Annotated in this window: 49 protein-coding genes (1 of these 49 running past the window's edge); 21 read left to right on the top strand and 28 right to left on the bottom strand. The window is 72.1% G+C overall.

The window, feature by feature from the left end; translation table 11 throughout:
* The 10 genes from DY218_RS19560 to DY218_RS19515 form a co-directional block, all read right to left on the bottom strand.
* Window positions 1-539: the 5' portion of an ABC transporter ATP-binding protein gene (locus DY218_RS19560; protein ID WP_128557374.1), read on the bottom strand. The gene continues 262 nt to the left of window position 1, outside the view; the window shows 539 of its 801 coding nt (coding positions 1-539); the start codon lies at window positions 537-539; its stop codon lies off the left edge, out of view.
* A 69-nt stretch (window positions 540-608) separates the two neighbouring features.
* Entirely contained in the window at window positions 609-1736 is a 1128-nt protein-coding gene (locus DY218_RS19555) for an ABC transporter substrate-binding protein (RefSeq protein WP_128557373.1), read from the bottom strand.
* 219 nt (window positions 1737-1955) lie between these two features.
* Window positions 1956-3323, bottom strand: a complete 1368-nt coding sequence (locus DY218_RS19550; protein ID WP_128557372.1) for a sulfate adenylyltransferase subunit 1 — start codon at window positions 3321-3323, stop codon at window positions 1956-1958.
* Window positions 3324-4262, bottom strand: a complete 939-nt coding sequence (gene cysD / locus DY218_RS19545) for a sulfate adenylyltransferase subunit CysD (RefSeq protein WP_128557371.1) — start codon at window positions 4260-4262, stop codon at window positions 3324-3326.
* On the bottom strand, window positions 4259-4834 hold the full coding sequence (gene cysC, locus DY218_RS19540; RefSeq protein WP_199566784.1) for an adenylyl-sulfate kinase: 576 nt from the start codon (window positions 4832-4834) through the stop codon (window positions 4259-4261). Before cysC ends, cysD begins: the two co-directional genes overlap by 4 nt.
* Window positions 4816-5529 carry a phosphoadenylyl-sulfate reductase gene (locus DY218_RS19535; protein ID WP_128557370.1) on the bottom strand — a complete coding sequence of 238 codons (714 nt, stop codon included), beginning with the start codon at window positions 5527-5529 and terminating at the stop codon, window positions 4816-4818. The genes cysC and DY218_RS19535 overlap by 19 nt, the downstream gene beginning before the upstream one ends.
* On the bottom strand, window positions 5526-5705 hold the full coding sequence (locus tag DY218_RS19530) for a hypothetical protein (RefSeq protein ID WP_128557369.1): 180 nt from the start codon (window positions 5703-5705) through the stop codon (window positions 5526-5528). The genes DY218_RS19535 and DY218_RS19530 overlap by 4 nt, the downstream gene beginning before the upstream one ends.
* Window positions 5702-7396 carry a nitrite/sulfite reductase gene (locus tag DY218_RS19525; RefSeq protein ID WP_128557368.1) on the bottom strand — a complete coding sequence of 565 codons (1695 nt, stop codon included), beginning with the start codon at window positions 7394-7396 and terminating at the stop codon, window positions 5702-5704. Before DY218_RS19525 ends, DY218_RS19530 begins: the two co-directional genes overlap by 4 nt.
* A 564-nt stretch (window positions 7397-7960) precedes the next feature.
* Window positions 7961-8524: a GNAT family N-acetyltransferase gene (locus tag DY218_RS19520; protein ID WP_128557367.1), complete on the bottom strand. Its 564-nt coding sequence runs from the start codon at window positions 8522-8524 to the stop codon at window positions 7961-7963.
* A 63-nt stretch (window positions 8525-8587) separates the two neighbouring features.
* Window positions 8588-9877, bottom strand: coding sequence for a GAF domain-containing protein (locus tag DY218_RS19515; protein ID WP_128557366.1), 1290 nt, complete (start codon window positions 9875-9877; stop codon window positions 8588-8590).
* 294 nt (window positions 9878-10171) lie between these two features.
* Here DY218_RS19515 and DY218_RS19510 point away from each other — a divergent pair, with 294 nt between their 5' ends.
* The 3 genes from DY218_RS19510 (at window position 10172) to DY218_RS19500 (ending at window position 13882) form a co-directional block, all read left to right on the top strand.
* The gene (locus DY218_RS19510; RefSeq protein ID WP_407703659.1) at window positions 10172-11503 is read left to right on the top strand and encodes a YihY/virulence factor BrkB family protein; all 1332 of its coding nucleotides are present in this window, start codon (window positions 10172-10174) and stop codon (window positions 11501-11503) included.
* 732 nt (window positions 11504-12235) lie between these two features.
* Window positions 12236-13174 (top strand): AraC family transcriptional regulator, encoded by a 939-nt coding sequence (locus DY218_RS19505; RefSeq protein WP_128557365.1) that lies wholly within the window; start codon window positions 12236-12238, stop codon window positions 13172-13174.
* A gap of 9 nt (window positions 13175-13183) precedes the next feature.
* A complete protein-coding gene (locus DY218_RS19500; protein ID WP_128557364.1) occupies window positions 13184-13882 on the top strand; it encodes a helix-turn-helix domain-containing protein in 699 nt (232 codons plus the stop codon).
* 24 nt (window positions 13883-13906) lie between these two features.
* Here DY218_RS19500 and DY218_RS19495 read toward each other — a convergent pair whose 3' ends face one another.
* The 6 genes from DY218_RS19495 to DY218_RS19470 all read right to left on the bottom strand — a co-directional run bounded on the left by DY218_RS19495 (window position 13907) and on the right by DY218_RS19470 (window position 20396).
* Window positions 13907-14311 carry a VOC family protein gene (locus tag DY218_RS19495; protein WP_128557363.1) on the bottom strand — a complete coding sequence of 135 codons (405 nt, stop codon included), beginning with the start codon at window positions 14309-14311 and terminating at the stop codon, window positions 13907-13909.
* A gap of 104 nt (window positions 14312-14415) precedes the next feature.
* Window positions 14416-15255: a phytanoyl-CoA dioxygenase family protein gene (locus DY218_RS19490; protein ID WP_128557362.1), complete on the bottom strand. Its 840-nt coding sequence runs from the start codon at window positions 15253-15255 to the stop codon at window positions 14416-14418.
* A 32-nt stretch (window positions 15256-15287) separates the two neighbouring features.
* Complete coding sequence (locus DY218_RS19485; protein ID WP_128557361.1) at window positions 15288-16013, bottom strand: hypothetical protein; 726 nt, start codon at window positions 16011-16013, stop codon at window positions 15288-15290.
* A gap of 2 nt (window positions 16014-16015) precedes the next feature.
* Window positions 16016-18040, bottom strand: coding sequence for a hypothetical protein (locus tag DY218_RS19480; RefSeq protein WP_128557360.1), 2025 nt, complete (start codon window positions 18038-18040; stop codon window positions 16016-16018).
* A 185-nt stretch (window positions 18041-18225) separates the two neighbouring features.
* A complete protein-coding gene (locus tag DY218_RS19475; protein WP_128557359.1) occupies window positions 18226-19542 on the bottom strand; it encodes a BNR-4 repeat-containing protein in 1317 nt (438 codons plus the stop codon).
* 35 nt (window positions 19543-19577) lie between these two features.
* Window positions 19578-20396 carry a helix-turn-helix domain-containing protein gene (locus DY218_RS19470; RefSeq protein ID WP_128557358.1) on the bottom strand — a complete coding sequence of 273 codons (819 nt, stop codon included), beginning with the start codon at window positions 20394-20396 and terminating at the stop codon, window positions 19578-19580.
* Window positions 20397-20523: 127 nt separating this feature from the next.
* Here DY218_RS19470 and DY218_RS19465 point away from each other — a divergent pair, with 127 nt between their 5' ends.
* The 6 genes from DY218_RS19465 (at window position 20524) to DY218_RS19440 (ending at window position 25817) form a co-directional block, all read left to right on the top strand.
* Window positions 20524-21369: a phytanoyl-CoA dioxygenase family protein gene (locus DY218_RS19465; protein WP_128557357.1), complete on the top strand. Its 846-nt coding sequence runs from the start codon at window positions 20524-20526 to the stop codon at window positions 21367-21369.
* A gap of 28 nt (window positions 21370-21397) precedes the next feature.
* The gene (locus DY218_RS19460; RefSeq protein ID WP_128557356.1) at window positions 21398-22729 is read left to right on the top strand and encodes an extracellular solute-binding protein; all 1332 of its coding nucleotides are present in this window, start codon (window positions 21398-21400) and stop codon (window positions 22727-22729) included.
* Window positions 22726-23628 carry a carbohydrate ABC transporter permease gene (locus DY218_RS19455; protein WP_233521717.1) on the top strand — a complete coding sequence of 301 codons (903 nt, stop codon included), beginning with the start codon at window positions 22726-22728 and terminating at the stop codon, window positions 23626-23628. The genes DY218_RS19460 and DY218_RS19455 overlap by 4 nt, the downstream gene beginning before the upstream one ends.
* 2 nt (window positions 23629-23630) lie before the next feature.
* Window positions 23631-24479 carry a carbohydrate ABC transporter permease gene (locus DY218_RS19450; protein WP_128557355.1) on the top strand — a complete coding sequence of 283 codons (849 nt, stop codon included), beginning with the start codon at window positions 23631-23633 and terminating at the stop codon, window positions 24477-24479.
* 21 nt (window positions 24480-24500) lie between these two features.
* On the top strand, window positions 24501-25244 hold the full coding sequence (locus tag DY218_RS19445) for a 4'-phosphopantetheinyl transferase family protein (RefSeq protein ID WP_128557354.1): 744 nt from the start codon (window positions 24501-24503) through the stop codon (window positions 25242-25244).
* A 147-nt stretch (window positions 25245-25391) separates the two neighbouring features.
* Window positions 25392-25817 carry an NUDIX hydrolase gene (locus DY218_RS19440; protein ID WP_128557353.1) on the top strand — a complete coding sequence of 142 codons (426 nt, stop codon included), beginning with the start codon at window positions 25392-25394 and terminating at the stop codon, window positions 25815-25817.
* Between the two features lie 27 nt (window positions 25818-25844).
* Here DY218_RS19440 and DY218_RS19435 read toward each other — a convergent pair whose 3' ends face one another.
* Together DY218_RS19435 and DY218_RS35260 are read right to left on the bottom strand one after the other, a co-directional pair.
* Complete coding sequence (locus DY218_RS19435; protein WP_128557352.1) at window positions 25845-26594, bottom strand: hypothetical protein; 750 nt, start codon at window positions 26592-26594, stop codon at window positions 25845-25847.
* A 43-nt stretch (window positions 26595-26637) separates the two neighbouring features.
* Window positions 26638-28065 carry a prenyltransferase/squalene oxidase repeat-containing protein gene (locus DY218_RS35260; protein ID WP_233521716.1) on the bottom strand — a complete coding sequence of 476 codons (1428 nt, stop codon included), beginning with the start codon at window positions 28063-28065 and terminating at the stop codon, window positions 26638-26640.
* 255 nt (window positions 28066-28320) lie between these two features.
* Between DY218_RS35260 and DY218_RS19425 the strand changes: the two genes are divergently transcribed.
* Entirely contained in the window at window positions 28321-28839 is a 519-nt protein-coding gene (locus DY218_RS19425) for a zinc ribbon domain-containing protein (RefSeq protein ID WP_128557351.1), read from the top strand.
* A 27-nt stretch (window positions 28840-28866) separates the two neighbouring features.
* Here the strand turns inward: DY218_RS19425 and DY218_RS19420 are convergent, their stop codons facing one another.
* Both DY218_RS19420 and DY218_RS19415 read right to left on the bottom strand, forming a co-directional pair.
* Window positions 28867-30381, bottom strand: a complete 1515-nt coding sequence (locus DY218_RS19420) for a bifunctional phosphatase PAP2/diacylglycerol kinase family protein (protein ID WP_128557350.1) — start codon at window positions 30379-30381, stop codon at window positions 28867-28869.
* A 28-nt stretch (window positions 30382-30409) separates the two neighbouring features.
* A complete protein-coding gene (locus DY218_RS19415; RefSeq protein ID WP_128557349.1) occupies window positions 30410-30829 on the bottom strand; it encodes an STAS domain-containing protein in 420 nt (139 codons plus the stop codon).
* 197 nt (window positions 30830-31026) lie between these two features.
* Between DY218_RS19415 and DY218_RS19410 the strand changes: the two genes are divergently transcribed.
* Complete coding sequence (locus DY218_RS19410) at window positions 31027-32082, top strand: PP2C family protein-serine/threonine phosphatase (protein ID WP_128557348.1); 1056 nt, start codon at window positions 31027-31029, stop codon at window positions 32080-32082.
* 36 nt (window positions 32083-32118) lie between these two features.
* Here the strand turns inward: DY218_RS19410 and DY218_RS19405 are convergent, their stop codons facing one another.
* Window positions 32119-33165, bottom strand: coding sequence for a methyltransferase (locus DY218_RS19405; RefSeq protein WP_128557347.1), 1047 nt, complete (start codon window positions 33163-33165; stop codon window positions 32119-32121).
* A gap of 357 nt (window positions 33166-33522) precedes the next feature.
* Between DY218_RS19405 and rsgA the strand changes: the two genes are divergently transcribed.
* From rsgA to DY218_RS19390, 3 genes are all read left to right on the top strand, one after another.
* A complete protein-coding gene (gene rsgA / locus DY218_RS19400; protein ID WP_128557346.1) occupies window positions 33523-34620 on the top strand; it encodes a ribosome small subunit-dependent GTPase A in 1098 nt (365 codons plus the stop codon).
* A gap of 271 nt (window positions 34621-34891) precedes the next feature.
* Complete coding sequence (locus DY218_RS19395; protein ID WP_128557345.1) at window positions 34892-36313, top strand: DNA-3-methyladenine glycosylase 2 family protein; 1422 nt, start codon at window positions 34892-34894, stop codon at window positions 36311-36313.
* On the top strand, window positions 36310-36855 hold the full coding sequence (locus DY218_RS19390; protein WP_325052007.1) for a methylated-DNA--[protein]-cysteine S-methyltransferase: 546 nt from the start codon (window positions 36310-36312) through the stop codon (window positions 36853-36855). Before DY218_RS19395 ends, DY218_RS19390 begins: the two co-directional genes overlap by 4 nt.
* A 27-nt stretch (window positions 36856-36882) precedes the next feature.
* Here the strand turns inward: DY218_RS19390 and DY218_RS19385 are convergent, their stop codons facing one another.
* The 3 genes from DY218_RS19385 to DY218_RS19375 all read right to left on the bottom strand — a co-directional run bounded on the left by DY218_RS19385 (window position 36883) and on the right by DY218_RS19375 (window position 38935).
* Window positions 36883-37278 (bottom strand): PPOX class F420-dependent oxidoreductase, encoded by a 396-nt coding sequence (locus DY218_RS19385; protein ID WP_128557344.1) that lies wholly within the window; start codon window positions 37276-37278, stop codon window positions 36883-36885.
* 95 nt (window positions 37279-37373) lie between these two features.
* Entirely contained in the window at window positions 37374-37859 is a 486-nt protein-coding gene (locus DY218_RS19380) for a DUF456 domain-containing protein (protein ID WP_128557343.1), read from the bottom strand.
* A gap of 86 nt (window positions 37860-37945) precedes the next feature.
* Window positions 37946-38935 carry a helix-turn-helix domain-containing protein gene (locus DY218_RS19375; RefSeq protein WP_128557342.1) on the bottom strand — a complete coding sequence of 330 codons (990 nt, stop codon included), beginning with the start codon at window positions 38933-38935 and terminating at the stop codon, window positions 37946-37948.
* A gap of 147 nt (window positions 38936-39082) precedes the next feature.
* On the opposite strand from DY218_RS19375, the gene DY218_RS19370 reads away from it, so the two are divergent.
* From DY218_RS19370 to DY218_RS19355, 4 genes are all read left to right on the top strand, one after another.
* The gene (locus DY218_RS19370) at window positions 39083-42865 is read left to right on the top strand and encodes a S8 family serine peptidase (RefSeq protein ID WP_128557341.1); all 3783 of its coding nucleotides are present in this window, start codon (window positions 39083-39085) and stop codon (window positions 42863-42865) included.
* A gap of 1752 nt (window positions 42866-44617) precedes the next feature.
* Window positions 44618-45871 (top strand): protein phosphatase 2C domain-containing protein, encoded by a 1254-nt coding sequence (locus DY218_RS19365; RefSeq protein WP_233521715.1) that lies wholly within the window; start codon window positions 44618-44620, stop codon window positions 45869-45871.
* Window positions 45872-45937: 66 nt separating this feature from the next.
* Complete coding sequence (locus DY218_RS19360; protein WP_128557340.1) at window positions 45938-47680, top strand: pyruvate dehydrogenase; 1743 nt, start codon at window positions 45938-45940, stop codon at window positions 47678-47680.
* 302 nt (window positions 47681-47982) lie between these two features.
* Entirely contained in the window at window positions 47983-48462 is a 480-nt protein-coding gene (locus DY218_RS19355) for an ATP-binding protein (RefSeq protein WP_128557382.1), read from the top strand.
* A 166-nt stretch (window positions 48463-48628) separates the two neighbouring features.
* Here DY218_RS19355 and DY218_RS19350 read toward each other — a convergent pair whose 3' ends face one another.
* Together DY218_RS19350 and DY218_RS19345 are read right to left on the bottom strand one after the other, a co-directional pair.
* Window positions 48629-49687: a DUF2637 domain-containing protein gene (locus tag DY218_RS19350; RefSeq protein ID WP_128557339.1), complete on the bottom strand. Its 1059-nt coding sequence runs from the start codon at window positions 49685-49687 to the stop codon at window positions 48629-48631.
* Window positions 49688-49897: 210 nt separating this feature from the next.
* Window positions 49898-50773, bottom strand: coding sequence for a (2Fe-2S)-binding protein (locus DY218_RS19345; protein ID WP_128557338.1), 876 nt, complete (start codon window positions 50771-50773; stop codon window positions 49898-49900).
* 145 nt (window positions 50774-50918) lie between these two features.
* Between DY218_RS19345 and DY218_RS19340 the strand changes: the two genes are divergently transcribed.
* A complete protein-coding gene (locus DY218_RS19340) occupies window positions 50919-51863 on the top strand; it encodes a GntR family transcriptional regulator (RefSeq protein ID WP_233521714.1) in 945 nt (314 codons plus the stop codon).
* A 212-nt stretch (window positions 51864-52075) separates the two neighbouring features.
* Entirely contained in the window at window positions 52076-52924 is an 849-nt protein-coding gene (locus DY218_RS19335) for a putative protein N(5)-glutamine methyltransferase (RefSeq protein ID WP_128557380.1), read from the top strand.
* A gap of 42 nt (window positions 52925-52966) precedes the next feature.
* Here the strand turns inward: DY218_RS19335 and DY218_RS19330 are convergent, their stop codons facing one another.
* Both DY218_RS19330 and DY218_RS19325 read right to left on the bottom strand, forming a co-directional pair.
* Window positions 52967-53749, bottom strand: a complete 783-nt coding sequence (locus DY218_RS19330) for a hypothetical protein (protein WP_407703658.1) — start codon at window positions 53747-53749, stop codon at window positions 52967-52969.
* A gap of 161 nt (window positions 53750-53910) precedes the next feature.
* A complete protein-coding gene (locus tag DY218_RS19325) occupies window positions 53911-55578 on the bottom strand; it encodes a PucR family transcriptional regulator (RefSeq protein ID WP_128557336.1) in 1668 nt (555 codons plus the stop codon).
* A 519-nt stretch (window positions 55579-56097) separates the two neighbouring features.
* Between DY218_RS19325 and DY218_RS19320 the strand changes: the two genes are divergently transcribed.
* Window positions 56098-57576 (top strand): NCS2 family permease, encoded by a 1479-nt coding sequence (locus DY218_RS19320; RefSeq protein ID WP_128557335.1) that lies wholly within the window; start codon window positions 56098-56100, stop codon window positions 57574-57576.
* Window positions 57577-57671 lie beyond the last annotated feature (95 nt).

The raw sequence follows: 57671 nt of genomic DNA, 5'->3' as shown, positions 1-57671 counted from the left end.
GTGATGGCGTCGAGCGCGGCGAACGGCTCGTCCATCAGGAGCAGTTGGCTGTCCTGCGCCAGTGCACGGGCGAGCGCCACACGCTGGCGCATACCGCCCGAAAGCTCGTGCACGCGCTTGCGGTGCGCACCCTTGAGCCGCACCGTATCGAGCAGTCGCTCGGCCTCGGCCGGGCGCTCCTGCTTGGGCATCCCGCGCATCTTCAGGGCGAGTTCGATGTTCTTTCCGGCGGTCAGCCAGGGGAACAGCGCATGTTCCTGGAACATCAGGGCGGGCCGCCCGCCGGGGACCTCGATGGCGCCCGCGGACGGCTTGTCGAGCCCCGCGACCAGATTGAGAAGTGTGGACTTGCCGCAGCCGGAAGCCCCCAGGAGGGTCACGAACTCGCCGGGCGCGACATCGAGCGTGATGTCGTCGAGGACGAGCTGCTGGGCGGTGCCCCGGCCGAACGACTTCGAGACATGGTCGATCTGGGCGGCGACGGGCGCGTCGCCTGCGGTGTCCTCCACCTCGGCCTGCTTGACGAGTGCGGTGGCCATGGGCCTCACCTCCTGAGGGCGTTCCGGTCTGCGGGTCGGATTCTTCGCGCCGAGTTACTTCGCGCCGAGTTATTTCGCGCCGAGACCGGCGTCGTCGACGGCGGGCTCGCCCTCGGCCTTCAGGACCTTGTTCAGCGGGCGCAGGTCGTAGATCCCGTCGAGCAGCGGGTCCTCGAGGAGACCGGCCTTGACGGCGTGGTCGGCCTCGTCGCGCAGGGTCGAGGCGAGCGGGTCGTTGAGCGTCTCGACGTTCTTGAACGCCGGGTCGAGCACCTCCGCGGGCAGCGCCTGGCCGGAGTCCTTCTTGAGCCGGGCGTTGACCGCGGCCTTGGCGTCCTCGGGCTTCTCGGCGATCCACGCGTTGGTCTTCACCGTGCCGCGCAGCAGGGCCTCGACGGCCTTCGGGTTCTCCTTGAGGAACTTCTGGGACACGATCAGGTTCGTGATGACGAACTTGCCGTCCTTCCAGAGCTTCTTCTCGTCGAGCAGCACCTTGCCGCCGCCCGCGACCAGCTTGGAGGCGGTGGGCTCGGGCACCCAGGCGCCGTCGAGCGAGCCGGACTCGAGGGACGCCGGGATCTCCTTGTTGTCCTGCCGGATGACGGTGACGTCGCCCTTGCCGGTGTTCGCATCGACCTCGAGGCCGTTCTCCGACAGGTAGTTGAGCAGCGCCACGTCCTGGGTGTTGCCGAGCTGCGGGGTGGCGATCCGCTTGCCCTTGAGGTCGTCCAGGGACTTGACCTTCTTCGGGTTCACGACCAGGGACACGCCGCCGGAGCCGGAGCCGGCGATGATGCGCAGGTTCTGGCCCTTGGACTTGGTGTAGCCGTTGATCGCGGGCGACGGGCCGATCCAGGTGACGTCCACGGACTTGGCGTTCAGCGCCTCGATCGCGGACGGGCCTGCGTTGAAGGTCTGCGTCTTGATCTTCGTGCCGCCCAGTTCCTTCTGGAAGATGCCCTCCTGAAGACCCGCAAGGGCGGTGGCGTGCGTGACGTTCGGGAAGTAGCCGACCTTGATCTCGTCCAGACCGCCGACCTTCTTGCCCTCGGCAGCCACCTTCTCCTTGTCGTCCGAGGAGTCGGAGCCGTACCCGCAGGCGGTGGCGGTCAGGGCGAGCACGGGCAGGGCGGCGGCCACGGCGACGGTGCGGCGCAGGGTGGTGCGGGTGGAACGGTGGGCAGACACGGGAGGCATTCCCCTCGTAGGCCCGGCTCCTACGTCCCGTGCGGATACGGGTACGCGGCCGGGGAAGCGGCAGGTCTTCGGCGGTGCGGGTGGTGGGGGGTGAGGGCGCGCGAGCGGTGCGCGTACGTCATCACACACATCGCGCGACACCCCCGGTCCCCGCGCCCAGGTGGCCGCTGCCGACCCGGCCGCCCTCCTTCGCGAAGGTGGCGAACATGTCGATCGTCATCAGAAGTCCCAGCCGTCGTCGTCCGGTTCGGCCGCGGCGGGGGTGACGGCGGACGAGCTGCCCGCCGGGGCGAAGGCCTCGCCCGCCATGCCCGCGGTCAGCGTCGTACCGTCCGCCGGGTCGATCAGCAGGAAGGATCCGGTGCGCCGCGAGTCCGCGTAGTCGTCCAGGGCCAGCGGCTCGGCGGTGCGCAGGCGCACCTTGCCGATGTCGTTGGCGACCAGGCTGCCCGGCTCCGGGTGCTGGGACAGGTCGTCGAGGGTGAGCCGCGAAGGGATCTCCTTGACGATCGCCTTGACGGTACGGGTGGTGTGCTTGAGCAGCACCCGCTGGCCGACCGTGAGCGGCCGGTCCGCCACATGGCACACGGTCGCCTCGATGTCCTGGCCGACGGCCGGCACATCACCGGCCGGCACGATCAGATCGCCGCGCGAGATGTCGATGTCGTCCTCGAGCAGCAGCGTCACCGACTGCGGGGTCCAGGCCACATCGACCGGGGTGCCCAGCAGATCGATCCCGACCACCTTGGAGGTCCTGCCCGACGGCAGTACGGCCACCTCCTCGCCGACCCGGAAGGTGCCCGCGGCGATCTGGCCCGCGTAGCCCCGGTAGTCGGGGTGTTCGGCCGTCTGCGGCCGGATCACGTACTGCACGGGGAAGCGCGCGTGGCAGCCGGCCAGGTCGTGGCTGACCGGCACGGTCTCCAGGTGCTCGAGCACCGTCGGGCCGCCGTACCAGTCCATGTTCGCGGAGGGCTCCACCACGTTGTCCCCGGCGAGCGCCGAGATAGGGATCGTGGTCACCTCGGGGACGCCGAGGTTCAGTGCGTACGCGGTGAACTCCTCGGCGATCTTCGCGAAGACCGGCTCCGCGTAGTCGACCAGGTCCATCTTGTTGACGGCGAGGACCACGTGCGGGACACGCAGCAGCGCCGCGAGGGCCGCGTGCCGGCGGGTCTGCTCGACGACGCCGTTGCGCGCGTCGACCAGGATCACCGTCAGCTCGGCGGTGGAGGCGCCGGTGACCATGTTCCGGGTGTACTGCACATGCCCGGGGGTGTCGGCGAGGATGAACCGGCGCCGCGGCGTGGCGAAGTAGCGGTACGCCACGTCGATGGTGATGCCCTGCTCGCGCTCGGCGCGCAGGCCGTCGGTGAGCAGCGCCAGGTCGGGCGCCTCCTGGCCGCGGCCGAGCGAGGCCCGCTCGACGGCCTCCAACTGGTCGGTGAGTACCGACTTGGAGTCGTGCAGGAGCCGCCCCACCAGGGTGGACTTGCCGTCGTCGACCGACCCGGCGGTGGCGAACCGCAGCAGCGTGGTCGCCGACAGATCGGCCAACCGGTCGGTGCCTGTAGTGGGCGTGGTCATTTAGAAGTACCCCTCGCGCTTGCGGTCTTCCATCGCGGCCTCGGAGAGCTTGTCGTCGGCCCGGGTGGCGCCGCGCTCGGTGAGCCGCGATGCGGCGATCTCGGTGATCACCGCGTCGAGCGTGTCGGCGTCGGAGTCGACGGCACCGGTGCAGGACATGTCGCCGACGGTGCGGTAGCGGACCTGCCGCTTGACCACCGGCTCGTCCTCGGTCGGCCCGCCCCACTCGCCGGCGGTCAGCCACATGCCGGAGCGCCGGAACACGTCCCGCTCATGGGCGAAGTAGATCTCCGGGAGCTCGATCTCCTCCCGGGCGATGTACTGCCAGACGTCCAGCTCGGTCCAGTTGGACAGCGGGAAGACCCGGACGTGCTCGCCCGGCGCGTGCCGGCCGTTGTACAGCTGCCAGAGCTCGGGGCGCTGCCGGCGCGGGTCCCACTGGGAGAACTCGTCGCGCAGCGAGAAGACCCGCTCCTTGGCCCGCGCCTTCTCCTCGTCGCGCCGGCCGCCGCCGAAGACCGCGTCGAACTTCTCCCGTTGGATCTTCTCCGTGAGCGGCACCGTCTGCAGCGGATTGCGGGTGCCGTCCGGGCGCTCGCGCAGCACTCCGCGGTCGATGTAGTCCTGCACGGAGGCCACATGCAGCCGCAGACCGTGCCGGGCCACCACCCGGTCGCGGTACTCGATGACCTCGGGGAAGTTGTGCCCGGTGTCCACATGGAGCAGCGAGAACGGCACCGGCGCCGGCGCGAACGCCTTCAGCGCCAGATGCAGCATCACGATCGAGTCCTTGCCGCCGGAGAAGAGGATCACCGGCCGCTCGAACTCACCCGCCACCTCACGGAAGATGTGCACGCCCTCGGACTCCAGCGCGTCCAGGTGCGACAGGGCGTACGGGCTGTCGGTGTCCTCGTCCAGGACAGTGGCACTCGTGGTCATGCCAGACCCCTCTCACCGAGCAGCGCATGCAGCGCGGCCGCGGACTCCTCTACGGACTGCTGGTGCGCCTCGATGCGCAGATCGGGCGACTCGGGCTCCTCGTACGGGTCGTCGACGCCCGTCAGGCCGGAGATCTCGCCGGCGGCCTGCTTGGCGTAAAGACCCTTCACATCGCGTTCGCTGCACACCTCGACCGGAGTCGCGATGTGCACCTCGACGTATCCGGTGCCCTCCCGCTGGTGCCGCTTGCGTACCGCCTCGCGGCTGTCGGCGTACGGAGCGATCACCGGGACCAGGACCTTCACGCCCTGGCTCGCGAGGAGTTCGGCGACGAAGCCGATGCGCTGCACATTGGTGTCCCGGTCCTTGCGGTCGAAGCCGAGGCCGGCCGAGAGGAACTCCCGGATCTCGTCGCCGTCGAGCACCTCCACACGGTGTCCGGCATCGCGCAGCCGGTCCGCCGCCGCGCGGGCGAGTGTGGTCTTGCCCGCGCTCGGCAGTCCCGTGAGCCAGATCGTGGCACCGGTCACGTGCTTGTCTCCCAGAGTCGTCATCAGCCGTGCAGCCCGCATTCCGTCTTGGCGCGTCCGGCCCAGCGGCCGGCCCGCGCGTCCTCGCCCTCGGCGACCCGGCGGGTGCACGGGGCGCAGCCGATGGAGGGGTAGCCGTCCTCGAGCAACGGGTTGGTCAGGACGCCGTGTTCGGCGATGTAGGCGTCCACGTCCTGCTGGGTCCAGCGGGCGATCGGGGCGATCTTGACCTTGCGGCGCTTCTCGTCCCAGCCGACCACCGGAGTGTTCGCGCGGGTCGGCGACTCGTCCCGGCGCAGGCCCGTCGCCCAGGCGTCGTAGCCGGTCAGGCCCTCTTCGAGGGGCTTGACCTTGCGCAGGGCGCAGCACAGGTCGGGGTCGCGGTCGTGCAACTTCGGGCCGTACTCGGCGTCCTGCTCGGCGACGGACTGACGCGGGGTCAGGGTGATCAGATTGACGTCCATCACGGCGCCGACCGCATCGGCGGTGCCGAGCGTCTCGGGGAAGTGGTAGCCGGTGTCGAGGAACACCACATCGACCCCGGGGAAGGCGCGCGAGGCCAGATGGGCCACCACCGCGTCCTCCATCGAGGAGGTCACGCAGAAGCGGCCGCCGAAGGTCTCGGCCGCCCACCGGAGGATCTCCAGCGGAGAGGCGTCCTCCAGATCGCGTCCGGCCTGCTCGGCGAGCGCACGGGTCTCCTCCTCGGTCCGTGCGGCGTGCTGAGTCGCCGTCATATCTCGTCCCCTCCGCCGTCGTTGTGCGGTACTCCGCGGGTGAGCAGCCCGAGGAACTTCAGCTGGAAGGCCCGGTTGCAGGCCGCGCATTCCCAGGCGCCGTGACCCGTCTCGTTCGGACGCAGGTCCTCGTCGCCGCAGTAGGGGCAGTGGAAGGGCGCGGCACGCTCGCTCATGACAGGGCCTTGTCGTCGGCGCGGGCGGTCCAGGCGGCGAACCGCTCACCGTCCTCGCGCTCGGCCTCGAACCGCTTGAGGACGCGCTCGATGTAGTCCGGCAGCTCCTGCGCCGTGACCTTGAGCCCGCGGACCTTGCGGCCGAAGCCGGCCTCGAGTCCGAGCGCGCCGCCGAGGTGCACCTGGAAGCCCTCGACCTGATTGCCGTCGCCGTCCAGCATCAGCTGGCCCTTCAGACCGATGTCGGCGACCTGGATACGGGCGCAGGCGTTCGGGCAGCCGTTGATGTTGATGGTGATGGGCTCCTCGAACTGCGGGATGCGGCGCTCGAGTTCGTCGATCAGCCAGGAGCCGCGGGCCTTGGTCTCCACGATCGCGAGCTTGCAGAACTCGATGCCGGTGCAGGCCATGGTGCCGCGCCGGAACGAGGAGGGGCGGACCCTGAGGTCCAGCGCCTCGAGCGCGGACACCAGCGAATCGACCTGCTGCTCCTCGACGTCGAGCACGATCATCTTCTGCTCGGCGGTGGTCCGCAGCCGGCTTGAGCCGTGCTCACCCGCGACCTCGGCGATCTTGGTGAGCGTGGCGCCGTCCACCCGGCCGACGCGCGGTGCGAAGCCCACGTAGAAGCGGCCGTCGCGCTGCCGGTGCACGCCCACGTGGTCGCGCCAGCGCGAGACCGGCTCGGCGGGTGCGGGACCGTCGACGAGCTCCCGCTTCAGGTACTCGTCCTGCAGGATCTGCCGGAACTTCTCCGCGCCCCAGTCGGCGAGCAGGAACTTCAGCCGGGCCCGGGTGCGCAGCCGGCGGTAGCCGTAGTCGCGGAAGATCGAGATGACGCCCTCGAAGACGTCCGGGACCTCGTCGAGGGGGACCCAGGCGCCGAGGCGCTGTCCCAGCTTGGGGTTGGTGGACAGGCCGCCGCCCACCCAGAGGTCGAACCCGGGCCCGTGCTCGGGATGTTCGACGCCGACGAACGCCACATCGTTGATCTCGTGGGCGACGTCGAGCAGCGGCGACCCGGAGATGGCCGTCTTGAACTTCCGCGGCAGGTTCGAGAACGCCGGGTTGCCGATGAACCGCCGGTGGATCTCGTCGATCGCGGGCGTGCCGTCGATGATCTCGTCCTCGGCGATTCCCGCCACGGGCGAGCCGAGGATGACGCGTGGGGTGTCACCGCAGGCCTCGGTGGTGGAGAGGCCGACCTCCTCGAGCCGGCGCCAGATCTCCGGCACGTCCTCGATCCGGATCCAGTGGTACTGGATGTTCTGCCGGTCGGTGATGTCCGCCGTGCCGCGGGCGAACTCCTCGGAGATCTGGCCGATCACCCGCAGCTGCTCGGTGGTCAGCCGCCCGCCGTCCACCCGGACCCGCAGCATGAAGTACTTGTCGTCCAGCTCCTCGGGCTCCAGGACGGCCGTCTTGCCGCCGTCGATGCCGGGCTTGCGCTGGGTGTAGAGGCCCCACCAACGCATGCGCCCGCGCAGGTCGTTGGGGTCGATCGAGTCGAAGCCGGACTTCGAGTAGATCGTCTCAATGCGTGTCCGCACATTGAGACCGTCGTCGTCCTTCTTGAACTGTTCGTTGCCGTTGAGCGGGGTGAAGTGCCCTACGGCCCACTGGCCCTCACCACGGTGACGGCTCGCCTTGCGGCGGGGCGTGACGGGCGACTTCTCGGGTGTGGCGGGCATGGGGTACGTCCTTCAAGGCAGCAGGAAAGCGGCTCTGACCTGCGTGTACGGGCACGATGAGCGATGACGGGGCGGACGGCGGGCCGACGTGCGCGCGTCATTGCGCAGCGGGTCAGGGTGAAGTGGTCACCGGCGGTCGGTGGTGGCCGACGGACGGGTGGGGTGGGGCTCCGAGCGGGAGAAGCGGGAGGTGCGAGGCGGGGTGCTGACGGGCCGCGACGGGCGCTGCGACTGGCGCTGTGGCGGGGTCGCGGGGCGTGGCGTCAGATCGCCGGACAGATGGCGCTGAACACGCGTCCGAGGTCGACGTGGCGTCGACTCACCAAGGCAATTCCGGCTCGAGACATGACGGAAGCGTGGCACGTTCGTGTTTGGGCAGTCCACCGTTGTCCACGATGCGGACGGGAGAGTCTTGGTATTCGGGACAGTGCCCGGTGCGGTGGTGTGGGCCGGGGGGCGGTATGGGGTGATTCCGGGGGTTCGGTTCGGGCGGGGTGTGGGGATCCCCAGCCCGCCCCTTCCCGAGACTCCTGCCGGAGGGGCCTCCTCAAACGCCTGAGGGGCTCAGAGAGCCCCCGGCCAAGGGCCCGGAGTGGTGATGTCCGGCTCGTCCTCCGTCTTTGTGTCGAAGAGGCGGAAGCCGCGGCGCTGGTAGTTGGACATCGCGTGGGGGCCGTCCTTGCTGCAGGTGTGCAGCCACACCCGCTTCGTCGGGGTCCGTCCCGGCCACCGCTCGGCCAGGTCCCAGGCCCGCGCCACACCGTACGAGAGGAGGTGGCCGCCGATCCGGCGGCCGCGGAAGGCGGGGATGAGGCCGAAGTAGACGATCTCCACGACTCCCTCCTCGCGGCCGGCGAGCTCCACGTATCCGGCCGGCGTCCCCTTCTCGTACGCCACCCACGTCTCGACACCTGGACGCGTCAGCTCGGCGTCCCAGTCCGCGTAGGACAGCGAGAGCCGGTCGGTCCAGCGGATGTCCCCGCCGACCGCCGTGTACAGGAACCGGCTGAACTCCGGCGACGGCACCTCGGCGCGGACGACCCGCACATCGTCCGAGGGCGCGGCGGCCGGCACCAGGTCGTCGGGGGAGGTCTGCTCGAGGGACCAGGTGGTCACAGTGATGCTCATGCGGTCAGCGAACCACGCCCGTACGTCCGCGACAAAACACTCGCCGGGGCGGGCTCGCCCTGTTCACCGCGGCCCGGCCCCACGCGCCCTGACCACCGCCGGCGCCGACGAGTGCGGCAGCAGATACGCCGGGTCGGCCGGCAGGACCACCTCGACCTCCGCGTCCTCGTGGAAGCGGTACGGGCGGTGCGCGAGCACACCGGACAGATAGCGCCGCACCCGCGACAGTTCTGCGCGCACCGTCACCGCGCGGCTCGGATCGCCGAACACGTCCTGGGCCAGCCCCGCCGCCGTACGCCCCGACGGATCCGCGGCCAGCAGATAGAGCAGCTCCGCATGGCGCGGCGACAGCTCGTGCGTCCAGCTGCCGGACGGCCCCGAGACGGTGACCGTCCACTCCCGGGGGCCGCCCAGATCGAGGACGACCCGCGAAACCCCGGTGTGCCCGGCCGGCCCTGCATCCAGCCGCAGCAGCCACCCGCCGGGGAGCGGCTCCACCGTGCACTCGCCGAACCCCGGCAGCACGGCCCGGCCCGGACCGAGCCCTTTCGGCAGCGGCACCCGGTCGACCGGAGTCATGCCGTGCACCGCGGCCGGCCAGCCGTGGGTGTCCACCACCAGGGCGCGGCCACCGGTGCGGGAGAGCAGCGGCACCGCGACCGTACGCAGCCGGTCGAGTACCGCCAGATGACGGTTGCGCAGCTCGGCCTCGGCGAGCCGGGCCACCGAGCGGACCAGGGCCAGCGTCGAAGGATGCATCGTGTCGAACGGGCCGCTCACATCGACCACACCGATCAGCCGCCCGTCGCGCGGATCCGTGACCGGCGCCCCCGCGCAGGTCCACGGATGGTGACTGCTCACGAAGTGCTCGGCGGAGAAGACCTGTACAGGGCGGCGGGCCACCAGGGGAGTGCCGACACCGTTGGTGCCCACGGTGGACTCCCGCCAGTCCGCGCCGAGTTCGAAGCCCAGCTGGTCGGCCTTGTGGAGCACGGACGGATGCCCCTCACGCCACAGGACCCGGGCGTCCGCGTCGCTCACCACCATGATGTGGTGCGCCGCGTCCGCGATGGACACCAGGCCCTCGCGCAGCACCGGCAGGACCTCCTGCAGCACCGACTCGCGCCGCCGCAGCTCCAGGTCCGCGAGCGTCAACAGGCCCTCGCGTACGTCGTGCTCGGGGTCGACCCCGCCGCGGAGCATCCGGCTCCAGGACTCCTCGATCACCGGCCGCGGCTCGATCGGCGGCGCCTGGCCGGACAGGGTCGCGGCGCGCACCCCCTGCAGCAGCTTGGCGGCACGCCGCGAGTCGACGGCCGCCAGCTTCGTCAGGTCGATCGTCGCGTTCGTCATCGGTGCCCTCCCCGAAAGCCCGACGGGTGCGAGTGGACTCCATCGTCTCCCCGAGACGGCATCGGCGGGGCCGAGTTGGCCGACCCGATGCAACTCCCTGCAACTCTCGCACCCGTCGAGCACCTGGCCGAAAGTGGTGCATGCGCCGCAGTGCGGCGCTCATGTTCCTGTTCTGCGGGGCCATGGAGGCGGAGGTGGTGCCGTGTCGGCGCAGCACCACCTCCGCGTCGTATCCCACCTGGGCCGAAGGCCTGTCGGTCACGGTGTGGGCGGGGACGGCCATGCCGCTACGGTATGGAGGTGCACCAGGCAAAAGAAACTCCCGAGCCCACCTCGGGCCGACTCCACCGCGCCCGCGCGCTCTACCGGAACGTCTCGAAACGCAGGACCGCCTGGCTGCTCCTCAAGGACACCGTCAACTCCTGCGTGGAATACCGGATTCTGGGCCTTGCCGCCGAAGCGGCGTTTTTCACCCTCTTGTCCGTTCCGCCACTCCTGCTGAGCCTGGCAGGACTTCTCGGATACGTGGACGTGTGGACCGGCGCCGACACCATGCAGTCCGTCGAGGACAACATCCTCGAAGCGGCCCGCACCGTGCTCTCGGACCGGGGTGTGCACGACATCGCCCAGCCGATCATCGACGACGTGATGAAGGGAGGCCGCCCCGACGTCATCTCCCTCGGCTTCGTGATCGCCCTGTGGTCGGGCTCGCGCGCGGTGACGGTCTTCATCGACACCATCACCGTGATGTACGGGCTCGACGGGGTGCGCGGCATCGTCAGCACCCGGCTGCTCGCGTTCCTGCTGTTCATCGTCGCGCTGCTGATCGGCTCGGTGGCGCTGCCGCTGATGGTGGCGGGCCCGGACGCGGTCCTCAAGGTCGTGCCGTGGAGCGAGACCCTCGTCCAGGTCCTGTACTGGCCCGTCGTCGTGCTGCTCGGCATCGTCTTCCTGACCACGCTCTACCACGTGTCGGTGCCGGTGCGTTCACCCTGGATCGAGGACGTACCGGGCGCGCTGGTGGCCCTCGCCATGTGGATCCTCGGCAGCGCCCTGCTGCGCGTCTACCTCACCAACACCGTGGAGGGGCCGACGATCTACGGCTCCCTCGCCGCACCCGTCGCCGTACTCCTGTGGATCGGGGTCTCGGCCTTCGCCGTCCTCGTCGGTGCGGCCGTCAATGCGGCGGTGGACCGGGTCTGGCCCTCCGTCACCACGGCCGCGGCCCGCGCCGCCAACGAGCGGGTGCGCGAGGCGCGTGCCGCCGAGGTCGTCGCCCGCGCCGCCGCTGCGCGCGCCGCCACGGAGGATCCGGACGACCCGGACATGCCGTCCGAATTCCCCGAGCGCTGGGCCCAGTTCCTGCCCCCGGACGACGTCACCTCGCGGCTGCGCACCCACCCGAAGCGCAACGGCACGGCCGGGCCGCTGCCCGATGAGGAACCCTCCGCGCCCGACACCGACCGGCCCGGGCCATCGGGCCCGGCGAGTCCGCAGGATCCGCCCTCGATCGGCGCGCCGGATCCGCACGCACCCCCACCGGCCTCGCCGGACTCGTACACACCCGGGCGGCCCCAGGCGCCCCCGCCCGCCGCACCGGAAGATCACCCACCCGGGAGCAAGTGACCGGGCCCGGCACGGCGGCGTCTTCGTCTTCCCGGCCGGCGACCGGATTCGCACGCGCCGGCGTCGGAGTTGCGCCTGCCGGGCTCGGTGGACTCGTGCGCGCCCGGGCCGACGCAGGCGCCTCCGTCCGGCTCGCCAGAAGATCGCCCGCCCCGGGCAGTAGGTGACCGGGCCCGGTACGTGGCGGCGTCTTGCCGGCCGGGGACCGGATTCGCACGTACCGCGGTCGGAGTTCCGCTTGCCGGGCCCGCTGGACTCGTGCGCGCCCGGGCTGGTGCAGGCGCCCCCGCCTGCCTCGCCGGAAGTTCACCGACGCGGGAGCAGGTGATCTGGCCCGGTACCGGCGGTGTGCCGCGCATGTGGCGGTGTCTTCCCGGCTGGAGACAGGGCCGCCCGCGTTGGCGTCGGGGTTCCGCTTGCCGGGTTGGCCCGGTCTCGTGCGCGCTCGGGCCGGTGCAGGTGCTCCCGTCCGGCTTGCTGGAAGTTCACCGACCCGGTAGTAGGTGACCTGGCCCAGCACCGGCGGCGTGCCGCGCACGTGGCGGTGTCTTGCCGGCCGGGGACCTGGGCTGCGCCTGGGCTGGCCGGGAACCAGGGCTGAGCCTGCTTGGCGGAAGGCCGGGGTCGTGCCTGCACGGTCGGAGACCGGCCCGCACCATCCCGGCCGGAGGCCGGCCCGTCCCGATCCGATCCACCGGGATCGTCGCGGCGTCGTCTGGCTACCCTCACTCCATGGACGCTCTCGCAGGACTCCTCGACGGACCGCGCGCGCGTGGCGCCTTCCTGATCCGGGCCTGCTTCGACCCGCCCTGGGCGGTACGGATCGAGGACCGTGCGCCCCTGTCGGTGATGGCCATGACCCGCGGTGACGCCTGGCTCGTGCCCGACCGGGGCGAGGCGCTCCACCTGCGCCCGGGCGACATCGCCATCGCCCGCGGCCCCGCCCCGTACACCTGCGGGGACACCCCGCAGACCCCACCCGGCGCCGTGATCCACCCGGGCGGCCGCTGCGCGGCGCCCGACGGCCGGGAACTGCCCGACTACATGGACCTCGGCACCCGCACCTGGGGCGGCCGGGTGGACGGCGACGCGATCATGCTCGTCGGCACCTACCAGATGCGCGGCGAGATCAGTGCCCGTCTGCTCGACGCCCTGCCGCCGCTGCTCGTCCTCGCCCGCGAGGAGTGGGACGGGCTCATCGTGCCGCTCCTCGACCAGGAGATCGTGCGCGACGAGCCCGGCCAGGACGTCGTACTCGACCGGCTCCTCGACCTGCTCCTCATCGCCGTCCTGCGCACCTGGTTCTCGCGGCCGGAGGCCGATCCGCCGGCCTGGTACGCGGCGCTCGGCGACCCCGTCGTCGGCCGGGCCCTGCGCCTGCTGCACGACGATCCGGCCCACCCCTGGACGGTCGCCTCGCTCGCCGCGAAGGCCGGCGTCTCGCGCGCGGCACTGGCCCGCCGCTTCGGCGAACTCGTCGGCGAACCGCCGATGGCGTATCTGACCGGCTGGCGGCTCGCGATCGCCGCGGACCGGCTGCGCGACACCGATCTCACGGTCGGCGCGATCGCCGGACAGGTCGGCTACGGCAGCGCGTTCGCCCTGTCCAGCGCCTTCAAACGGGCCTACGGGATCAGCCCGAAGGAACACCGTTCGGGCGGCGCGGCGTAGCCTCGGACCGTGTACCAGGAGCGCGCATCGCGGCACGAGGGCGCCGTCGTCTGGACCCGGACCGCCCGGCGCCCGCACGACCCGCCCTACCCGGTCCTGCCGGACGGCTGCATGGACCTGCTGTGGATGGACGACCGGCTGTACGTGGCGGGGCCCGACCTGCACGCCTACGTACCGGAGGCCCCGGGCGACGGCACCGTGGCCGGCCTCCGCTTCGCCCCGGGCACCGCATATCCGGTGCTCGGCGTGCCGGCTCGGGAACTGCGCGACCGCCGGGTCGCCCTCGCCGAGCTCTGGCCGGCCGCCCAGGTGCGGAGACTCACCGCACGGGTGGCCGCGGCCGGGGATCCCGCCACCGCACTCGAATCGCTCGTCCTGGACCGGGCCGCGGACTCCGCCCCCGCCGACCCGCTGCCCCGACTGATCGCCGAGCGGCTGGCGTCCGGCCACGGAGTCGCCGCCACCGCGGACGCCCTGGGCGTCGGCGCCAGGCGGCTGCACCGCAGCTCGCTCGACGCCTTCGGATACGGCCCGAAGACCCTGGCCCGCATCCTGCGCCTGCAGCGCGCCCTCACCCTGGCCCGCACCGGTCTGCCTTTCGCCGAGACCGCGGCCGTGGCCGGATTCGCGGACCAGGCGCATCTGGCCCGTGACGTACGGGACTTGGCAGGAATGCCCCTCGGACGGCTGCTGACCCTGGAGCCATAGGGGAACGTCCCCGATGATCGAGGATCAGCCCTTCTCCGGCTGCCAGGCGAAGAGGTCGACCGTCTGGCCGTCCGGGTCCTCGACCTGGGCGTAGCGCTGGCCCCAGTCCGCGTCCCAGGGCTCGGCCGCGCCCTTGTGGCCGGCTGCCGTCAACTCGGCGTAGACGGCGTCCACTTGGGACGGGCTCTCGCACTTGAAGGCGAAGCCGGCGCGGCCGTCGGGCGAGGGCGGTGTGAAATCGGGTGCGAAGGAGCGGATCGCGGCCTCCGTGTCCAGCATGAAGCGGAGGCCGCCGGGCATCGGGGCCTCCGCATGGTCCTCGGACTCCGAGCCCTCGGGGAAGTCGAGGCCGAGCCGGCGGTAGAAGGCGACGGCGGCGGCCATGTCGCTGACCACCATGGAGAGTGCGTCGATGCGTGGAGTAGTCATGCGGTGAGCCTAGGAGAGGGCGATTGCCTCGTCTTGAACGTTTCGGACACTGGCGCGCGGGCGGACCGCGGGCCCGGCGGAGTGACCGCCGACCCGGCGTGCAGCTATCGGCCCCGACTCCCGTCGTGCAGCACCGGGTTGAGCGGAGTGCGCGGCACCTGACCGACCTCGGCGCCGGGCATCCAGGCGCGGTCGGCGATCTGATGTTCATTGGTGGGCTCGGCCACCCGGGTGTCGCCGTCCAGATAGATCACGGTCATCACCCGCCGCGGGACCGTGCTCAGGTTCGGACCGGCGTGGTGGAAGGTCCAGCCGCGGTGGAAACTGGCGTCGCCGAGGGCGAAGGGCGCCACGACGTCCTCGAAGCCCTGCTCCGCCACCGCCTGTCGCAGTCGGGCCTCCGATGCGTCGGATATCGGCAGGTCACGGCCGTACGAGAAGGTGTGGCTGCCGCGTGCGAAGGCCAGCGGACCCATCTCGAGCGGGGTCTCCTGCAGGGGGAGCCAGAGAGTGAGACAGCGGTCGGAGGACAGCGGCCAGTAGTACTGGTCGGCGTGCCACGGGGTGATGCCGCCGGACGGCTCCTTGTACAGCGCCTGGTCGTAGTAGAGCCGCACCGCGTGCACCCCGAGCAGATCGGCTGCGATCTTCGCAAGGCGTCGTGAGAACACCAACTCCCTTACTTTCGCGTGCTGTTGCCACAGGTTTGTGACCTGGAGAAAGGCCCTGCCGTACGTGTCCCGTTCGGCGAGCGGCAGGTCCTGGCCGTTCAGGCGGAGAACCTCGGCGGTGATCGTCGGTTCGTACTCCTCGACCGTCGCCGGCGACAGCACCCCGGAGAGGTGGACGAACCCGTCGCGGTGGAAGTCGGCGGAGGCGGACACGGGCAGGCCCTCGTACGGGAGGTCCAGCTCGTGGACGTGGGACGTGGTGTCGGCGCTCATGCGCGGCACTCCTCGGTTGTCGTGGGCGAAGCTCAGTTCCGGATGCGGACCGTGTGGCCGTCGCCCCGCTGCCCGCCGTCCCCGCCGGTGAGTTCCACGCAGAAGGTGGCTCCGGAGGGGCGCGGCCGGGTCGGCACCGGCCGGCCGTCGACGGTGACCTCGGGCCGCGTCCCGAGGCCGCGCACGGTGAAGTCCACCCGCCCGCTGCCGTATCCGTACACCTGGAACTCCAGACCGTGCCCCGCATCGTGCGCGGTGAGGTCGACATCCGCGTCGACGTCCGCGTCGGCGTCCAGTGGGAACGGCTCGAAGCCGCCGCGGCGGCCGGCGTGCACCTGATACAGGACGGGAAAGCGCAGCGTATCGGCCTTGATGGCCAACTCGTAGGCCTCGCGCGGCCGGTGACCTGCCAGCGCGCGCTCGGCCCGGTCGAGCAGCCGGACCGCACGGGCGTCCCGGTCGCCGGTCTCCTCCCGGATGTCGGCGATGGCATCGGCCGCGTCCCGGTACCACTGGAGGATCAGGGACCGGTCGCGCTCCCGGTGCATGTCCAGACCGGTCCGCAGGAGCAGCCCGTCCCCGTTGACCGGGAACTCGTACGCCGCCTTCCCGCCCGCCACCTGCTCGACCTCGATCGCGTACTTCCGACCCCTGGCCAACTCGATGACGGGCAGCGCGAACTGCGTCCAGCCGTCCCGGGGCAGTTCCGCGCCGCCCAGATGCCGCATGCCGAGTACGGCACCGCCCGCGTCGCGCACCGTCAGGCGCAGCGCAGCGCCGCGGCCGCGCCCGTCCGCCGCGCCCGCACCCGCACGTCGTTGAGCAGGCCCAACTCGCCCGCGGAGAAGGTCTGGTGGACTCTGCGTCTGCCGCGCAGGACGGCGGTGGGGGCGGCGTCGTTCTGCACATCCCAGGGATGCAGCGTCGCCAGGAATGGGTTGATCCAGCGCGTCGCCTCGTTCTCCGCCGGATCGGCGTCGGCAGCCCGCTGCCAGTTGTACGGGGAGGTGTAGCGCGAGCCGTTGACGAAGGTCTGGCGCAGGATCAGCGTCTTGTCGGACGGGTCGAAGGACACCGAGTCCTCCAGATTGGGATTGGCGAGCCGGCCGAACTCGCGCAGCCTCTGCAGATGCCAGAAGCCGCCCACGGTGTGGTCGCCGAGCGAGATGTACTGCGCCCCGGGACGACCGTGCCGGACCACGCCCTGCGCGCTGGAGGGGCGGACGCTGCTGTAGTACGGCTCCTGCAGCCGCGAGTAGATCTCGCTGTGGATGTTGTGCCGCAACAGATCCCGCGGGAAGACGGCGCCCTCGGGGCCGACGACGATCCGCTCCCGCGGCAGCCCGTGGTACCAGGCGTCGGCGAACAGCTGCTGATGGACGGACTGCGCCCGCCACAACCACCTCTTCTCGGCCGCGTTCAGGGGCGTGGCCCCGTCGAGGACGACACCGTCCTTCGCGGCGGCGGCCACGGCGTCGGGACTGTAGTCGGCGAACAGGTCGGTGCGCGCCACGCCGCCGTTGATCTCGTCCCGGTAGGTGTCGTCCCAGACGCCTTCGGTGCCGCGGTGCGACCAGTACACGCTCTCGGTGGCGGTGGAGAACGGCAGCAGCCGACCGGCCTCACCGGTGCGCTGCAGCCGCCAGAGCAGCGGCCGTACCTGTGCCATGGACTCGGCGGCCTTCCGCCGGTAGTGGTCGTTGAGCGTGGCGTTGTGCCAGGTCAGCCAGGGCATGCCCCAGGGGTTGGGGACGGAGAGCCCGTAGCGCCGGTCGTGGTCCGTGCCGAGCAGCTCGTCGAGTGACTCCCCTCGGTAGCTGTCCATCGGGCGATCGAGCAGATGCTGCGGGCTCCACAGAATCTGGTGGTACTTCAGGTCCCCGAAGGTGCCGCCGGAGCCGTCCGGTTCGTCGAGCGGTGTGCCCTCCCAGTCGGCGTGACCCTCGATGGCGAACGGCAGCTCGTAAGTACGGCTGAAGTCGAGCCACTTGGCGTAGTTCGCGGCCATCTCCCCGGCGGTGCGTCTGGGGAAGTAGTCGAGTACGGCGAGGCCGAAGGCCACATCGTCGGTGTCACGGAACTGCTCGGTGATGTAGTCGAGCTTGGCGCGGGACTCCGAGTCGGGCCGGTAGTCCTGGCCGAGGACGAATACGATGCGGTCCTGCACCCGCAGGCCCTGCTCGCGGACCATCCGGTCCAGGTCGGCGAAGGCGCGGATGTGCCGGAAGTACGCGGGCTCACGCGTGGTCCCTCGCACCGTCACCTCGATCTCGCCCGCCGCGGTCACCTCCGGATCGTCGGTCTCGACGAAGAAGCTGCCGTACGGTCCGCCGCCCGGGTCGGCCTGCGCACTGTCGCGCACGTACACGAGGGTGTCGCCGAGGTGGACCTCGAAGCCGAACGCGGCGCCCCAGGTGTCGTCGGGCCGCAGCTCGCCGAAGTGCAGCGTGAGCGGCTCGCCGGGGGTGACCGCGAGTGTGGCCGTGAAGCCGCCACCCCTGGTCACGGCGCGGGCCGAGTACCGCTCGACGAGCGTCCCCTGCTCGACCGTGCCGGTGACGGCCCTGCTGCCCGCCCGCTCGACGAGCCGGTGCCGGCGCTCGCTCGCCGGCACGCCGAGGCGAAGGGTGTCGCTGACCGTGGCCGGGCGTCGCGCAGGATCCGTCCGTGCGTCCCGGGCCCGGGCCCGGGACGGAAGTGCGGTCGCGAGCAGCGGGGCGGCGACCGCGGTCGCGACGACCGTCCTGCGCGGCATGCCCCGGCGTGACTCCTCGCTCGGTGCCATGGCGTCAACCTTCTTCCGTCCCGTACTGCCGGCCGGTCCGGCGGGCTCGACGCCAGGGTGCGTCGACCGGGGCGCCATGCACATGGCTGAACTGGCCGCACTTGCACGTTCTGGCAGGAGTAACGCGGCTGTGGGGTGGCGGGATCGGCGGTCGGGGCGGTCGTCACCGCCCCGACCGTGCCGTGTCAGCCGGCCGGCTCGGTGGCCATGATCCGCGTCCGGTAGTCGGTGTAACTCGGGTAGCGGCCCGCCATCCACAGAATCCCGAGCTGCTCCGAGGACGGCAGACCGCGCGGCGAGAGGGGCCGCACCTGCGGCTCGTTGGATCCGGCGGTGATCGCCTCGCTGCTCCAGGTGCGGCCGTGGTCGGCCGTCGTCCAGCGCTCGACCTCGTGGACCGCCCCGACCTGGCGGGAGAGCAGGACGACGGACGGGTCGTCGTGGTCGAGGGTGATGCCGCCCGAGTAGTTCGGCTCGCTGGGATCCTCGCTGATGGTGTCGCCCGCGGCGGTGATCTCGCCGTCGACGAAGCCGTCACCGTCCCAACGGGCGTACCGGTAGCGGTGGTCGGCGTCGGTGGGGAACACCGCGTAGGTGAGTACGGGCCGACCCCTGCCGTCGTCGGCGATGTCGTGGATCCAGGCCTTGCCCAGGCCGGAGGCCACGTCGTAGACCCGGGTCGCCTGCTCGGGCGTGACGGGTGTGCCGAGCGGACCGATGCGGGAACCGTCGGCCCGGAACAGCGAGCCGCCGCGGTAGTACATGTAGTGGATGCTGTTCTCGACGTTGCGCGGGTGCCCGTCGGTGAAGGCGAAGTGGATGGTGTCGGTGTCGTTCGACGCGATCTTCACGTACGGCCGTTCGCCCGGCACGCTGATCAGCTGCTCGGCGTCGGTCCACCGGTCGCCGCCCGTCGTGGACGACCACGCCGGATTGAAGTCGCCGCCGCGCCAGAAGAGATAGAGCCGGTGCTCCTCGTCGGCGAGCTCGATCGGATTGGGGTACGTGTAGCCGTACTCGCCGGAGGTATTGGTCGGCACCGTCTTCAGCGGCTCCCAGCCCCGGCTGATGTCCTCCGCCGCCACCGAGCGCCGGTAGTACATCTCGGGGCCGCCGTGGCCGGAGAAGAAGACCACGACCCGGCCGTCGTGGCGGATCAGGATCGACGGGGTGTTGTGGTCGTCCACCTGGAAGTCGGTGATGAGCGTCGAGGTGGTGAACTCGCCGGAGTCGTGGTCGTGTTGGGTGACCCTGATCTCGCCCGATGCGGTGATGTAGCCGGCGAAGGTGCGCCGGTACGTGCCGCGATGGTGCACCGCCCGGGGGTCGCCGAACCAGCACCAGGCGCCGCTCTCGGCGAGGACGGAGGCCGGGACCGTGCCCGTGCGTGCGGGCGCGGGGGCAGCGTGTGCGGGCAGGCCGCCGAGTGCGGGTGCGGCCGCGCCGGCGGCCAGTGAGGCCAGCACGGTGCGCCGGGAAGGACGGGGTATGCGGGTGGTCATGTCGTTTCCCCTTCTCACGTTCTCACGGATCGTTCTCACGGATCTCGCCGGAACTGGGTGGGCGTCATGCCGGTCACCCGGTGGAACTGCCGGGACAGGTGGTACTCGTCGCTGAACCCGACGATGCCGGCGATCTCCTTGCCGGACAGCGACGAGTTGCGGATCAGCTCACGGGCCGCGTCGACCCGGCGGCGCAGCCGGTAGCGGGCCGGCGGGACACCGGTGTGGGACTGGAACCGCTTGCGCCAGGATTCGTACGCCATACCGACCTCGGCGGCGACGGAGGCCATGTCGAGCCGGTCCGCGAGGTTGTCCGCGAGCAACCGCCGGGACTCCTCCAGCCAGTTGAGCGCCTGGTCGCCGCCGTTCTCCTCGGTCGCCGCGTCGATCTCGACGAGCAGCCGCAGCAGACTGCAGACCTCGTCGTCCATGCCCGCCCGGGTGCGCGGTGGGCGGGCCGTGCGGAAGCCGTCGATGCGGGGCAGCCAGTAGTCGACGGGTGTCAGTGAGCGGACCGGCCGCGCCGGATCGATCAGCCGGGACTCGAGCAGGGTCGTGAACAGCCGCCCGTCGAAGACGAGATGGACCTCGTTCCAGCCGCTGCTCCCGACGGGGCCGTACCAGTGCGGGGTCCCGGGCGTGACGTAGACGACGCTGCCCGCTCGCAGCGGGACGACCCTGTTCTCCTCCCGGTATTCGCCCGAGCCCTCGTACAGGTACATCAGGGCGAAGCCGTCGAACGAGCGGTAGGGACGGATCAGGACGCCGCGGCCGTTCTCGATCCGGCCCGCGTGCCGCAGGCGCCCGGTCCGCCCCGCAGGTCCCGAACGCCAGCTGACATGAATGCTGGACACAACCCCACCTCAGTCGATCGACCAGAACGTACAAGGAGCACCAGAAGCACCATTCTCTCGCCACAGGTCACGGCCTACCGTCTAGCACGCATCAGGCCAGGTGTCAGTAACGAGAGGGTGACAGACGGTGTCCCGGTACGCAGAACTCCCGGCGCTGGACAGCGCGTTCGCACTCGATCCCGCGGCGGTCGAGAGCTTCGCCCGGCACGGGCACGTACGTCTTTCCGCAGTGGCCACGCCCGATGAGGTGCCGCCCTACCGGGACGTCATCTCCGGTGCCGCCCGCCGGCACAGCGCCGAGACCAGACCCCTGGAGGAACGCGACACGTACGGCAAGGCGTTCGTGCAGATCGAGAACCTCTGGCGGGTCGACCAGGGTGTCGAGCGCTTCGTCACCGCCCGGCGCTTCGCCGGCATCGCCGCGCGGCTGCTGGGCGTGCAGCACGTCCGGCTCTACCACGACCAGGCGCTGTTCAAGGAACCCGGCGGCGGCCCCACACCCTGGCATCAGGACAGCGTCTACTGGCCGCTGGACACCGAGGACACGGTCACCATGTGGATGCCGCTGGTGGACCTGGCCGAGGACATGGGCGGTATGCAGTTCGCCTCCGGCTCCCACCGGGAGAAGGAACTCGCCACCCTGGGCATCTCCGACGAGGCCGAGACGCACTTCGCCCGCCTCCTGCAGGACGGCCGCCACCCCGTCACCGCCGTCCAGCCGATGCAGGCCGGTGACGCCACCTTCCACCGCGGCTGGACGCTGCACCGCGCACAGCCGAATCGCAGCGCGACCGTCCGTGAGGTCATGACCGTCATCTACGTCGCCGACGGGGCCCGGGTCGCCGAGCCGCGCGAGCCGTGGCACCACAGCGAACTCGCCTCCTGGATGCCCGGACTCGGTCCCGGCGACCCGGTCGCCTCCGCACTCAACCCGCTCCTGACCGGCGACCGATCCGCCGCTCGAAGCGACTGATCCGCAGCTCGAAGAGGGGAACAGGGCCATGAAGAAACTTGCGGCGTGTCTGGCCGTGGCCGCCATCGCGGCCACCGCCTGCGGCGAAGGCTCGGGCAACGGGTCCGACGACAGGACCGTCAAGGTCGTCCACCTCGACTTCGGCGGCGGCGACCCGACCGCCGACTGGCTGCAGCGGGCCAAGAAGCAGTACGAGAAGGAGAACCCGGGCAAGACCGTGAAACTGCAGCCGATCACTGGCGGCGTCGAGGACTACTACGGCCAGGTCGCGCGCATGCAGCAGTCGCCGTCCACCGCACCCGATGTGGTCCTGGAGGACTCCTCCACCATCGAGGCCGATGCCCAGGCCGGCCACCTCCTGCCGCTCGACGACCGTCTGAAACAGTGGAAGGACTGGGACCGGTTCGAGGACGCGGCGAAGACGGCGACCCGGGCCCAGGACGGCAAGACCTACGGCGTCCTGATGGCGTCCGACGTCCGCGCCCTCTGGTACAACAAGAAACTCCTGAAGGACGCCGGCGTCACGATCCCCTGGAAACCCGAGAGTTGGGGCGAGGTCCTCGACGCCGCCCGCGCCGTCAAGGACAAGGGCGCAGCGGACGTCGTACCACTGAACATCTACGCCTCGAAGGCCGCCGGCGAGGGCACCAGCATGCAGGGCTTCGAGATGCTGCTCTACGGCACCGGCGACACCCTCTACGACGAGCAGGCCAAGAAGTGGGTGCCGAAGAGCAAGGGGTTCGACGACGCGCTGGCCTTCTACGACACCGTCTTCTCCGAGCAGCTCGGCCCCAGCCCCCAGCAGGCGCTCAGCGGTGAACTGCCCAACACGGTCAACGAGAAGATGCTCCCCGAGGGCGGACTCGCCATCGCCCTGGACGGCTCCTGGCTGCCCCGCGCCTGGGAGGGCGACGGCTGGCCGGAGTGGCAGGACACCATGGGCATCGCCCCGATGCCCACCCAGGACGGTCAGGAGCCCGGTGCCACCAGCATGTCCGGCGGCTTCTCGCTCGCCATCGGCAAGAAGAGCGGGAACCCGGACGGCGGCTGGGACTTCCTCACCACCGCCCTCGACAAGGCCAACACCGCCTGGGTCAACACCCGGGGCAACCTGACGACGGTCCGGGAGGACGTCGCCGCGTCCGCGGGCTACGCCGAGCGCAATGCCTCGGTGGCGCCCCTCACCGAGCTCCTGAAGGTCACCCACTTCCGCCCGGCGCTGCCGGACTACCCGAAGGTCTCCGCCGAGATCCAGGCAGCGGTCGAGTCCGTGGCCACCGGCCAGTCCGAACCGGACGAGGCGGCCGAGACGTACCGCAAGAACGTCACCGCGATCGTCGGCGCGGACCAGGTCAAGTGAGCGGTCCGCGTACGCCACCGGCCGTCGCCGCCCGGCACCCGAACCTGCGGCGCGCGCTCGGCCCGATGGCCCCGGCTCTGCTGCTGCTCACGGTCTTCTTCGCCGGCCCGATCGGCTGGACGTTCTACGCGGCCTTCACCGACTCGGCGCTGACCGGCCCGGGTGCGGCCGACACGATGTTCGTCGGCTTCGACAACTTCACTCAGCTGTTCTCCGACCCGAGGTTCTGGGACTCGGTGCTGCTGACCGTCGTCTTCGTCTTCTTCTCGGCGATCGTCGGACAGAACCTCCTCGGACTGTTCCTCGCACTCGTCATGCGCGGCCGGGCGCGCGCCGCACGCGGAGCGGTGGGCGCGATCGTCGTCGCCGCGTGGGTGATCCCGGAAATCGTCGCGGGCTACGTGTGGTTCGCCTTCCTCAGCGACGACGGCACACTCAACTCCCTGCTCCGCGGCCTCGGTCTCGAAGGGACCTCCTGGCTGGTGATGACGCCGATGCTCGCCGTGATCCTGGCCAACGTCTGGCGCGGCACCGCCTTCTCCATGCTGGTCTACTCGGCGGCACTCTCCGAGGTGCCGACGGACCTCCTCGAGGCCGCGAGCGTCGACGGGGCGGGACCGCTGCGCCGGTTGTGGCACATCGTCCTGCCGCTCATCAAACGCACCATGGTCTCGAACCTCATGCTGGTGACCCTGCAGACGCTGTCCCTGTTCACCTTGATCTTCGTGATGACGGCGGGCGGCCCCGGCACCAAGTCCCAGACCCTGCCGCTCTACATGTACGAACAGGCCTTCAAGCTCTTCCAGATCGGCTACGGCACCGCCGTCGCCCTGGTGCTTCTCTCCATCGGTGCGGTGGCCGGCCTCGTCTACGTACGCGTCCTGAAGGTGGAGGTGTGACGATGGCCCCCGTCGCAGTGACGTCCACGGCCCGCCGGCGCACGGGTGCCGCCGCGGCGTACTCGGTCCTCGGCCTCGTGGCCGTGCTGTTCGCGCTCCCGTTCGGCTGGCTCGTACTGGCCGCGCTCGACGGCGAGGCGTCGCTGAGCGCGGGCCTGCCGGACCGCCTCACGCTCGACAACTTCTCCGCGGTGCTCACCTTCGACATCAGCCTGCGCCCGATCCTCAACGGCCTGGTCCTCGCCGGCGGTTCGGCACTCATCACCATCGTCGCGGGCACACTGTGCGCCTATCCGCTGTCGCGGTTCCAGCTGCGCTTCAAGCGGCCGTTCCTGTACACGGTGCTGTTCGCGACAGGGCTGCCCGTCACCGCCGTCATGGTGCCGGTGTACGGGCTGTTCGTCCGCCTCGACGCCCTCGACTCGACCTTCGCGACGACCCTGTTCCTGGCGGCGACATCACTGCCGTACGCGATCTGGCTGATGAAGGGGTTCATCGACGGGGTGCCCGTGGAGCTGGAGGAGGCCGCCTGGGTGGACGGTGCCTCGCGGATGACCACCCTGTGGCGCATGGTGGTGCCGCTGGTGCTCCCGGGGGCCAGTGTCGTCACCCTGTTCACCTTCATGCTGGCGTGGGGGAACTTCTTCGTCCCGTTCGTCCTGATCCAGAGCCCCGAGAAACTGCCCGCGGCGGTGGCGATCCACCAGTTCTTCTCCCAGTTCGGAGCGGTCGCGTACGGGCAGCTCGCGGCGTACTCGCTGATCTACTCGGCACCCGTGGTGCTGGTGTACCTGGTGATCTCCAAGGTGCTCGGCGGTGCCTTCACCCTGAGCGGCGCGACGAAGGGCTGACATCGTGACACGCTGAGCTCCATGACGGCGACAGGACAACAGCCCCACCCGCGGGACCAGGAGGCACCGGATGCCTCGCAGGCACGCGCCCCCGACGGCACGCCGTGGCCCATCGGCGCCGGCTCGCACGAGGACCGCGCAGGGCGGCCGGAACTGTGGCTGGTCCGCGTCGGACACCCCACGGACGAGGACCTGTCCGTCCTGGACGCCACGGAGCGGGCACGAGCGACGGCGCTGCGCCGTCCGCAGGACCGGGACCTCTACATCACGGCGCACACCACCCTGCGCCGAGTGCTGGGCCGCCGCCTGGACACCGCCCCTGCTGCACTGGCCTTCGTGCGCGAGCCCTGTCCGCACTGCGGGGGTGAGCACGGACGGCCCGTGCTCGCCGGCTCGCCCGTCCACTTCTCGCTCTCGCACGCCGGACGCCACGCCCTGATCGGCGTGTGCGACCGCCCGGTCGGCGTGGACATCGAGCTGGTGCCCAAGGCCGAGCTCGTGACCGATGTCGCACGTGCGCTGCACGGCGACGAACAGCAGGAACTGGCGCTGCTCGGCCCGGAGTCGGGACCCGTCGCCTTCGCCCGCTGCTGGGCGCGGAAGGAGGCCGTGCTCAAGGGCACCGGCGAGGGCCTCGGCGGCGGGGGAGTCGCCACCCTCCTGGTCGGGACGGGCGCCGAGCCGCACCCCGTGCCCGGCTGGCGACTCGCGGACATCCCCGAAGCGCCCGGCGGATACGCCGCGGCGTACGCGGTCCGCGACTGATCCTGCGCCCCTCCGTACACGTGATCCGTACGGCCGTACGTCTTCCCGCACAGGTGTGCCCGAGAGGCCCGGACGTCCCTCCCGGTGTGCGGTGAAAGGGAGTTGTCAACGGGTGCCGGGCGGTGCGCCACGCGCTACCGTGACGGCATGACAATCCCGGGTGAGAACCGACTGGCCGCCGCCGTCGTCGTGCACCACGGCCGTGTGCTCCTGGTGCGGCGCAGCGAGACCGAGCGCTTCCTGCCCGGCGTCTGGGGCGTCCCCTGCGGCAAGCTGGACCCGGGCGAGCGCTCCGAGCACGCCGTCCTGCGCGAACTGCGCGAGGAGACCGCGCTGCTCGGCCGGGTGGTCCGCAAGGTGGGCGAATCGTCCTTCGTGAGCGACTACCAGGGCCGCGAGATCAAGAACTACCAGGACAACTTCCTGGTCGAGCCGCTCACCCTCGACGTCCGCCTCCCGCACCGTGACCAGGCCTTCGACTGGCGGGAGCCGTCCGCCCTTGACGGTCTGCGCATCGACGACTACAACCTCGACGTGGTCCGCCAGGCCCTGAACTCGGTGCGCACCGCCTGATCCGTCCGCGCCCGGCGGCGTCCGGCCTCAGCCGTCCACAAGCCGTGCCAGCGCGGTGAGTTCGGACAGATAGTCGGCCACCGGCAGCGGATGCTTGGCCGTCGCCGGCGCGCGCCGCGGCCCCGGTGCGGAGAACACGTCGGTGTGCGGACGCCGGTGGGCGCCGGCCTCAAGGAACAGCGTCACCGTCGGCTCGTCCGCGGTGCACCACGCACGATGCAGGGCGTGCGGCGCGAGCGCGTAACCGCTGCCCGCCGCGTACCGCGCGACATGGGTGAGCCGCAGTCGCGCCCGCCCCCGCTCGGTGAGCAGCCAGTCACCGGCGTCGGCCAGGGACTCCTCGTACCGCACGGTTTCGCGCCCGCCCCCGTCCGGGCCGTGCTCCCGTGCCGTGCCGTCCGGCACCTCCTCGTACAGCTCCATGCCGAGGCTGCCGCGGACCACCTGGGACGCCAGCGGCGAGCGGTGGTTGTGGATGTCCTCCGGGGCCAGGTGCTGTCCGTGCGGATGCCAGACATGGGCGCGCAGCATGTGCCGGCTGCCGCCGTCGAAGAGCAGCAGCTTGTCGAAGCCGAGCACATGGCGGTACGAGAGACGGGCGCAGCCCGCCGGATCGCCCGCGCCCGCCGCCAGCTCCCGCAGCAGCGCCCCGAGCCGGGCCGGTGTGCCCAGCTCGGCGACCGTCTCGTGGGCCGCGGTGGGTAATTCGGCGTCGGGTCGATCGTCGAGTGCTCCGGTGAGGAGCCGTCGTGCCTCGCTGACCTGCCGTCCACCCATGCAGCCTCCCGATCGCGCACCACGAGCCGCCCGTCGCCGGATCTCAGACGTGCGGCTGATACATCCATAAGGCATGGGTGCGCAGGGCCGAAAGGCCTTGATAGGTCATCCACATGGGATGGCCGAGATCGTCCCCGTCGCCCTCCCAGGTCCACACGCCGTCCGTCTGGCGGCGCCACACCGCGGTGGCGGCGCCCGCCGTCAGCTCCCGCCACTCGCGCTCCAGGCCGTCCTCGGCCGCCGTCCGGGCCGAACCGGGTGTGAGGAGTGCCCGCAGCACCCAGGATGCGGTGAAGTGCCGTACGGGCAGGACCTCGTGGTGGCTCAGATCCGAAGGGTGCGGCCGGCGGACCACCTCGTGCACATTGCGCAGGTCGGGGCAGCCGTCGTGCAGCGGGCCCGGGCAGGCGAGCAGCCAGCGGATGCCCTCCCGCCGGGCGTCGCGGACATGCGGGCTCTCGCCGAGCACCGCCGCCGCCCGGTCGAGCGCGAGGACCGCCTGCGCGGTGTGCACGGGCGACGGCAGCACCGGCCGACCGACCACAGCAGAGAACCGCGGGCCCCAGCACCGCTGATGGCGCCGGAGCGGATCCGCGAACGCCGCGTCGACCAGGGCCTCCCGCAGCCGCGGCAGGGCCGGCGACTCCGGTGCGGCGCGCAGCAGCCCGCGCAGCACCGTGGTCACCACATGGGTCATCTCCAGGCCCGACGGCTCCAGTTCACGGGTGAGCCGGGACGCGCAGTGCTCCGCCTCCTCCGCGATCCGGGCCGGATCCGCTCCCGCCCGGGCCAGCGCGCCGAGCACCAGCGCCGTCACCTCCGGGCGCGGTATGGAGCCCTGCGAGCGGGCGGCCCAGCCGCCGTCCGGCAGCCTCAACCGCCAGAGTGTGTCGACCAGTTCCCCGGTGCGTATGCGGCCGTCCGGCAGTGCCAGGTCGAGAGCCGTGTGCAGTCCGTACGCGGTGCCCACCGATGTCGGCCGCAGCGGTGTCGTCGGTTCGTCGAGACCGTGCGGCCAGCCTGTCAGCCGGCCGGACTGCGGGTCGTCGGCCTCGGTGAGCCCGGCGACCAGGGCCTCGTACGTCTGCATGGCCAGCTCGGTGAAGGCTCCGGGCCCGAACTCGCCCGGCCCCGTGGGGTGTTGGCCCGGCACGGGGCGGGGCGCCGGCAGAGTGGGCGCGGGCGGTGCGGAGCGGGTCCGCAGCAGGGCGGTGGCCAGCCACACCGCGACGGTGGTGGCGCACCCCGCCACCGCGGCCAGCGCATAGCGTGCGGTGTCCGGCGGGATGCCGTCCGGCAGCACCCCGACCAGGGACTGGAACACCGCATATCCCGCGGCCAGGCAGCCGAACCCGCCGAGCCAGCGGACGAAGCGGGTGGGCGCGGCAGCACGCCGGCCGCCCGCCCCGTCGTCCGGGTCCCGGTGCGGGGGCGGGCGCAATGGGCCGAGCCCCAGGCGTTGTGGTGACACAGCGTGCCCCTTCCCCGTGTCAGGGCGAACTGATGGGTCGTGGGTGAGTCCTGGATGTCTCCAGTCTAGTCCTGGGCAGTGACAGAGCGTGCTGCCCGGGTAACAGGAACATTCGGAAAGGGGCGGATCACCGATCCCGGGACGGGAGCGGTACGCGGCATCCTCCGACAGCGGTGGATCACCGCCCGGGTAGGGTCGATTCGTCCGGCTCCCTCACCAGTTCCCCGGCCGGCTCGTGTGCTCCTGGAGGCCCCCATGTCCCCGACCCCCGTGGCCAAGGTCCTTGCCGTGCTCGACGACTGTCTGGCGCCGCTGCCGGACGAACGGCAGGGCGCCGTCTGGCGGCTCGCCGAACAGGGGCGCGGCCTCGACGCCAACCTGGTGCGGCTCACCCCGGGCGCGAGCGTCGGCGAACACAGCGACGACGTACTCGATGTGCTGCTCGTCGTACTCGAAGGCAGCGGCACGCTCGGCAGCACCGAGGGGACCGAGGAGCTCGGCCCGCACACCGTCGCCTGGCTCCCGCGCGGATCGCGCCGCCGGCTGCAGGCCGGCGACGAGGGCCTCGTCTACCTGACCGCGCACCGGCGGCGCCCCGGACTTCAGGTGGGCGGCCTTCAGGCGGGCGGCGTTCAAGGGCAAGGTGTGGTCTCGGCCGGGAGCGAGGGAGGCGAAGCGGCCTGCCTGCTCGACCGGGTCTGCCCCGAATGCGGCCGCCTGGCCACGGAGCGCGACGCCCGCTTCTGCGGACGGTGCGGCAACGAACTGCCCTGAGGACGCTGCCGGTTGCGGCCGCAGTGCTCAGACCGGCCGGTACACCGTGAGCGCCTCCGGCAGCTTGTCCAGGACGAACGCACCGGGCGCCGCCACCACTTCACCGTCGAACGCCATATCAGCCCCCTGCGGAAGCCCGGACACCATCAGCCGCTCCGGCCGCGCCGCCGCATAGAACGGGCTGCGCCGCAGCCCACCCGAGAGCGCCGCGCCCAGCAGCCGGGTACGGGCGAACCGGCCGCCGTGCGCGATCCGCACATCGAGCAGACCGTCCGCCAGATCGTGCCTGCGCACCGGCGCGATGCCGATACTGCGGTACGCGCCGTTGCCCGCGAAGAGCAGCCACAGCGAACGCCGCCGGCCGTTCACCTCGACCCGCAGCGGGCGGGCCGTACGCAGCACGTGCGCGACACCGAAGAGCGTCGCCGGCGGACCGCCGATGCGCGGGGACCAGCGCTCGCGCAGCCGCACCAGATCCGGATACACGCCCAGGCTGAACGTGTTGAGGAAGTACAGCGGCTCGGCGGCACCACGCCGCCCGTCCGGCCCCGGCAGCGCGGTGATCCGCCCGACGTCCGCTCGTACCGCGCTGCCCTCGGTCACCGCCGTACACACCTCGGCGAGGGTGTCCACGCCCAGATCCGCGGCGAAGTGGTTGAACGTACCGCCGGGCAGCACCACCAGCGGCACCCCGTGCGCGAGGGCCGGACCCACCGCCGCATTGACCGTGCCGTCCCCGCCGAACACACCGAGCGCGCCGCCCAGGCGCGCCGCCTCGGCGGCCTCCGTCTCGAGGACCTGGGACAGCGGGCCGGCATCCGAGTCGTACAGGATCAGCTCGGCCTCCGGCAGCTCGGTGCGCAACTGCCGTACCGGATCGACGACATGGGGCTGCGCGCCGGACGAGGGATTGACCACGATGCGCAGCCCTTCGCCCTTCGGCAGCGCCGGCGCGTCCGTCCGCGGCCGCGCGGGCGGCGGGAGTTGGGAACGCGAGGGCACCAGACCGCGCACCGCGAGCGCCGCGCCGATACCGAGCCCCGCGCCCACCAGGACGTCACTCGGGTAGTGCACGCCCGTGTAGACCCGGGAGAACGCCACCGAGGCGGCCACCGGCGCGAGCACCGTGCCCCACTCCCGCGACTCCAGAGCGGCACCGGCGGTGAACGCGGCCGCCGAGGCCGCATGCCCCGAGGGGAAGGAGCTGGTCACCGGCTGGCGCGGCAGATGCCGTATCACCGGCACCGACTCCAGCACCGGACGGTTCCTGCGCACCGCGCCCTTGGCGAGGGTGTTCACCGTCAGCGAGGCGACCGCGAGGGACGCGGCGCCCCGCACCGCGGCCCGCCGGCTGCGTGCCCCGCCGAGCGCCCACATCCCGGCCGCGAGGCCGAACCACAGCGCCCCGTGATTCGCGGCCCTGCTCAGCCGCGGAAGTACCGGCTCCGCGCCCGGCCACGATCGCGTGGCCACTTGCCGGAACACACCGTGGTCGACGCCACGCAGCATCCGGCGCAGCGGCCGGTTCCTCTGCTCGTCCATGCGCCCTGTCTACACCGAAGCGGCTCGCTCAGCGCGCCGCCCCCGAAGATCCGGCCGGATCGGTCGGCGGCCAGGCCGGCCGCTGGGACTCCGGCAGCGTGCTGAGGGCCTGACCGACTGTCGTGTACGACGGCAGCAGATCCGTGCTGCCGGTCTGCTCGAGCAGCTCGGTGAGCCGCCGCCCCGGACCGGCGAGCAGCAGCCGCCCGTCCCGGCGGCCGAGCAGCCAGTGCATCGCGAGCAGGCAGTTCAGCCCCCGGGAATCGCAGAACACCAGAGCCGTCACATCGAGGACGAGGAACCGGTGCCCGGCCTCCACCGACGCGCCGAGCGTGGAGAGGAAGAAGTCCTCGCAGGACTGGTCCAGTTCGCCGCTCACCCGCAGCACCGCGCTGTCTTCGCAACCCGCGAGTTCCGTGATGGTCAGGCGGTGGATCTGTGTCGACATCGCACCTCCATCCGGCCATCGTACGGAACTCCACGCCGCTCACGGCCCGCAATCACGGGGCTGCGGTTCGATAACGGTGCCCGGGGTCCGATGCTTCAGCTGTGAAAGTTTTGCATAGGGTAAGGCCTCGAGTGGTTGCGGTGAACAGGCGCCGGTCCGCGCCCTGCACACCGCCTGTCCAGGGGCGGGAGTGAGCATTGGCGGAGCAGAAGCCGAGGCGCATCGGCATCCTGGACGTCCTGCCCTTCGCGGTGATGGCCGTGGTCACCGTGGTCGACCTCAGCGAGGGACCCGGGGTGGGCGTGATGCCCCTGGTGTCGCTCGGCCCCGCCTTCTCCGGGCTGGTCGGCGGCTGGCGGCGCACCGCCGTCGTCGGAGCGATCGCGCTGCTGCTGTGCGGCGCACTCGGCCTGTACAACGGGCTGTTCGACGACCGCCGCGGATTCACCGCTTTCGCCTCCGTGGCCGGGGTCACCGCCGCGGGCCTGGTCGCCGCGATGATGCGCCAGCGCCGCGAGCTGGAGCTCGCCAGCGTCCGCTCCATCGCCGAGGTCGCCCAGCGCGTGCTGCTGCGCCCGGTACCCCGCAGGGCGGGCCATCTGCGCGCCGCCGTCTCCTACACCTCCGCCGTCGCCGAGGCCCGGATCGGCGGTGATCTGTACGAGGTGGTGGCCTCCCCAGGCGGCGTACGCATCATCGTCGGCGACGTCCAGGGCAAAGGGCTCGACGCGGTGGAGACCGCGGCCCTGGTGCTCGGCGCCTTCCGCGAGGCCGCGCACGACGAGGCCGATCTGCGCAGCGTCGGCGCCCGGCTCGAACGGGTCGCGGACCGGGAGCTGCAGGGCGAGAAGTTCGTCACCGCGGTGCTCGCCGAGGTGCGCGACGGACACCTCGTGACGCTCCTCAACTACGGCCATCCCGCACCCGTGGTGGTCGGCCCCGACGGCACCGTGCGCTTCGCCGAGCCGCCCCGGCACGCCCTGCCGCTCGGCCTGGGCGTACACGGCGCCGAATCCCCGGAGCCCTACGAGGTCGGCTTCGCCCCCGGTGAGCAACTCCTCCTCTACACCGACGGAGTCTCCGAGGCCCGGGACGCGAGCCGCACCTTCTACCCGCTCGCCGAACGCCTCGACCTGCTCAAGGACCCCGACCCGGAGGCGGCACTCGAACGCCTCCGCGAGGACCTCGTCGACCACGCCCAGGGCCCTCTGCACGACGACGCGGCGATGCTGCTCCTGCGCTACCAGGAGTGAGCACCGGCTCCCGTGCGGCCCCCGCCCGCGATGCGATCACACCGGCTCGGCCTCGATGAGGCAGAACGGATTCGGCGCCCCGAACGGGGTGACGTCGCGGATGGCGAAGCCCGTATCGCGGCACAGCTGCTCGAAGTCGTCCCGGGTCCGCTCCCGGCCGCCGACGTTGACCAGCATGTTGAGGTCCGTGAGATAGGTCGCGCCGGCCGTGGCCGGATCCACGACCGGCGGCAGCACCGGCTCGATGATCAGCAGACGGCCCCCGTCCGGGATCTCCCGGCGGCAGTGCCCGAGGATCTCCGCGCACCGTGCGTCGCTCCAGTCGTGGATCACGCTCTTGAGCACGTAGACCTCCGCGCCCGCCGGGACCGTGGCGAAGAAGTCCCCCGTGATCAGCGAACAGCGGCCGCCGGCGATCTCCGCGGCCAACTGCGTGCCGGCCTGGGCGAGGCCCTCCGGACTGTCGAAGAGGATGCCGCGCAGCGTCGGATGTGCACGGAGGATCGCGGACAGCAGGGTGCCGTCGCCTCCGCCGATGTCCGCCACGGTCGAGTACCTGCTGAAGTCGAAGGCGGTGGGCAGCCGTTGAGCCGTGTCGAGGGTGCCCTGGCTCATCGCGGCGTTGAATTCGGCGGAGAGCTCCGGCTGTTCGGCGAGGTGGCTGAAGAAGTCCGTGCCGAAGACCTTGTCGAAGGCGGTCTCCCCGGTACGTACGCTCTCGTCGAGCTGCTCCCACGCCCGCAGCATCGCGGGGTCGGTGAACATGCGGATGAACGAGAACAGGGAGCCCGGCACGTCCTTGCGCATCAGCGCGCCGACCGGGGTGGCGGCGAAGCTGCCCGGGGCGCGCTCGGTCAGAATCCCCAGTCCCGTCAGGGCGCGGAGCAGTCTGACCGTGGCCTGCGGCTGGGTGCCGGCGGCGGCAGCCAGCTCGTCCGCCGTACGCTCCCCGTCGCCGATCAGGTCGAGAACACCGAGCCGAGTGGCGGCACCCACGGTGTGGGCGGCCATGGCCCCGAAGATGATCCTCCCCAGCGCGCCACGGGCCTCGTCCAGGGACTGCTGCGAACTGTCGTGCGTCATGATGCGACTACCCCTCTGATCGCCGACGTGGTTAGGCAACCCTAAGTAGATCGCATGCTCCGGGCAATGGCCGGCGGTTCCCGTCCTGCGCCCTCCCCGTGTCGGCCGGTGGCCGTCGCGGAAAACCGTTGGCGCGAGCGGCGGCGGCCCGGCTACCTTTGGCCGTGTTCCGCAGGGGTCGTGCGATGGGCCCCTGCCCAGCGCCGTGTGTACCGGGAGGTGTGACTGATGACTGTCGCCGAGGCGGGCGTTGCCCGTGACCAGAAGTTCGTCACTGCCACCCCCGTGGCCACCGGCTGAACAGAACTGCACCGCACACCTCGTGCGCAGCCGGGGCCACCCTGTGAAGGGTTTCCCTTGACATTCCCGTCTGCTGTTCCGTCCCGTCGGCTGACCGCCTACGGCTGGGACACTGCCCTGGACGCCGAGTTCGCCCCGTACGCCGAGCAGGGGCTCGTCCCCGGCCGGGTGATCCGAGTCGACCGCGGCCAGTGTGATGTGTACACCGACGAGGGCGTCGTCCGCGCCGACACCGCACTCGTCACACCCAACGACCCGCTCCGCGTCATCTGCACCGGCGACTGGGCCGCCCTCGACCCGGGCGGCGACCCTCCGCTGGTACGGACGTATCTGCCGCGGCGCACCGCATTCGTCCGCAACACCAGCTCCAAACGGTCCGAGGGGCAGATCCTCGCGGCCAACGTCGACTTCGCGATCATCGCCGTCTCGCTCGCCCTGGAACTCGACCTGGGCAGGATCGAACGCTTCCTGGCACTGGCGTGGGAATCCGGCGCCCAACCCCTGGTCGTGCTGACCAAGGCCGACCTGGTGGGTGACCCCGGCACGCTCGCCCACCTCGTGCAGGACGTGGAGACCGCGGCGCCCGGCGTCCAGGTGCTGGCCGTCAGCGCCAACGAGGGCGAGGGCACCGAGGTGCTCGCAGCCGTCGTCGCCGGTGGCACCAGCGTGCTGCTCGGCCAGTCGGGCGCGGGCAAGTCCACGCTGGCCAACGCGCTGCTCGGCGAGGACGTGATGGACGTACAGGCGGCCCGTGACGTCGACGGCAAGGGCCGGCACACCACCACCACCCGCAATCTGCTCGCCCTGCCCGGCGGGGGAGTCCTCATCGACACCCCGGGGCTGCGCGGAGTCGGCCTCTGGGACGCCGAGACCGGCGTCGGCCAGGTCTTCGCCGAGATCGAGGAACTCGCCGAGGACTGCCGCTTCCAGGACTGCGCGCACGGCGCGGAGCCCGGATGCGCCGTCCTCGAGGCACTGGCCGACGGCACGCTGTCCGAGCGCAGGCTCGACAGCTACCGCAAGCTGTTGCGCGAGAACGAACGGATCATCGCCAAGACGGACGCCCGGGTACGGGCCGGCCGCCGCCGCGAATGGCGCCTCAAGCAGGCCCAGGGCCGTGCCGCCATGGAGGCCAAACGCGGCCGCGTCCGATAACGGCCCCGCCGGACAGACCTCAGGGGCGCGGCGAGCGGACTGCAGAACTTCCGGGCACGGGGCCTTCGGGGTCCCGTGCCCGGGAGCCAGGTGCCTGGCCGGGCACCGGGGAAGGGCTCGTCGGCCGGCTGTGGCGGCCTGGCCGACGGGCCCTTTTCGACGTCCCGGGAGCCGGAGCCGGTGGCGGGCGACCCGGCGTACCCGTCCCGGCGAACGCCGTGTCCGATTTCCGCCAGCCGACCTCGCGCCGGTCGCGCAGACTGGACGAGTGATGGATGAAGAGACCAGGTACGAGGCGGTGCGCAGCCGCGATGCCCGCTTCGACGGCGCGTTCTTCTTCGCGGTGTCGACGACCGGGATCTACTGCCGGCCCAGCTGCCCCGCGGTCACCCCGAAGCGGCGCAATGTGCGCTTCTTCCCGGCCGCCGCCGCAGCCCAGCGCGCCGGTTTCCGCGCCTGCCGCCGCTGCCGGCCGGACGCCGTCCCCGGCTCCGCCGACTGGAACGCCCGCGCCGACGTCGTGGGCCGCGCCATGCGGATGATCGGTGACGGCATCGTGGACCGCGAGGGCGTCACCGGCCTCGCCGAGCGACTCGGCTACAGCGCACGCCAGGTGCAGCGCCAGCTCACCGCAGAACTCGGCGCGGGCCCGGTCGCCCTGGCCCGCGCCCAGCGCGCCCACACCGCGCGGATCCTGCTGGGGACCACCCTGCTGCCGATCACCGACATCGCGTTCGCCTCGGGCTTCGCCAGCGTGCGCCAGTTCAACGACACCATCCGGCAGATCTACGCCCGCACCCCGAGCGGACTGCGTGCGGAGTCCAGGGCCCCGAGCGGCCGCGGCGCCGGCACCGAGACGGCCCTCACCGCCGGTGTGCCGCTGCGCCTCGCCCTGCGCGGGCCGTACCACCGCGCCGCCGTCTTCGACCTGCTCGCCCGCGAGGCGCTGCCGCGGATCGAGGAGGTGACCGGCGCACCGGGCTCACGCACCTACCGCCGCACCCTGCGCCTGCCGTACGGGACGGGCATCGCCGCCGTCGACGAACGGGACGCGGGACCCTGGCTCGACGCCCGCATCCACCTCACCGACCCCCGCGACCTGTCCACGGCCGTGCACCGGCTGCGACGGCTCTTCGACCTGGACGCCGACCCGTACGCCGTGGACCAGCGCCTCGGTGCGCAGCCAGCGCTCGCCGAGCTGGTCGCCGAGCGGCCGGGGCTGCGCTCACCGGGCGCCGCCGACCCCGACGAATTCGCCCTGCGCACCGTCGCCGGGCAGGATGCGGCCGCCGAACTCATCGACGAGTACGGGGAGTTGCTCGAGGTGCCGTGCGGATCGCTCAGCCACCTCTTCCCCGAGCCCAAGGCGCTCGCCGACCGGCTGCCACTGGCCGCGGCGCTGCACGACGGGTCCGTACGCCTGGACGCGGGGGCCGATCGCGACGACGCCGAGCAGGCGCTGCTCACCGTGCCGGGCGTGCGACCCGCGGACGCCGCCCTGATCCGCCGGCGCGCGCTCGGTGATCCGGACGTCGCGGTGCCGCGGGAGCCGGCCGACGACGCGTGGCGGCCCTGGCGCTCGTACGCCGCACAGCACCTCACGGCGGCCCACAGGAACGCCCACGGCGCCGCCCACCCGCAGGAGACGGAAACAGCCCACCGGCAGGAAACGGCAGAGGAGAACGACCGATGAGCAGCACCACGGCCCCCGCGGCACCCATGACGACCACCCGCCGCTCGGCCACGTACTGGATGATCGTCGACAGCCCGCTCGGCGAGCTCCTGCTCACCGGCGACGGTTCGGGCGCCCTCGCCTCGCTCTCCGTGCCCGGCCAGAAGGGCGGGCTCAGCCCGCGACCCGAGTGGCACCGCGATCCGAAGGCGTTCCGCGCGGCCACCGAGCAGCTGGCCGCGTACTTCGCCGGGGAGTTGCGGGAGTTCGACCTCGAACTGCGCACCCATGGCACCGACTTCAGGGAACGGGTGTGGACCGCCCTCGACACGCTGCCGTACGGGACCACGACCAGCTACGGCGAACTGGCCGCACGCATCGGGGCCCCGCGGAACGCGGCACGCGCGATCGGCGGGGCCGTCGGAGCCAACCCGCTGCTCGTGGTGCGCCCCTGCCACCGGGTCGTCGGTGCCGGCGCGGACGCACTCGGCGGATACGCGGGCGGACTGCCCCGCAAGCGGCAGCTCCTCACTCTCGAGGGCGCGCTGCCCGGCGGCGCCTGAGCTCCGGGAGGCCGTACGGCCCGCTGCTCAGCCCGCCGCTTCCTCCAGGCCCCAGCTGTGCACCTTCCTGGGATGGATCCGGATCAGCTCCTCGCTGAAGTGTGCGCCCAAGTCGTGCGGTCCGGTGTGGAGTTCGGCCTCACCGCGGATGTCCACGCCGCGCACCCGCCAGGGCTTGACGCTGACGATGTCGTCCACCACGAGCGCGACCTTCGGGTTGCCGAGCAGATTGCGCCACTTCTTGGTGGTGGCGAGGGCGTAGCCGCCGATCAGGATGCTGCCGTCGTCCTGCAGGTAGAAGCCGACCGGGTTCGCCTGCGGCTGCCCCGAGGCGTCGACGGTGGCGAGTCGGCCGAGGCGCTGCGAGGCGAGATAGTCGCGTTCCGCCGCGGAGAATCCGGTGAATGCGCTGGATGCCGTCATGCCACGAGGCTGCCACGGTGCCCGGGCCGGCGCATCGGGCCAAGGTCTCGGCCTGGGACTCCGCCCGGGGGCCTACGCCCTGCCGGCCGCCCAGGTCACCGCCCCCAGATGACGGCCCCGAGCCACGCGCCCGCCGCGAGCAGACAGCCGAAGAGCTCGACCAGGATGCTGGTGCCTGCCTCGCGCATCGCGGTGCGGGTGGCGGACTTCGCCGAGGCGTGCCGGCCGAGCCGGATGCGTTCCGAGGCGTAGATCCCGCCCACGAAGCCAGGTATCGCGCCGATCACCGGCAGCACGCAGAAACCCAGGAACGCGCCGCCGCCCGCCCAGAGCGCCATGGTCCGCGTCATGCCGGCCTCCCGCAGCCGGCGCGCCGGCAGCAGCCAGCGGACCACCTGGCTCACCAGGAGCAGGGCCGTCACCCCGACCAGCACGGCCCAGGCCACCCCGGACTGAGTGGTCAGCGACCACCACAGGACCGCGGCCCAGACCAGCCAGGGCCCGGGGACGCCGGGCAGCAGCACCCCGCACACACCGAGGAGCAGTACGACCGCGACCAGCGCGAGCTCCCAGGCGTTCATCTGCCCAGCGTGCCCGAGATGAGTGAATTGTGCAGGTCAAGTCGGTGGAGTGGGACGAGACCCGGCGCACGGTCCGAGGGGCGGGCTCACACCGCCCGCCGTGCCACCCAGCCCCGCTCGTACGCGTGCCAGCCGAGCTGGAGCCGGGTCGTGACGTCGTTGAGTTCCATCAGGCGCTTGACCCGGCGCTGTACGGTCCGCAGGCCCAGGTCCAGCTGTTTGGCGACGCTGGCGTCCGTGAGCCCGGCGAGCAGCAGCGAGAGGATCTCCAGATCCGTGGCGTCGGGGCCGGCCGAGCCGTCCTCGCAGAGGCTGCCGGTCTCGCCGATCCGCAGCGGCAGCGCATCGCGCCAGACCGCTTCGAAGAGTCCGCTGAGCGATTCGAGCAGCCCGCTCGCGTGCACCACGAGCGCGGCCGGATCCGTCTTGCGGGAGGTCAGCGGGACCATCGCGAGCGAGCGGTCGGCGATCACCAGCTTGGTCGGCACCGCGTCGACCATCCGTATCTCCTCGTTCCGGCCGAGCGCCGCCGTCATCTCGGTGAGGCCCGTGGGCAGCGTGAGTACCTCGCGCTCGACCACCACGCGGTAGCGCACCCCACGGCCCGCGGCCTGCTCCTCCGCATCGTTCTCCACCCCCGACACCACCGCGGGCCGCCCCGTGACCAGGGCGCACACCTCGACCGACGCACCCAGCTGCAGCTGCAGGAAACGGCGCGCCACCGCACTCGAGCCGGTCACCACCTCCACCAGGTCGTGCACCGCCGGCTCGGTGGCCTGGGCACGGTAGTCCTCGGCGAGTACGGCGGCCGCGAGCTCGGCCTTGTCCAGTTCGTGCCGCTGCTGGGTGAGCAGCGCGCCGAGTGCGACGCCGGGTGGTGCGGCCACCCAGCGGCCCGGACGGGCCGTCGACTGGGCCGCCAGACCGTGCTGTTCCAGCCGGCGCAGCGTCCTCACGGCATCGGGCTCGGCGAGTGCGAGCCGGTGCGCGAGATCGGGCACATCGGCCGCGCCCAGTGACACCAGCGTCCGGTACGCCGATTCCTGCACCTCGTCCAGACCTATGGCCCCCAGCATCACGTGCGTCCCTCCCCGGTGCCGCCCCTGCGGGTGCCCGCCGTGGCGGGAAACAGCCACGGCGCAAACCCGCCTCGGCACATCATCCCTGCACCACCCGTCTCTCTGCCAATGTGTCGCCACCGCAGACTCGAGTGGGGGAGACCGATGCGCGCGAGAACCCGGACCGTCCTGGGTACGGCCACCGCCGCGGCCTTGGCGATCACTCTGGCCGTACCGTCCGCCGCAGCGCCCGGCGGGGACGAACCGGAATCGAGACCTCTGGTGGGCAGCGAGGCCGCGGGCGCGGTCGAGCAGCGGGCCACCGTCACCCTCGTCACCGGCGACCGCGTCCTGGTGACCACCGACTCCGCGGGCCGCAGTGCGGCCACCGCGCTGCCGCGCGCCGACGGCAGCCGTCCGCTGCTCGGGACCCGTCAGTCCGGCGACGACCTGTACGTCTACCCGGAGGGCGCCGCCGCCGCGATCGCCGAGGGCCTGGTCGACGAGCAACTCTTCAATGTCACGGGCCTGGTGCGGCAGGGATACGACGACGCCCACGCCGAGGCCCTGCCGCTGATCGCCGTCTACGACAAGTCCGTCGACGTGGCACGCTCCGCGCCCGCCGCCCCGCGCGGCGCCACCCGGACCCTGGTCCTCGAACCGGTGGGCGGTGTCGCCCTCGAGGCGGACAAGAAGAAGGCGGCCGACTTCTGGTCCGCGGTCACCGGCGCCGGCGCGGGCGCCAAGTCCCGTACCACCGAAGGTCTGCAGAAGCTCTGGCTGGACGGTCGGGTGGAGACGAATCTCGACCGTTCCACCAAGCAGGTGCACGCCCCCGAGGCCTGGGCGGCCGGCTACGACGGCAAGGGCACCAAGGTCGCCGTGCTCGACACCGGCGCCGACGCCGGGCACCCGGATCTGGACGGCCGGATCACCGCCGAGAAGAACTTCACCGACTCCGGCGGCACCGAGGACAACCAGGGCCACGGCACCCACACCAGCTCCACCGTCGGCGGCTCCGGAGCGGCGAGCGACGGCGCCAAGAAGGGCGTGGCACCCGGCACCGACCTGCTCAACGGCAAGGTCCTCAACGACCAGGGCTACGGGCAGGATTCATGGATCATCGCCGGTATGGAGTGGGCCGTCGAGCAGCAGGCCGACGTCGTCTCGATGAGCCTCGGCAGTCCCGAACCCACCGACTGCACCGACCCGATGAGCGCCGCGGCCGAGCAACTCGCCGCAGAGTCCGACACGTTGTTCGTCGTCGCGGCCGGAAACCTGGGGCCCTCGCACAACACGGTCTCCTCGCCCGGCTGCACCCCCGGAGTGCTCACCGTCGGCGCCGTCGACCGTGACGACACCACCGCCCCGTTCTCCAGCCGCGGACCGGCAGCCGGCACGCACACCCTGAAGCCGGAGATCGCCGCTCCCGGCGTGGCGATCTCCGCGGCGGCCGCCGGCGGCCGGGACGCCCAGGCGTACCAGTCGATGTCCGGTACGTCGATGGCGGCGCCCCATGTCGCGGGCGCGGCAGCGATCCTGAAACAGCGTCACCCGGACTACTCGCCGAGGCAGTTGAAGGCCGCCCTCGTCGGCTCCGCGGACGCCGAGGTGCCGGGCGATGTGCGGGAGACCGGCGGCGGCCGTCTCGACGTCGCGGCCGCTACCGACGCCACCGTCCTCGGCGCGCCCGCGATCCAGGGCGGCTCCTTCAACTGGCCGCAGGATCCCAGCGATCGCACCACCGTCGAGGTGCCCTACACCAACACCGGAGACAAGCCGGTCACGCTGTCCCTGTCCGTCGAGGACGTCACGGGCAACGACGGCTCGAGGGTCCGCTCGAAGCCGGCGAAGCTCGGCGACCGCAAGGTGACCGTCGCGCCCGGTGGCACCGTCCGCGTCCCTCTCGCCGTCGACCCGACCGCCCGCCTCGAGCGCGCACAGTACGGCGACATCACCGGACGGATCCGGGCCAAGGCAAAGGGAGTTGCGGTCTCCACCCCCTTCGCCCTGTACGTGCAGCCCGAGACCGTGACGCTGCGGGTCAAGCTCGTCGACCGTGCGGGCGCCCCGGCCGCCGGCGCCTCCTCGCTCGACGTGATCGGCACCGACACCGCCGAGGGCGAGCGCCGCTTCAACGAGGGCGCGACCGACCAGACGTACCGCCTGCGGCCCGGCAGCTACTTCCTGTCCAGCTTCGTCACCACCCCCGACGCCGGTGCGGCGGACCCGGATGCCGCGCTGACCGACTCGGTCACGTATCTCGGGCGCCCGCAACTGGAGTTGAAGAAGGACACCGCCGTCGTCCTCGACGCGCGCCAGGCCCACCGTCTGAAGGTCGCCACCGACCGGCCCACCGAGACACGCGACGCTACCCTCGCCTTCTCCCGTACCTGGGACGACACTTGGCTGCACGCCGGATCGCTGGCCGCAGGGCCCACCGTCAATGCCTACTACGCCTCGGTGGCAGGCCGGGCGGACGACGGCGACTTCGAATTCGGCAGCTACTGGCGGCAATACGCCCCGCTCATCGAGGAGTTCGCGGTCGACGGCGGGCCGGACCTGCATCCCGTACCCGCCGGCACCGGATCGGCGAACCTGGACGGCACCGGCAAGGCCCCCCTCGTGGACGCGGGCGGCGGAACCCCGGACGAACTCGCCGACGCGGGCGTCGAGTCCAAGCTCGCCCTGGTGAAGCTCGGCGAGGACGGCTCGGCCGCCACCGTCGCCCGGGACGCCGAGAAGGCCGGTGCCGAGGGCGTCGTCCTGCACCGCGACGCCCCCGGCCGCTGGCAGCCCGCCGCCGGCCTCACCGGAGCACCGCTCCCGGTCCTCGCGCTGGAACGGACCGAGGCCCGCGACCTCGCCGAACGGCTCGGCGACGGCCCGGTGACCCTCCGCTGGCAGGCCGAGTCCACCAGTCCGTACGTCTACAACCTCGGCCACACCGAGGACGGCCCCGTCCACTCGGACCGCACCTACCGCGACCGCGACAGCCGTCTGGCGAAGGCCACTTCGACGTACCACGCGATGGGCGTGAGCACCGACTACCTGGACAGCACCGCGGCCTACCGCCCCGACGGCAGCAGCGTCTTCCTCGGCTCCGCGGACGCGGTGCCGGTGCCCGGTGAACGCACCGAGTTCTACACACCGGGCAGCACGGCCTGGGACCACGTGGTCTCCAGCAGCTTCCCCTTCGGCGAGTTCATGATCGACCGTCAACGCACCTACCGGCAGGGGCAGCAGCGCAAGGAGAGCTGGTACGACTCCGTGATCGCCCCGACCGCACCGCGCGACACGGACGGCGAACCGGCTCTGGTCGCCGAGCGGCAGGCGAACCTGATCGGCTTCTCGGCGGCGATGTGGGGCGACGGCACGCACCACGCGGAGGCGGGGTCGTTCGGCGACATCGGGAACCTGAAGCTGTCCCGGGACGGCGAGGAGATCGGCAGCAGCTCCTATCCGTTCGGCGTGTTCGACGTACCGGCCGACCCGGGCACGTACGAACTGCGCCAGCACATCACCAAGACCGGCGCGCCCGCGGAGGTCTGGCAGCGGTCCACCTCCGTCGACACGGCCTGGACCTTCCGCTCGAAGGCCGACCCGGCGCAGTACTCGCAGCCGCTGCCGATCCTCTTCCCGCACTACGCGCTGCCCGAGGACGGCCTGAAGACGCTGGCCGCCGAGGACGGTCAGCGCATTCGCCTCACCGCCACGGGGCATGCGGGCCATACGCCCCGAACCGTCAAGTCCGCGTCCCTCGCGTACTCCTACGACGAGGGCGAGACCTGGACCGAGGCCGAGGTCTCCGTGCACGGCAGGAGCGCCACGGCCACCGTGGACCACGCCGGGGCGTCCGGTGAGAAGGTCTGGCTGAGGACCGAACTCACCGACGCGGACGGCAATTCCGTGCGCCAGACCGTGGCGCGCGCGTACGACGTGCGGTAGGCCGTATCAGGGCATCGTCGCGGGCCGCACCTGGGGCTCGTGTGCGGACGACCGGTCCGTCGGGCGTCCTTCCCGTGGGGGGTGGGGGCGTCCGGCGGACCTTCCGGGTGTGCGGGTGTGTTCGAGGGTGGGTTTTTCCGGATGCCCCGTTTTCGCGCGCCGCCGACGGTGGACAATAAGGGCATGAGTCAGCAGGGGGACAGGCACACCGGCACCTCGGACCGAGGGGACGACTGGTGGCTGCAGCTGTACGACGGTTCGGCCGACGACACGGGGCCGGCCGGTGCGGGGGACACCATCGACGACCGGTACGCCTCCGCGGCGGACATCGCCGAGGCCGGGCACGGGGCGCCGGCGAGCCCGCCACGGCCCACTGCGCCCGAGCCTGATCCGACACCACCGCGCGGGCCGTCCGCGGGCGAGCGCGCCTGGCCCCCGCTGGGGGCCGCCTCGCCCGGCCGGAGCTCGGGACCGGGCTCGGACGGGTCCGCGGCGCCGCCCCCTGCGCAGCGTCCGGATCCGTACGCCGACCCAGCGGCGCACCGTCCGCAGGACCCTCGGGACGTCGCGCCGCCTTCGTTACCGCACAGCCCCAAGTCGCCGCCGGAGCAGGACACTTCGGCCCCCGCCCGCGCGCCGTACGTACCGCGCGCCCCCTGGTCCGCGCCGGACCAGGACCACCACCCGACCACCTTCGGCCCTCCGCCGCCGGTGCTCCGGCCCGGCGAACCCGGGCCGTCCGCGGCCGACCGTCACCGGCCGGCCGACCGGACACCGTCCACGGAGCCGCCTCGTATCGCCGGCGACCCGGTCGGCCCCCCGGACGTGGACACCACCCCGCACCCGGACTTCGGCCCGGACGCCGGGACCACCCACCGCCCGGACTCCGCCCCCCTGAACGCCTTCGGTCCGCCAGTCCCGGACTCCGCTCCCCGGGAGTCGGCTCCGCCGGGGGGCTCCACGCCGGCGCATTCTCCCGACCGCGTCGACCCCGGAGCGGCGGACCCGTCCGCGGCTGACGTCCCACCGCCGGGCGACGGGCCCGCGCCGCCACCTCCCGCCCCTGATGCGACCTCCTTCTTCGCCGTACCGGATGCCGCGTCCTCCCTGCCGGGCGGCAGCCCCGACGAGCTTGCGTCCGGCCCTTTCCGGGAGGGCGCGCCTCCGAGCCGAAGCGCCGGCGCGAGTGGTCCTGCCGAGGCGCCGGACGGTGGCGGCGCCGGCGGATCCGCGCCGGACGGCCCTGCTCCGGGCAGCGGTGCCCGGTCGCGCCGGGACGACGACGCCGGGCCACGGCCGCCGGACCCGGTGTCCGATCCGCCCGTCGGGACAGCCGATACGTCCAGGGGCCGGGACGCGTCGTCCAGGTCCGCGGACCTGGACTCCGAGGTGCCGAGGAGCGAGGGCGAGGCGACCGCGATCTTCGCGTTGCCGGATCCGCCTGGTCGCGATTCGGGAGCCGATGAGCCGCCGTCGGGTCGGGCTCCGACGTCGGGGGACGGCGACCGGGGCGAGTCGGCTCCGGGTCCTGTGCGTGGGGCGGCCGGCGGATTCGGGGCGCGGGGTGTCGCGGGCGCCGGACCGGAGGTGCCTTCTTCGGGTGGGTCCGTTTCGGGCCGCAGTGCGCAGTCGTCCCGTGCGGATGAGGTGGCGTCGGGTCGTAGGACCGGGGTCTCGGGCTCTTTCGGGGTGTCGGACGCCGACGCTGCCCCGCCCGGCCGGGACGCCGGAGGCGGAGAACCGTCCGCGGGCGTGGCGCGGGGCAAGGGGCCGCTCGGCACGAGCAGTGCGGACTCGGGTGGCGGCGCACCCGATCCTCGGGGCGCCGACCGGGCCGAGGATGCTCCGGGCCGTACCACCGAAGCGACCGGATTCTTCGCGGCGCCGGGAGGCGGCAGCCGCGGCGCAGGGCGGGAGGCGGAGAGAGCCCCCCGCACCGACGCCTCCACCGAGCCGCGCCGCATCGACGTACCCGCCTCGCGGCTCCCGTCGGACGCGCCCGCTGCCGCCGGGCCCGCCCGACCCGCCGTCGGCCACGTCGGCGACCGCCCGCCCACCTACGCCGCCGAGCCCACCGCACTGCCCACCGCCGAGCCGGACGCACTCGCCGACCTGGTCGCCGACACCGTCCTGGACGGGGCGACCTACGGACCGTGGACCCTGCGGGCCGCCTCCGTGCGCGGCGACTCCGCCCGCTACCGCGGCGAACCCCGCCGGGACTCCCTGCTCACCGCCCGCTTCGGCACCGGCGACAGCGCCCTCGTCCTGGTCGCCATGGCGACCGGCGCCCGCGCCACCGCCGGCGCGCACCGGGCCGCCGCCGAGGCCTGCCGCTGGATCGGACGGGCCGTGGGCCGCAGCCACCTGCGCCTCGCCGAGGACCTGCGGGCCGCCCGCCGCGCCGACCTCAAATCGGGACTGCACCGGCTCACCGACCACAGCCTCGGCAAGCTCCGCGCCGGCGCGGCCGAACTGGGCCTGGAACCCGAGGAGTACGCGGCGACCAGCCTGCGCTGCCTGCTGCTGCCGGCCGATCCGGAGTGCCGTACCCGGGTGTTCTTCGGCATCGGCGGCGGCGGACTCTTCCGGCTGCGGGACGGCGACTGGCAGGACATCGAGCCGGCGGTCGCCGAGGCCACCGGCGAGCCGGTGCTCGGCTTCGGCGGCATCATCGGCGACCCGCCGAGCGAGACCCCGGACGGTGACCGTCTGACCATGGACCTGGGCATCACCACACCGGCCACCCCTTACGGCACGGTGGCCCCCGAGCGCCCGCGCGAGCCCTTCCGCTTCCGTGCCTCGGTCGCCCGCCCGGGTGACACCCTGCTGCTGTGCACGGCAGGTCTCGCCGAACCGCTGCGCGGCGAGCCCGCACTGCCCGGGCTGCTGGGCGGACGCTGGCACGGCGGTGGACCGCCCGGCCTCACCGAGTTCCTCGCGGACACCCAGGTCCGGGTGAAGGGCTACGCCGACGACCGTACGGCTTGCGCCATCTGGGAGGCGTAACGGCCCGGGACGTGAATGGATGGATCCGAAGTCCCGATGTGCGTCGGATCCAAGGGGTGCTCTTCCATGGCCAAGCAGAACGTCGCCGAGCAGTTCGTCGACATCCTGAAGCAAGCCGGTGTCCAGCGCCTCTACGGCGTGGTCGGCGACAGTCTCAACCCGGTCGTCGACGCGATCCGCCGCACCAAGGGCATGGAGTGGATCCAGGTCAGACACGAGGAGACCGCGGCTTTTGCGGCGGGCGCCGAGGCGCAGGTCACCGGCCGGATGGCGGCCTGCGCCGGCTCCTGCGGCCCGGGGAACCTGCACCTGATCAACGGCCTGTACGACGCCCACCGCTCGATGGCCCCGGTGCTCGCCCTCGCCTCGCACATCCCGTCCAGCGAGATCGGGCTGAACTACTTCCAGGAGACCCATCCCGACCAGCTGTTCCGGGAGTGCTCCCACTACAGCGAGATGATCTCCAACCCGCAGCAGATGCCGCGCCTGCTGCAGACCGCGATCCAGCACGCGGTCGGCCAGGGCGGGGTCAGTGTCGTGACGCTGCCGGGTGACATCGCCTCACAGGCCGCACCCGACCGCGCCGTCGAGCACGCGCTCGTCACCTCGCGGCCCACCGTGCGCCCGGGCGACGCCGAGGTCGACCGCCTCGCCGAGATGATCGACGGTGCCAGGCGCGTCACACTCTTCTGCGGCAGCGGCACGGCCGGCGCACACGCCGAGGTCATGCAGCTCGCCGAACGCATCAAGTCCCCCGTCGGACACGCCCTGCGCGGCAAGGAGTGGATCCAGTACGACAACCCGTACGACGTCGGCATGAGCGGACTGCTCGGCTACGGGGCGGCGTACGAGGCCACCCACGAGTGCGATCTGCTGATCCTCCTCGGCACCGACTTCCCGTACAACGCGTTCCTGCCGGACGACGTGCAGATCGTGCAGGTCGATGTGCGGCCCGAGCATCTGGGCCGGCGCTCCAAGCTCGACCTCGCGGTCTGGGGCGATGTGCGCGAGACGCTGCGCTGTCTGATCCCCAGGGTGCAGGAGAAGAAGGACCGCAAGTTCCTCGACCGGATGCTCAAGAAGCACGCGGACGCCCTCGAGGGAGTGATCAAGGCGTACACCCGCAAGGTGGACAAGCATGTGCCGATCCACCCCGAGTACGTGGCCTCCGTACTGGACGAACTGGCTGCGGACGACGCCGTGTTCACCGTCGACACCGGGATGTGCAACGTCTGGGCGGCTCGCTATCTCACCCCCAACGGCAAGCGACGCGTGATCGGTTCGTTCTCGCACGGCTCGATGGCGAACGCGCTGCCGCAGGCGATCGGCGCGCAGTTCGTGGACCGTGACCGGCAGGTCGTGTCGATGTCCGGCGACGGCGGATTCTCCATGCTGATGGGTGACTTCCTCACCCTCGTCCAGCACGATCTGCCGGTGAAGGTGGTGCTGTTCGACAACTCCTCGCTCGGCATGGTCGATCTGGAGATGCTGGTCGCCGGCCTGCCGTCGTTCGGCACGTCCTACCAGGGCACGGACTACGCGGCGATCGCGCGGGCGGCGGGGGCGTACGGGGTGCGGGTGGAGAAGCCGAAGCATCTCGCCGGCGCGCTCAAGGACGCGTTCAGCCACAAGGGGCCGGCCCTGGTCGATGTCGTGACCGACCCCAATGCGCTGTCCATCCCGCCGAAGATCAGTGCGGAGATGGTGACCGGATTCGCCCTCTCCGCAAGCAAGATCGTGCTCGACGGCGGGGTGGGCCGCATGGTCCAGATGGCCCGCTCCAACCTGCGGAACGTGCCGCGGCCCTGACTGCGCCCTGACTATGCCCTGCCTACACCCCGACTACGAGGACAACCTCGGCCGGGTCGCGGCCGCGGTGTTCCCCGCTGCCCTTCCCCGTACACCCGGTTCGCACCCGCGCGCCCGATTCCNTTCCCCGCTGCCCTTCCCCGTACACCCGGTTCGCACCCGCGCGCCCGATTCCTCAGTCGGCCGGTCGTGGGATGCGTGCGCCCGGTCCGAGAGGGCATGCATTCCCGTGTAGCTGTTCGACACGGTTCGGGGAGAAGGGGCGGAATTTCATCATGTGGGCGGGGGCCATGAGACAGCGGATGGAAGTGGGCGGCCGCGCGAGAGCGACAGCCGCCGTGCACAGCGGCGGCGGAGGCGTCCTCAGCCGCCGCCTCGCCGGGGCGGAGCTGCGCGCAGTGCCCGAAGTGCGCCACGAGCTACGCGCGTTACTGCACGGCTGGGGGACGGGTGAGCTGCGCGACAGCGCCGAACTGCTCACCTGTGAACTGGTCACGAACGCACTGGTGCACTCCGGCGACGATGCCCGGCTGACCGCCTCCGTCGGACCGCGCGGCCTGCATGTGGAGGTCCGTGACTACGGCGCCGGCGCCCCGCGGCCACCCGATGCCACCACCACGGCACACGGCGGGCAGGACCCCGCCCCTGCGGCGGACGAAGCCCCGGGCACCAGCGGCAGGGGCCTGCTCCTGGTGCAGTCGCTCGCCGACGCCTGGGGGATACGGGCCCACGAGGTCGGCAAGTCGGTGTGGTTCGACTTGGGCCCGGCGTCCGGGAGTTGACCTCCGCTGTCCGGGAACTGACGCCCGGAGCGCCGGAGTTCACCGTACGGTCGCCCTCCGCCGCGGCGACCAGCCCGGACGTGCGCTGTCCCGGCCACCACGAGGGACGGCCGGGACAGCGCGCGCCGCACCGAACGGCGGTCCGGGAGTGCCGTACGGCCGGCAGTCAGCCGTACTGCTGCTCCAGGTCCTTGAGTTTCCGCTCCAGGGAGTCGAGCCGGGGCAGGGTCTCGGTGTCGTCCTCGGCGGTGAGGTCGACGGCGGCCGGTGCGACGGCGTCCGGCGCCGCCACCGCCTGCAGCGGCGGCCGCGGCCGTACGGGCAGTTGTTCCGGTTCGCCGCCTATGACGGGATCCGGACCGGACGCAGACGGCGCGACCCCGGCCGTGGCAGGGGCATCGAGCTGCGCCCTCGGCTGCCGCCCGCGTCCGCCGAGCACACTGTGGCCCCGGCTGACCGCCTTCAGATGGGCCCGCTCCAGCTTCTGCTGCTCGCGCCTGCGCATCCGGCTCTGCGTCTTCTGGCGGCGGTCGTCCCGCACTTCCTCGACGGCCTCGTCCAGACTCCGTACGCCCTCGAGGAGCATCAGCGACCAGGCGCCGAAGGTCTCCCGGGGAGCACGCAGCCACCGCACGATCCGGATCTGCGGCAACGGCCGCGGCACCAGGCCCTGTTCACGCAGCGCCGCCCTGCGGGTCTGCTTCAGAGCGCGGTCGAAGAGCACCGCCGCCGAGAGCGACATGCCCGCGAAGAACTGCGGGGCGCCCGCGTGGCCGAGGCCGCGCGGCGCGTGCACCCAGTTGAACCAGGCAGCGGCCCCGGCGAAGGTCCACACCAGGAGCCGGGAGCCGAGCGCCGCGTCACCGTGGCTCGCCTCGCGCACCGCGAGCACCGAGCAGAACATCGCGGCGCCGTCGAGCCCGAAGGGCACCAAGTACTCCCAGCCGCCCGACAGGTTGAGGTTCTGCCGGCCGAATCCGACCAGCCCGTGGAAGGACAGGGCGGCGGCGACCGCCGCGCAGCAGAAGAGCAGCAGATAGGACAGCGTGGCGTAGACCGCCTCCTTGCGCCTGCGGCGCTCCTCGCTGCGTTCCCAGGAGTCCTCGGGCACCGCCTTGTCCCCCGAGCGCTTGCCGCGCGCGAGCACCGTTACCGCAGCCAGGATGCCCAGGAGCAGTACGCAGCCGGGAAGCAGCCAGTCCAGCGATATGTCGGTCATTCTCATCAGGGGTCCCTTGCCTCGCATGACGGCGTTTCGGCCGCCATAGTGGCGCAGCGGAGCGGGCCCTCTGAGGGTTTCGCGGCAAGAGCACGCCATGGGAGTGCGCTCGCCACCGGATAGCGGTTTCCTGCTCGAACCGCCGTACGGACAGGGCGAATTGGGTTCGAATTTCGACGGCCGCGGAAGTGGGTGGGCCGAGTGGCGCGGTGCGGGTCAGCCCGTCGGCGAGCTCGTGGTGAGGCGCTCGATGCGCTCGGCGTCGCAGGTGCGCGGACAGGTCACACAGGTGTCTTCGGGGCGCAGTGTGTAGAACATGCAGCAGCTCGCCCGGTCCCGGGTCGGCAGCGGCTCCCCGCCCGGCCCGGTCAGCTCGCGGAACGCCGCGGAGCCGACGTACGGCTTCGTGGCGCCGGGCAGCAGCTGCTCCAGGTCGGTCATCGCCCGCTGCTCCTCGCCGAGCAGATGCGCGACGTACCAGAGGCCCTCGACGATCTCGTCGGTCGCCATGCCCCACAGGGCGCGGGGCCCGCGGCGCATCCGTGGCCGGAAGCCGTCGAGGACCGGCTGCAGATGCGCGGCGACCGCGTCGCGCACCTCGGCGCGCAGCGCCTCCTCGTCCGCGACGACGCGGGCACCCGGCAGTACGGCGGCCGGGTCGTCGGGCAGGCAGGCGAAGGACTCGACCCGCACGGCCATCCGCCCGAGGGTGCGCTGGAAGGTGACTTCGCTCGCCGGGAGCCGCGGCACCCGGCGCAGCAGGAACCAGGGGAGCGTGATCAGCAGGCAGGCGGGCCAGGCGTAGCGGTGCAGTCCGAAGGTGGCGATCACGTCGGGGCGCGCCGGCTGTCCGTAGTCGCGCAGCACCTGCTCCTCGTCCCAGCTGAGGAAGGCGTCCAGGTCGGCGCCGCCCTCGGCGAGCCGGGACGCGGCCACCCAGCCGTCACCGTGCGGGACCCGCTCGCCCTCGCCGAGCTCCTGGACGGCGAGCGACGGGAAGACCTCGGCCACGCGCGCATACGCCTCCGAGACAGCCGACGGGGCTGCCGGGGCTGTCCTGGCGGCGCTTGTGGCCAGGGTGGGAACGGACATGCGAGGACCACCGAATCGCGATCGTTAGCAGGTAAGCCTTACCTTACCCGAGGCGTCTGATGTTTGAACTCTAGCCCCCTGCGCCTATCGTGCACGTCGGGCCGGCTCGCCGAGCCGGGCCCCGGGGCGCCGGGAGGAGGACCGAGTGGAGCAGCCCGGAACGCGCCGTACGGGCGCCACGCACGGTACCGGGACGCCGGACGCATCCCCCGCACCCGAGGCAGGCCGCGGCCCCCGCGTTCCCCGGCCCGGGGCGCCCCCGTCCGCCGTGCCCGCACCGCGCGGCACGACCCGAGGACCCTCGCGGGGCCGTCCGGGCGACGAGCCCGCACACGGATCGGCCCACGGACCGGCGTACGAGACGCTGCGTGACGCCGCCACCCGCGGCGACCGGCCCGCCCATGACGCCGGTGACGACCGTCCGGCCGGCGGCTCCGGTGACGGCGGGGAGCGGCGGCCGGAGGCCGCACAGGTGCAGCGGCACTCCGTGCGCGGGCAGGTGCTCGAGGCCCTGCGGGCGGCGCTCGCCGCCGGCGAGCTCGTCCCCGGCGAGGTCTACTCGGCCCCTGCGCTCGGTGCCCGCTTCGGGGTGTCCGCGACTCCGGTGCGTGAGGCCATGCAGCGACTGGCCGTCGAGGGCGCCGTCGAGGTGGTGCCCAACCGCGGCTTCCGGGTCGCCGAGCGAAGCGCCCGGGAAGTCGCCGAACTCACCGAAGTCCGCGCCCTGTTGGAGGTGCCGGTGGTGCTGAGCCTCGCGCAGTCGCTGCCCGCCGGGCGCTGGGCCGCGCTCAGGCCGCTTGCCGAGGCGACCGTGGATGCCGCGGCCTGCGGCGACGTGGGGCGCTATCGCGCGGCCGACCGGGCCTTCCACCGCGCGGTCCTCTCCCTCACGGGCAATGAACAGCTGGTCGCCGTCGCCGACGATCTGCACCGGCGTGCGCAGTGGCCGAGCCATGTCAGCCCGGTCGTGCGGCGCGGTGACCTGGTCGCGGACGCCGCGGACCACACGGCACTCCTCGACGCCCTGTGCGCGGCCGACCTGCACACGGCGGAGTCGGTCGTACGCCGGCACTTCAGCGGCGCGAAGTGACCCGCGGGGCAGGTCCGGCAGCGCTGCGGGTTGCCGTGCAGGTGAGCGCCGCGGCCGGCATGTAGGGTGAGGCGTCCGAACACGGTGACGAGCGGGGGAGGTGAGACCCATTTCCGAGGTGTTGGCAGGGTGCTCTCCTGGTGGAGCCGTCTCTCCCGTCTGATGCGACGGGGCGGTGCGTGAGGGTGCCCTTCGGTTTCCGGAAGGCTTCCATGCCCCCTTCTTTTTCTTTCTCTTCAGGTTCCCCGGCTAGCTCGTCCGCCGCCGGGCCGACCCCCGTCTTCGCCGATGTGGTCGCCGAACTGCGCGCCGCTGGTTGTGTGTTCGCCGAGGACGAGGCGCGGCTGCTGCTCGAGGCCGCGGACACCCCCGACCGGCTCGCGACCCTGGTACGCCGTCGCGCGGACGGTCTGCCGCTGGAGCATCTGCTCGGCTGGGCCGAGTTCTGCGGTCTGCGGATCGCGGTGGGACCCGGCGTCTTCGTGCCCAGGCGACGCACCGAGTTCCTCGCCGGCCGGGCGGCCGGTCTCGCCCGGCCGGGCTCCGTCGTCGTCGATCTGTGCTGCGGTTCGGGTGCGGTGGCGGCCGCGGTCGCCGAGGCCGTACCGGATGTCGTGCTGCACGCCGCCGACGTGGAGGCCTCGGCGGTCCACTGGGCCCGGCACAACGTGACCACCCGGGGCGGACGCGTCCATCGGGGCGATCTCTACGGGGCCCTGCCCGCGGAGTTGCGCGGCCGGGTCGACGTACTGGTGGTCAACGCGCCCTATGTGCCGACCGGTTCCCTCGGTCTGATGCCTCCCGAGGCCCGCGACCACGAGCCACGGGTCGCCCTCGACGGCGGTGCGGACGGCCTCGACGTACAGCGCAGGGTCGCGGCCGGGGCGCCGGACTGGCTGGCGCCCGGGGGCAGTCTGCTCATCGAGACCGGCGAGCGGCAGTCCGCCGGCACCCTGGCGGCGATGACCGCGGCCGGCCTCGACGCCCGCGTCGAGAGCTGCGCCGAGCTGTGGGCCACCGTGGTCGTGGGGACGCTCGGGGACGGCGGCCCGGACTCGTAGCGCTGTTCCGAGGACGACTCGTGGCGCTGTTCCGAGGACGGGTCAGACGGCCGCCGCCGGGGGCGTCAACTGGGCCGCGAGCCACGTCGGTACGCCGCCGAGCAGGCGGAACAGGCGGGCCGCCTCCGCGCGCAGCCGCCCGGCCTCCGGGTCCGGCTCCGCGTCGGCGAGCGCCGCGAGTGCGGGAGCCGTGCCCACCAGGTAGCCGAGCTCCTCACGGATCCGCAGGGACTCGGCGAACCCGTGCCGAGCCTCGGCCAACTCGCCGTCGCGCAGGGCGAGTCCGGCCAGGTGCCGCCAGGTGAACGAGAGCAGCAGCGGATCGTTCCCGGCCGTCGCGCCCGCGTGGGCGCGACGGTACGCGGCCTGCGCGGACTGCGGGGAGTCGGCGATGTGCTCGGCGATCAGGCCGCGGCGGAAGTCGAGCAGGGGCCGGCCCGGTGCGTCGGGCGCGAGCAGGGCGGCCGCTCTGCCGAGCGCGGCGCTCGCCTCGTCGGCCCGGTCGCGTACGCCCAGGACCGTGGCGGCGTAGGCGAGTTGACCGCGCTCGCAGGCGGCGGCGCCGCGCTCGTCGTCGTTCTTGGCGGCGGCCTCCGCGGTGCGCAGCGCGTCCTCGGCGTCGCTCCAGCCGCGCTCGGTGAACAGGCAGCGCTCGACGAGCAGCGAGACGCGCTGCAGGGCGGCGCCGGGACTGTGGTCCCGTTCGAGCAGTGCCGCCGCGTCGGACCAACAGCCGCGTGAGCGCAGCCGCCACACGGCGGTCTGGAGAGCGGACGTCCTGGAATCGGACACGGGACCTGAATCAGACATGGCGGTGTCCGCCACATTCCCCTCCCCGGAGCGCGTCATTGAGCTGTGGCCCGCATCTCAGCATGAATCCCGGCGACCCGCCAAGAGGGTGGGTGAAGGAATTCACAAACGGGTGCGGCTCATGGGACCCCCTCCGGAGACGAAGGAGGCACCTGCGGGAGAGGTGGTGCCGGTGATCAGCTCATCCGCAGGGCCAGGAAGAAGTCGAGCTTGTCCTCGAGGCGCGAGAGGTCGCGGCCGGTGAGCTGCTCGATGCGGCCGACGCGATAGCGCAGCGTGTTGACGTGCAGGTGGAGCCGTGCGGCGCAGCGCGTCCAGGAGCCGTCGCAGTCCAGGAACGCCTCGAGGGTGGGGATCAACTCCGCGCGGTGGCGCAGGTCGTAGTCCCGCAGCGGGTCGAGCAGCCGCGCGGTGAAGGCTCGGCGCACGTCGTCCGGGACGAACGGCAGCAGCAGGACGTGTGAGGCCAGTTCCTGATGTCCCGCCGCACACACCCGTCCCGGCCTGGCCGCCGCCACCCGCCGTGCGTGCCGGGCCTCCTCCAGGGCGCCGCGCAGGCCCTCCGCGGAGTGCACCGCGGCGCTGACCCCGAGCGTGAGCCGGCCGTCCTCGGCAAGTCCGGCGGAGAGCGGGTCGCGCACGGTGTCCAGCAGTGCATCCGCCTGCAGACCCTGCTCGCCCGCCTCGTCGTCGGCGGGTACGGACGGCAGCGGGACCAGCGCGATCGCCTCGCCGCCTGCGTGCGCCACGGCGATCCGGTCCGACGGCTCCGGGCCCGAGGCGCCCGGATCGACCAGGATCTCCTCGAGCAGCGCCTGGGTGACCGGACCGGCGTCCACGTCCCCGCCCTCCCACTCGACCCGGGCCACCACGACCTGCCAGTGCGGTGCCGAGCCGAGCCCGGGCAGCAGGACGGGGGCGGCGACCCGGAGCCGGGCCGCGATCTCCGCGGGGGCGGCGCCCGCCTGGACGAGCTCGAGCACCTCCTGGGCGAGCCTGCGGCGCACGGTGCGGGCGGCGTCCCGGCGGTCCCGTTCGACGGCGATCAACTGGGTGACGCCCTGCAGCAGATCGAGGCGCTCCTCCGGCCAGTCACCGGCGTCCGCCTCGACGGCGAGCACCCAGTCGGACAGCACGCTCTCCCGTACGTCGCGGGACGCCTGCCCCGAGCCGCGCCCGCTGCTGCGGACCGGGAACAGCGAGTACGTCGTACCGCCGACGGCCACCCGGTGCGGAGGGCGCCGATCCGTACGGGCCGCCGCGAGATGCTCGGCCGCGAGCGCCGCCGCGACCGGCGCGGTCAGCTCGCGGGACCGGCCCGCGACGGTGCGTCCGGTGGGGGACAGCACCCAGGCCTGCAGATCGAGGTCGGAGCCGAGCAGATCGAGCACCACATCGGGGCCGCCGCCGGTCGGTCCGGACGTCATCAGGCGCCGGTGCCGGTCCACGACCGCCGCGAGATCCCCCGCCCGCTCGCCGGAGACCTGGCGCACCACATGCTCGGTGATGGTGGCGAAGGCCACCTGCTCGTTCACCGCGAAGAGCGGGAGCCGGTGCTTGGCGCAGGCCTCGACCAGATCGTCCGGCACCGCGGCCAGCTCCGCCTCGCCGGCCGCCAGCGCGGCGACGCCGGCCGTGGCCAGGATGCGGACGAACGGCTCGGTGTCCGACGGATCGTGCCGCCAGGCGAGCCCGGTCAGGACCAGCTCGCCGCCGGAGAGATAGCGGCTGGGGTCCTTGAGGTCGGTGGTCATCACACCGCGGACGGCCCGGTCGAGTTCCTCGGCCCCGCCGAGCAGACGCAGCCCCAGCGCGTCCGAGTCGAGCAGTGCGCGCAGCCGCATGGTGTCGCCGCCGATCCTTGTCGTGTACGTATCTCACCCCGCCGGAACGGTGCCGGCCCGCTGTGCTGGGCCGATGGCGCGATTCCTGGCCGAGGCGCGGCGGGTTACGGGGCCCGCCGTTCATACGAATCTACAAGACCACTGCTGCTGCCAGCCAACTCCTTCATGGTTTCGGTGACTGACTCTGGCGTCGGCGGGGCGGGTGTACTGGGCCCACTCCATATGAACACCGAATGAACGAGCCGATCGAAGGCCGGGCGCGGACCACCGTGCACCGCTTGGACGCTCATCAGGGCCGAGGCTCACCGGCCACCCGGACCCACGCAGTACCTCGCACCACCGGAGCCCCGGCTCCGCGGGATGCCCGGCCGCCGCTCGCGGCCGTGGCACTCCGCACCACCCCTCCGTTCGTCTCGGGCCGTCCCCCGGGTCGTGCAGCCATGCAATATCCCAAAACCCGCGCCGGACGACTCCCGGAGCCCCGGCGCGGGTGCCCCTATGAACCTTGGGAGAGGCACCATGACCCAGCAGTCCATGGAGCCGAGGACAGTCGCCGACGACGCGGGTGACGGCACCCGCGTCCCGGCCGGCAGGTCCTGGCTCGACCGGTACTTCCACATAACGAAGCGCGGGTCGACCGTCGGCCGTGAGGTGCGTGGCGGCGTCACCACCTTCATGGCGATGGCGTACATCATCCTTCTGAACCCGGTCATCCTGTCGGTGCCCGACGCCACCGGTGCCAAGCTCGACGGCGATCAGCTCACCACGGCGACCGCATTCGCCGCGGCGGCCACCACCATCGTCATGGGCATCGTCGGCAATGTGCCGCTCGCACTCGCCGCCGGCCTCAGTGTCTCGGCCGTCCTCGCCTTCCAGGTCGCACCGGAGATGACCTGGGGCAATGCGATGGCCATGTGCGTCATCTACGGCGTCATCATCATCCTGCTCGTCGTCACCGGGCTGCGGGAACTGATCATGAACGCCATCCCGCTCGCCCTGAAGCACGCCATCACCATGGGCATCGGCATGTTCGTCGCGCTCATCGGCTTCGTGCAGGCGGGCTTCGTCACCTCGATGCCGAGCAAGCACGGCGACATGGGCAGCAAGCCCATCCAGCTGGGCGTCGACGACCAGCTGATCGGCTGGCCCGTCGTCTGCTTCGCCGTCACGCTGCTGCTGATCTTCGCCCTGCAGGTGCGCAAGGTCCCCGGTGCGCTGCTCATCGGCATCGTCGGCGGTACGGTCTTCGCCGCCGTCGTCCACCAGGTCGCCGGTCTCGGCAAGGACGCCTGGGGTCTGAACGCGCCCGTCCTGGACGGCTCGATCGTCTCCAGCCCGGACTTCGGGCTGCTCGGCTCGGTCTCCTTCAGCGGATTCGGGGACATCAGCACCATCACCGTCGGGGTCATCGTCTTCACCCTGGTGCTCGCCGGATTCTTCGACGCGATGGGCACCATCATCGGCATCGGCCAGCAGGCCAACCTCGCCGACAAGAACGGCAAGATGCCGGGCCTCAACAAGGCCCTCGCCGTGGACGGCGCGGGCGGCGCGATCGGCGGCTTCGCCGGCGCCTCCGGCCAGACCGTGTTCGTCGAGTCGACCGCCGGAGTCGGTGACGGTGCGCGGACCGGATTCGCCTCCGTCGTCACCGGACTCGCCTTCGCGCTCTGCCTGTTCTTCACCCCGCTCGCACAGGTGATCCCCACGCAGGTCGCCGCGGCCGCCCTGGTCGTCATCGGCTCGATGATGCTCACCAACGCCAAGCACATCGACTGGAACGACCCGGCGACCTCGATCCCGGTCTTCCTGACGACCGTCCTGATGCCCTTCACGTACTCGATCACCGCCGGTATCGCGGCCGGTGTCATCGCGCACGTCCTGATCAAGGTCGTCACCGGCCGGATCCGGGACATCGGCTGGCTGATGTGGCTACTCGCCGTGATCTTCGTGGCGTTCTTCTCGCTGCACGCCATCGAGGGCTGGCTCGGCGTGAAGTAGCCGCGCCCGGACAGCACGGCACCGCGAACTCGCGGGCACTTCGGGACGGGAAGTGCCCGCGGCCGCGCCGGCTGCCGCCGCCTCGGGGGAGGCGG

This window comes from Streptomyces triticagri (genome assembly GCF_003429565.1).
Lineage (GTDB): Bacteria > Actinomycetota > Actinomycetes > Streptomycetales > Streptomycetaceae > Streptomyces > Streptomyces triticagri.
This window is presented reverse-complemented; position numbering and strand designations above follow the sequence as displayed.

Bases quoted from the DNA above. Each gene is read 5' to 3' on its own strand.
- cysD (WP_128557371.1), bottom strand. From the start codon at position 4,262: ATGACCACGAGTGCCACTGTCCTGGACGAGGACACCGACAGCCCGTAC.
- DY218_RS19385 (WP_128557344.1), bottom strand. From the start codon at position 37,278: ATGACGGCATCCAGCGCATTCACCGGATTCTCCGCGGCGGAACGCGAC.
- DY218_RS19345 (WP_128557338.1), bottom strand. From the start codon at position 50,773: ATGTCCGTTCCCACCCTGGCCACAAGCGCCGCCAGGACAGCCCCGGCA.
- DY218_RS19510 (WP_407703659.1), top strand. From the start codon at position 10,172: ATGGAGGTGCACCAGGCAAAAGAAACTCCCGAGCCCACCTCGGGCCGA.
- DY218_RS19395 (WP_128557345.1), top strand. From the start codon at position 34,892: ATGGATGAAGAGACCAGGTACGAGGCGGTGCGCAGCCGCGATGCCCGC.
- DY218_RS19475 (WP_128557359.1), bottom strand. From the start codon at position 19,542: ATGACCACCCGCATACCCCGTCCTTCCCGGCGCACCGTGCTGGCCTCA.
- cysC (WP_199566784.1), bottom strand. From the start codon at position 4,834: ATGCGGGCTGCACGGCTGATGACGACTCTGGGAGACAAGCACGTGACC.
- DY218_RS19420 (WP_128557350.1), bottom strand. From the start codon at position 30,381: ATGGACGAGCAGAGGAACCGGCCGCTGCGCCGGATGCTGCGTGGCGTC.
- DY218_RS19515 (WP_128557366.1), bottom strand. From the start codon at position 9,877: ATGACGAACGCGACGATCGACCTGACGAAGCTGGCGGCCGTCGACTCG.
- DY218_RS19355 (WP_128557382.1), top strand. From the start codon at position 47,983: ATGGAAGTGGGCGGCCGCGCGAGAGCGACAGCCGCCGTGCACAGCGGC.
- DY218_RS19555 (WP_128557373.1), bottom strand. From the start codon at position 1,736: ATGCCTCCCGTGTCTGCCCACCGTTCCACCCGCACCACCCTGCGCCGC.
- DY218_RS19375 (WP_128557342.1), bottom strand. From the start codon at position 38,935: ATGCTGGGGGCCATAGGTCTGGACGAGGTGCAGGAATCGGCGTACCGG.
- DY218_RS19390 (WP_325052007.1), top strand. From the start codon at position 36,310: ATGAGCAGCACCACGGCCCCCGCGGCACCCATGACGACCACCCGCCGC.
- DY218_RS19550 (WP_128557372.1), bottom strand. From the start codon at position 3,323: ATGACCACGCCCACTACAGGCACCGACCGGTTGGCCGATCTGTCGGCG.
- DY218_RS19415 (WP_128557349.1), bottom strand. From the start codon at position 30,829: ATGTCGACACAGATCCACCGCCTGACCATCACGGAACTCGCGGGTTGC.
- DY218_RS19440 (WP_128557353.1), top strand. From the start codon at position 25,392: ATGACAATCCCGGGTGAGAACCGACTGGCCGCCGCCGTCGTCGTGCAC.
- DY218_RS19370 (WP_128557341.1), top strand. From the start codon at position 39,083: ATGCGCGCGAGAACCCGGACCGTCCTGGGTACGGCCACCGCCGCGGCC.
- DY218_RS19450 (WP_128557355.1), top strand. From the start codon at position 23,631: ATGGCCCCCGTCGCAGTGACGTCCACGGCCCGCCGGCGCACGGGTGCC.
- DY218_RS19525 (WP_128557368.1), bottom strand. From the start codon at position 7,396: ATGCCCGCCACACCCGAGAAGTCGCCCGTCACGCCCCGCCGCAAGGCG.
- DY218_RS19335 (WP_128557380.1), top strand. From the start codon at position 52,076: ATGCCCCCTTCTTTTTCTTTCTCTTCAGGTTCCCCGGCTAGCTCGTCC.
- DY218_RS19350 (WP_128557339.1), bottom strand. From the start codon at position 49,687: ATGAGAATGACCGACATATCGCTGGACTGGCTGCTTCCCGGCTGCGTA.
- DY218_RS19490 (WP_128557362.1), bottom strand. From the start codon at position 15,255: ATGAGCGCCGACACCACGTCCCACGTCCACGAGCTGGACCTCCCGTAC.
- DY218_RS19435 (WP_128557352.1), bottom strand. From the start codon at position 26,594: ATGGGTGGACGGCAGGTCAGCGAGGCACGACGGCTCCTCACCGGAGCA.
- DY218_RS19325 (WP_128557336.1), bottom strand. From the start codon at position 55,578: ATGCGGCTGCGCGCACTGCTCGACTCGGACGCGCTGGGGCTGCGTCTG.
- DY218_RS19405 (WP_128557347.1), bottom strand. From the start codon at position 33,165: ATGACGCACGACAGTTCGCAGCAGTCCCTGGACGAGGCCCGTGGCGCG.
- DY218_RS19425 (WP_128557351.1), top strand. From the start codon at position 28,321: ATGTCCCCGACCCCCGTGGCCAAGGTCCTTGCCGTGCTCGACGACTGT.
- DY218_RS19530 (WP_128557369.1), bottom strand. From the start codon at position 5,705: ATGAGCGAGCGTGCCGCGCCCTTCCACTGCCCCTACTGCGGCGACGAG.
- DY218_RS19380 (WP_128557343.1), bottom strand. From the start codon at position 37,859: ATGAACGCCTGGGAGCTCGCGCTGGTCGCGGTCGTACTGCTCCTCGGT.
- DY218_RS19480 (WP_128557360.1), bottom strand. From the start codon at position 18,040: ATGGCACCGAGCGAGGAGTCACGCCGGGGCATGCCGCGCAGGACGGTC.
- DY218_RS19320 (WP_128557335.1), top strand. From the start codon at position 56,098: ATGACCCAGCAGTCCATGGAGCCGAGGACAGTCGCCGACGACGCGGGT.
- DY218_RS19520 (WP_128557367.1), bottom strand. From the start codon at position 8,524: ATGAGCATCACTGTGACCACCTGGTCCCTCGAGCAGACCTCCCCCGAC.
- DY218_RS19535 (WP_128557370.1), bottom strand. From the start codon at position 5,529: ATGACGGCGACTCAGCACGCCGCACGGACCGAGGAGGAGACCCGTGCG.
- DY218_RS19460 (WP_128557356.1), top strand. From the start codon at position 21,398: ATGAAGAAACTTGCGGCGTGTCTGGCCGTGGCCGCCATCGCGGCCACC.
- DY218_RS19505 (WP_128557365.1), top strand. From the start codon at position 12,236: ATGGACGCTCTCGCAGGACTCCTCGACGGACCGCGCGCGCGTGGCGCC.
- DY218_RS19495 (WP_128557363.1), bottom strand. From the start codon at position 14,311: ATGACTACTCCACGCATCGACGCACTCTCCATGGTGGTCAGCGACATG.
- DY218_RS19360 (WP_128557340.1), top strand. From the start codon at position 45,938: ATGGCCAAGCAGAACGTCGCCGAGCAGTTCGTCGACATCCTGAAGCAA.
- DY218_RS19445 (WP_128557354.1), top strand. From the start codon at position 24,501: ATGACGGCGACAGGACAACAGCCCCACCCGCGGGACCAGGAGGCACCG.